Source organism: Buttiauxella agrestis ATCC 33320 (genome assembly GCF_000735355.1).
In the GTDB taxonomy this organism is placed as follows: Bacteria; Pseudomonadota; Gammaproteobacteria; order Enterobacterales; family Enterobacteriaceae; genus Buttiauxella; species Buttiauxella agrestis.
In genome coordinates, this window is sequence record NZ_JMPI01000022.1 from 1 (window position 1) to 57,671 (window position 57,671).

Here is a 57,671-nt window from a genome sequence, read left to right on the forward strand (position 1 = left end):
GTACGGTAGGTAGGTAGGTAGNGNGGAAAACTACGAAACCTGCAATTTCAATGTGCTCTTGCGCCAGCGCACGACATCCGCAGCAATAAATAGAAGCAGACTCACACCCATGACGGGCAAGCAGTAGCCAAATACCGCCGCGATTAACATCATGGCTGCACGCCAGAAGCCGGGCAGCGCCAGCCACGCCTCGCTCAGCGTTTGTGCGGGATTGCTCGCAGAAATCGCCGGGCGTTTTAACCACCACATCCGGTATCCGAGAATAATCATCGCGCACAGGCCAAAGCCGAATGCGGCGAGTAACAGCTGGTTTGTCAGGCCAAACAGCACGCCCATATGCGCATCAATTCCCCAGCGTGTGAGTTTTGCAACCAGCGGGAAATCGGCGAAAAACGTTCTGTCGATGACTTTAAAACTGTGGGGATCGACCGCTGCGGTATCGACATGCGTTGGCCAGGCGCGGTCAATTTCAGTCACCGTCCAGGCTTTATCGGCGGCACGAGGAGGGCGAATTTCTATTTTGTGCGACTCGATTCCTGCTGCGCGAGCGGCAAGCAGAACGCGATCCCAACTGTCATCTGCGGCATCGGGCATCACCATTCCCGGCATCATGCCGTGATGTTCGGCATGGGGATCGTGGTGCTGATGGCCGGTTTGCGGTGCCAGTGATGTATTCACCTGCGGCGTCATCCAGCCCAGCGAACTGCGCATTTTGTCGATATTGCCACCTGCCCACTGCGACCAGGTCAGCCCGGTCGCGGAGAAAAATAACAGGCCAAGCAGTAACGTTGCACCGAGGGTGATGTGCCAGTGGCGTGCTTTGCGTTGCGGGGTGTGTCGCACTTTTAGCTTTCGTTTCGGACGTGAAGTCAGCCACAGCACCACACCACCCAGGGCGGCAACCCACAGCCAGGATGCTGCCAGTTCGCTGTAAATTCGCCCAATATCTCCGAGCAATAATCCACGGTGGAATTGATCAATCCAGGTACGCAACGGCAGCACGCCGCTGGTGCCGTACACCGTCATATCGCCCTGAATGGCCAGTGTGGAAGGAGAGACAAAAATGGCTCTGGACTCAGATTCTCCCAAAGAAGAATCGGCAAATTGCACGCGGGTGGTGTCTCCGGGTTCTGGTGCCGGGCGTATCGCGTAAATAGTCGCTTCTTCGCCAATATAGTGACGAGCCGCCGCTATTTGCTGCGAAAGCGAGTAGTTTTGACCTGAGTCCTGAGTGTGGATCGCGTCATGATAAAGCGCGTTCTCAATTTGCGGCGTTAAAACGTATAACGTGCCGGTGAGGGCCGCGACGAAAATAAACGGGCCGACAAACAGGCCAATATAGAAATGCAGGCGACGCAAAAGCGTCAGCAGCGCGCCACGGTAGGCGAGCTGAGATTGATTCACAGACATGATAATCCTCTGTCGTTAAAAGAAGTGTGTATTAACGAAGCAGGGCGACAGGAGGGGCGCGTGGCAGCGCTTCGGCGTCATCATGTTGGGCAAGAAGTGGGGCAATAACGGGTGGCGGAGGAATACGAGAAATGCGCCAGATTAACCAAATAAACGGAATAAATAACCAGACAATCAACGGAATATGCAGCAGCAACTGGCAATAACCGCAGGCGATATCATCCATCAACGATGCGCCTATGCCTGGCATCAGATGCGAAGGCGAGGGCATTTTCTCGCCAGCCATTTCCATCATCATGCCGCCTGAGTGGCTCATCATATGATGCTCGCCATTCATCGCAACGCGCCGGTGCTCCAGTGATTTTGAGATCACCGGGGCGATAAAAAGCATCAGCATCGCCAATATGGCGAGTGCTGCAGGCAGTTTATGGCGTGATAAAGAGAAAAGTGATGGCAACCGGGCTATCCGTAGTACAACCGTTTTGTTGCGCGATTGTACACGGATTGATGGGGAATGTTAAAACCCTCCCAGTTTGCAGAGAGGGGGAAAAGAATCAGGCTTTCAGCGTCGCCATATCTATCACGAAGCGGTACTTCACATCGCTTTTCAGCATCCGTTCGTAGGCTTCGTTGATATCCGGCATATTGATCATCTCGATATCGGAAACAATCCCGTGTTCACCACAGAAATCCAGCATTTCCTGGGTCTCTTTGATACCGCCAATGCAGGAACCTGCAACGGAACGACGGCCCAGAATCAATGGCAGCGTGCTGACAGGCGGCTCAATTTTGCCCAGTAAACCCACGTACACCAGCGTGCCATTCAGCGTGAGGGTTGGCATATACGGGTTAATGTCATGGTCGTAAGGTACGGTGTCGATAATTAAATCGAACTGGTTGGCGACCGACGCCATTTGCGCTTCATCGGTTGAAAGTACGATGTGATGCGCACCTAAACGGCGGGCATCTTCTTCTTTGCTGGCGGAACGGGTGAATAGCGTGACTTCGGCACCCATCGCGTTAGCCAGTTTTAGCGCCATATGGCCCAGGCCTCCCAGGCCGACAACCGCCACTTTACTGCCTTTACCCACATTCCAGTGGCGCAGCGGAGACCAGGTTGTGATACCCGCGCAAAGCAGTGGTGCGGCACCTTTCAAGTCCATTCCATCAGGCATTTTCAGCACGAAATCTTGTGAGGCAACAATGGCCTGGGAATAGCCACCGTAGGTGGGTTGGTGATCGTGGCGGTCCACACCGTTATAAGTCTGGGTGTTGCCTTCTTCGCAATACTGCTCCAGCCCTTCTTGACACGGATGGCAGGTGCGACACGAGTCGACCATGCATCCTATTCCTGCGTAATCGCCCGGTTTAAATTTTGTGACGTTGCTACCCACTGAGGCCACGCGCCCCACAACTTCATGGCCTGGCACCACAGGATACTGGCTGAAACCCCAGTCGTTACGTGCCTGGTGCAGGTCTGAGTGGCAAACCCCGCAGTACATCACTTCAATCACTACGTCATCCGGACGCGGTTCGCGTCGCATAAACTCGAAGGGAGCAAGTGGAACTTCTGCGGACTGAGCCGCATAACCGAGCACTTTCATCGTCATGTTAATTCTCCGGATTGAGAGTCTATACCCAAAATAATTGAATTTGCTTCAAGGCGGCAAACTCGAGAATCCCCGGGAGCTTACTCAAGTAAGTGACTGGGGGGAGTGAGTGCAGCCAACGCAGAAGCAACTTCAAGAATGAAGGGTATCTTTTTTGTATTGATCGTCGCTGACGTGTTCCATCCACTCGACCGGGCTGCCGTTGAGTGATTCAGCAATGGCGATATGTGTCATCGCGTTGTCGGGTGTCGCACCATGCCAATGCTTCACGCCCTCGGGGATCCAGACAATATCGCCTTGATTCATTTCACGGATGGCACCTCCCCATTCCTGCAACCAGCCATGACCATGAGTGATAATCAGCGTTTGCCCTAACGGATGTGTGTGCCATGCGGTGCGTGCGCCCGGTTCAAAAGTGACGGTGGCACCGCCGGTTCGGGCGGGTGGCGTGGTCTGGAAAGGTGCATCTATACGGACTCTACCTGTGAAGTAACTTTCCGGGCCCGATTGAGATGGCTGAGATCCCGCCTGGATAATTTTCATTTTTTCTTCCATTTTTTCCTCGATTCGACGTTTATAGTCGGAGTTAGATGGACAACAGTGACTCTGAAGTATAGGAAACTCACCCAGGCTTGCCGTGTTATCCGAAAATGAAACTCTATCACCGCGCCCGCAAGGGGATTAGCTCACCTGATACGGCAGGGTCTATGAGCTGAATTCATGAATGGGAATTGCGGCTAAAGGAGGGGGCTTCCTCTTTTGCAAGAGGAAACAAATTGTTAGTGGCTCTGGATGAGCGGGTGAATCGAAAGATTACGCATGTAATATTCGTTGAAATTTGAAAAGCCACTTTTTCTGATCGCGACTTGCTTATGATGGCTGACAGTTTTAATCGAAATACCTAACTTATCGGCAATGCTTTTATGTGGCATTCCTTCGAGTAGCAACGAAACGATTTCTACTTCGCGATGAGAATGCGTATTGCGATAATAAAAATTTGAGTTGAGTTCATTTGTGCTTTTGTTGGGTTTTAATAAAATGGACTGTAATTCACTAATTGATATCGTAGGAGGAATAAGGACTCCACGCGGCGAAAAGTTATGTGATTTTAAAATATAAAAAACATGTCGTTCAGCAATAAAGTAGTTAAACGTGTGAGGGTCATTTTTCTGATCGCTAAGCTGGGTTAACAGGCCGAGAAGCTGGCTGTTAGGGATTTGCCTGACCGTGAGTACAGCATTTGGCTCATGAAAATTAGAAAGGGCCTTTTCGACACCCGGCAACAAAAAGCGGTTGTCACTAAGAATATAAATAACCTTGTTTGATAATACAGTCACAATATAAATCCTTTTAATAAGATGTATTACTGGTTAAAGTTAGAGGAGAGTGTAGTTTGCGGCTGAAATAAAATGTTACCAGTCACTTTATCATGTTTTTTGTGTTAATAAATGGCTGGCATCATTAGTTATAATTAAGGGGGTATTTAGCAATGCTAAATACATTGAAATGTCATAGGCTTCGATGAGTGCAAGAATATTCTCAATCCTATTTTGGACAAAATAATTTATTCATTCGCCCATATTTCAGAATGTTCACGCATCAATTCGGTTAAAAGACCTCCATCGGCGATAAACTGTCGAATGCGTCGGGTATCACTCTCGTTATTACGCACATAGCGCTCAATGGACTCTAACGCTGAAAACCCCTTAAGTTGCGTGGCGTACGGAGCAAGGGTATCAAGCAGCGGTAAAATATCTTCCGCCATCGTGCGTTGTTCACCGCTGCGCACATCCGTCAGCACACCTTCAAATCCAAAACGGCAGGCTTGAAAACGATTGAAGCGGTAGAGCAGATAATCTTCTGAACGCGGTACGAATGGTCGTTCGGTTAACAACCAGTGAGCCAGTGCCTGAAGAAACCCGGCAATATTCACCGCGCGAGTGATGGTCAGGGGAGTGTCCATGACGCGCACTTCAACCGTGCCAAATTTTGGGCTGGGGCGAATATCCCAATGCAGGTCTTTCATGGATTGCACAATGCTGCTGGACTCAAGGCGTTGATACATCCATTTGAATTCGTTCCAGTCACTCACAAATGGCGCGGGGCCGTTATCCGGGAATGCGGAGAAGATATTCAGGCGTGACGAGGCATAAGTGGTGTCAGCCCCCTGGATATAGGGCGATGATGCGGACAGCGCAATCACATGCGGTACAAACCGCGACAACCCGTGCAGCAAATAAATGGCATCTTCTTCGTTATCACAGCCGATATGCACATGCTGACCAAACACGGTCGCCTGCTTCATTAAATAACCGTAAAGCTCCAGAGTCTGGTTATATCGTTCACTCTGGCAAACTTCCTGGCGCTGCCATTTCTGGAAGGGGTGAGTGCCACCACCGCAAATAGCCACATGATGTTGGCTTGCTGATTGCAAAACCTGCGTGCGTAAACCGGAAAGTTGGGCATAAGCCTCTGTGATATCACCGCACACTCCGGTGGCAATTTCGAGCATGCTTTCAGTGATGTCATGTTTGACTTCACCCTCAGTCACCGCCTCTTTCAGTGAACTAATCAGCAGGGAAGAATCCTGGCTCAGATCGTTTCCCGGCGGATTGATTATCTGCAATTCCAGCTCCACCCCGAGGGTGTACGGGTCGGAATGAACAAAATCTCCTAAAGGCATGCTGTCTTCTCGCAACTGAACCCTACGTGAATTCAGTATAGCCAGCAGCAGGAGAAATGTTTGTGGTATTAGCTGATTTTATCTCATTATTCTTGTTGAGAATTATCCAATACCCATTATTGCAACGAAAATATTGTAAAGAATATTCAGGATATTAAAAATGCCTTAATAGTTGCACATGAATTCATCAGCCATCATTATATGCGCTGATTCGGAAGGAGATGTTATGAAAGATTTGGTTTCACTTTTTAGCAAATTTGGAATTGTCATTGACCAGACAACTTCCATATTTGTGGTTCTGTGTATTATTTTTGTATTTTCATTAATAGTCCATTTTATTCTGCACAAAGTTGTTCTGCGCACCTTTGAAAAACGTGCAAACTCAAGCCAGCATTTGTGGCTGCAAATTATCACGGAAAACAAGTTATTTCATCGGGTTGCGTTAGCGCTGCAAGGTATCATCGTTAATGTTCAGGCGGTACTGTGGTTGCAGAAGGGTACGGATGTCAGCACGATTCTGATTATCTGCGCGCAGCTATGGATTATGCTCTATTCCTTGTTGTCGTTATTTTCCTTGTTGGATGTTATTTATAACTTCTCACAGAAATTTACCGTTGCCTCAAATATTCCGCTTAAAGGCATATTCCAGGGAGTGAAATTAATCAGCTCGATAATCATTGGTATCATGATGATTTCGAGAGTCATCGGCCAATCGCCAGCGATTCTTATCAGCGGCCTGGGTGCGATGGCGGCGGTATTAATGTTGGTATTTAAAGACCCTATTCTGGGGCTGGTGGCGGGGATTCAGCTTTCGGCAAACCGCATGTTAAAGCTAGGTGACTGGTTGGAAATGCCAAAGTTCGGCGCAGATGGTGCCGTTACCGATATCGGCCTGACCACCGTTAAAGTCCGCAACTGGGATAACACCATTACCACTATCCCAACCTACGCGCTGGTTTCAGATGCCTTTAAAAACTGGAGTGGGATGTCGCAATCTGGCGGCCGTCGTATTAAGCGCAGCATTAATATTGATACCACCAGTATTCATTTTCTCTCAGAGGATGAAATTCAGCGTTTAACCCATGCGCGTTTATTAAAACCGTATATAGATTCACGCAGTAAAGAAATTGAAGACTATAACCGTACGCATAATAGCGACGGGACTTCAGTGCTTAACGGACGCAGAATGACGAATGTTGGCACGTTCCGCGTTTATCTGACTGAATATCTGCAAAACCATCCGCGTATTCGCAAAGACATGACCTTAATGGTTCGCCAGCTTGCGCCTGGTGCTGAAGGATTACCGATAGAGATTTATGCCTTTACCAATACCGTGGCATGGCTGGAATATGAAGCCATTCAGGCTGATATTTTCGAGCATATTTTCGCGGTCGTTGACGAGTTTGGTTTGCGTATTCACCAGGCACCAACCGGCAATGATATTCGTTCGATTGTGTTGCAGAAGGCTTTGTAGGTCGGTTACGCGTAGCGTCAACCGACACAAATAACCTTATCAATCACGGTCAATCGAAAACCAACGCTTCCAGATAAAGCGAATCACGAAGTATTCGATTGCACCTAACGCCAGGAACCACAGGCAGAAAATAATGGTGTAGAGCTGGTTCATATCCAGCAGGTGAAACATCGTGATGAGCTTTTGCGCCAGTTCAATCGTCAGCGCCGGAGCCGGAAGCAGCAGGCAGGAGAAAAAGGCCAGCAGCAAAATACTGCCAGCGCTCATCAGGGTTTCAAGGGGGTGTTTCATCATTATTGTTACGCCGGAAGTCAGGTGAAAATAGCCAAAAAGGCTATTGTCCGGGAAAATAACGGCTGATACAAATCCCCGGCGCAAACGCCGGGGACAGCAGGGCGAATCCACTACAACCCTTCAGTGCTTTCTTTCTTCGCTTCTTTCGCCAGAACCGCCCGATACCAGCGCGGATGGTGTTTCTGCGCCCAGCGGCGGCTAACTTTGCCGACGATCATGCCTTTTATCGAACCTTTCACCCAGAACGCCATGTACATATGAATCAGGATGGCGTGAATCAAAATAATGGCGACAGTGGCGTGAATCAGCAGGCTGTAGCGCACCAGTTTGATGGGAAAGTACGAGGCAAAATAAGGCCGCCAGATAATTACGCCCGTCACCAGCAGCACGAAAATCATGCTCATAATGGTCCAGAACATCATCTTCTGACCGGCGTTATATTTGCCGACATCCGCCACTTTATGCTCGTTGCCTTTCAGCACTTCGACAATATTTTTCACCCACGGCCAGTCCTGCTTTTCCGGGATATTGTGATGCACGAAACGCGCAAACATAAACATCAGCGCCACGAAAATCAGCACCCCAAAGAACGGATGCAAAATGCGCCCCATTTGCGGTGTGCCGAAGGTTTCGGTCAGCCATTGCAGTGTCGGGAAGAACAGCGCAATACCCGAGAGCGACACCAGGAAGAAGCAAATCACTACCGTCCAGTGGCAAGCGCGGTCGATAAACTTCGTCCTGACAATTGATTTGCTCTGCTTAATCATGATGTTCGTCCTCGTCTTCATCCACTTCTTCATTCGGCCCGACGCCGATGTAATGGAAAATCAGCCCGGCGAAGGTGGCGATAAAACCTGCCGCCGACAGCGGTTTGAGGATCCCTTTCCACAGGTTGATTGGCGTGTCGATTTGCGGATCTTTCGGCAGATTGTGATACAGCTCCGGCTGGTCGGCGTGGTGCAGCACATACATCACGTGCGTGCCGCCCACCGCCTGCGGATTGTAAAGCCCGGCGTGCGGATAGCCGCGCTTTTGCAGCTTCGCCACGCGCTCGTCGGCCACGTCTAACATCTCCTTTTTGGTGCCAAAATGAATGGCACCCGTCGGGCAGGTTTTCACGCAGGCTGGCTCCTGGCCGACGCTGACGCGATCCACACACAGCGTGCATTTGTAGACGCGGTTATCGTCTTTATTCAGGCGCGGAATATTGAACGGGCACCCGGCGATGCAATACCCACAGCCAATACAATGTTCCGACTGAAAATCGATGATCCCGTTAGCGTACTGAATGATGGCGCCCGCCGACGGGCAGGCCTTCAGGCAGCCCGGATCTTCACAGTGCATGCAGCCATCCTTGCGGATAAGCCACTCCAGCTTGCCGTTTTGCGTGGTTTCGCTAAAGCGCATTAACGTCCAGGATTTGGCGCTCAAATCGGCGGGGTTATCGTAAACCCCGACGCAATGACCGACTTCATCGCGGATGTCGTTCCACTCCGAACAGGCGACCTGGCAGGCTTTGCAGCCGATACAGCTTGAGACGTCAATTAGCTTGGCGACTTCTTCTTTGAAGTCACGAGCCTGCGGCGGCGGCGTAAAGCCGTTGGTAGCCGAACGCTTGATAATATCCTGAGATTGCATGGACATGAGTTCGCTCCTTACGCCTTCTCAATGTTGACCAGAAACGCCTTGTACTCTGGCGTTTGCGAGTTAGCGTCACCGACGGACGGCGTTAGCGTATTGGCGAGATAGCCTTTACGCGCCGCGCCTTCAAAGCCCCAGTGCAGCGGAATACCGACGGTTTCCACTTCCTGCCCGCCAGCGTTCAGCGTTTGCAGGCGCTGCGTGACCACCGCAACGGCGCGAATAAACCCGCGTTTGCTGCTGACTTTCACGTGGTCGCCGTTGGCAATACCTTTGCTTTTCGCAAGCGCCACGCTGATTTCCACAAACTGCTCGGGCTGCGCAATCGCGTTAAGCCGCGAGTGTTTAGTCCAGGTATGGAAATGCTCCGTCAGGCGATACGTGGTGCCGACATACGGGAACTCATTGCGTTTGCCCATGCGTTTAGCGTCAGCTTCATACAGGCGAGCTGCCGGATTCGACACCACATTTGGGTGCAGCGGGTTGGTGCCCAGCGGCGTTTCAAACGGCTCGTAATGCTCAGGGAACGGGCCTTCCGCCATTTTGTCGATGGCAAACAGGCGGCCTAAACCTTCCGGCTGCATGATAAACGGCCCCACGCCGCTGCCCGGTGCGGCAGTGTTGTAGTCCGGTATATCGTTGCCGACCCACTTCGCCCCGTTCCATTGAATCAACATGCGTTTCGGGTCCCACGGCTTGCCCTGTGGGTCAGCTGACGCGCGGTTGTAGATAATGCGGCGGTTGAGCGGCCACGCCCAGGCCCAGCCGAGCGTGTTACCCAGCCCGGACGGATCGGCGTTATCGCGGTTCGCCATCTGGTTGCCTTTCGCCGTCCAGCTCCCGGTATAAATCCAGCAGGCAGACGCGGTAGAACCGTCGTCACGTAACAGCGCAAACGAGTCCAGAAGCTGGCCTTTCTTCGCCAGCAAATTCCCAGCCGGATCGTAGAGATCTTCCAGCGCGTAGCCGTTGTTCTCTTTAGCGACTTCTTCCGATTCAGGATGGTCAGGCTGCTCGTAATGCCAGCCCATTTTCAGCAACGGCTCAGCGCCTTTACCGCCTTCGGTGCGATAAAGCTGGCGGATTTGATGGTAAATCCCGGCCAGAATTTCTCCGTCGTTACGCGCTTCTCCCGGTGCATCTGCCCCTTTCCAGTGCCACTGCAACCAGCGCCCGGAGTTGGCAATCGAACCGTCTTCCTCGGCAAAGCAGGTGGACGGCAGGCGGAACACTTCGGTCTGAATCGCCGCCGGGTTCACGTCGTTCATCTCGCCGTGGTTCTGCCAGAAGTTAGACGTTTCGGTGACGAGTGGGTCGATAATCACCAGATATTTCAGCTTGCTAAGGCTTGCGACAATTTTGTTTTTATCCGGGAACGACGCCACCGGGTTAAAGCCCTGGCAGATGTAACCCGTGACTTTATTGCGGTCCATCATGTCGAAATACTTCAGCACGTCGTACGCCTGGTCCCACTTCGGTAGCCAGTCAAAGCCCCAGTTGTTATCTTTACGCGCATCGTCGCCATAGAACGCTTTCATCAGGCTGACGAAGAACTTCGGATAGTTGCCCCAATAGTTCACCTGGCCCGGCAGCGTGGCTTTTGGCGTGTTTGCCGTCAGATAAGTTTGCAGGTCGGTGTGCTTTTCAGAAGGCAGCGTCAGATAACCCGGGAGGCTTGTGGACAGCAGGCCGAGATCGGTCAACCCCTGAATGTTGGAGTGCCCGCGCAAGGCGTTCACACCGCCGCCCGCCATGCCCATATTGCCGAGCAATAACTGGATCATCGCCATGGTGCGAATGTTCTGCGCGCCCACGGTGTGTTGCGTCCAGCCCAGGGCGTACAAGAAAGTGGTGGTGCGATCGGCGGCACTGGTGGAAGCCAGCACTTCACACACTTTCAGGAAATCGGCCTGCGGCGTGCCGCAAATATGCTCGACCATTTCCGGCGTATAGCGGGAAACGTGCTCTTTGAGCAGGTTCCACACGCAGCGCGGGTCGGTTAGCGTATCGTCGCGTTTCGCATAACCGTTTTCGTCGAACTGATAGTTCCAGCTGGTTTTGTCGTACTGGCGTTTTTGCTCGTCATAGCCGCTAAACAGGCCATCATCGAAGCTAAAATCGTCACGCACCAAAAGGCTGGCATTGGTGTAATGCTTTACGTATTCGGCGTTGATTTTGTTATTGGAAATCAGGTACAGCAGCACGCCCGACAGGAAAGTAATGTCGGTGCCGGAGCGGATTGGCGCATAAATATCCGCCACCGATGCGGTGCGGGTAAAGCGCGGATCGACCACAATCAGTGTGGCGTCGTTGTTGTTTTTGGCTTCCATCGCCCAGCGGAAACCCACCGGATGCGCTTCTGCGGCGTTGCCGCCCATCACCATCACAACGTTGGCGTTTTTGATATCAACCCAGTGGTTGGTCATCGCACCGCGACCAAATGTTGGAGCAAGACTTGCTACCGTTGGTCCGTGTCAGACGCGTGCCTGGTTATCTACCGCTAACATGCCCAGCGAGCGGACAAATTTCTGTGTCAGCATGCCGGTTTCGTTGCTGGCCGCCGACGCACATAACATGCCGGTGGAGAGCCAACGGTTTACCGTGACGTTTTGCTCATTCTTCTCAACGAAATTGGCATCGCGGTCATCTTTCATCAGGCGAGAAATACGCGCGAACGCATCTTCCCAACTGATGCGCTGCCATTTATCGGAGCCTGGCGCGCGGTATTCCGGGTAACGCAGGCGGCTTTCGCTGTGGATATAATCCAGCAGACCCGCGCCTTTTGGGCATAATGCCCCACGGTTTACCGGGTGATCCGGGTCACCTTCAATATGGAAAATGCTGGATTTAGCGTTTTTCGAGCCATCGCCCAGGCTGTACATCAACAAACCACAGCCTACGGAGCAGTATGTACAGGTATTGCGGGTTTCTTTGGCACGCAAAAGCTTAAAGTTGCGTACCTCGGCAAGTGCCGCTTTGGGAGAAAATCCCAGAACTGCGGCGGTAGTCCCTGCCATCCCGCCGGCACAGATCTTGAAAAATTTTCTGCGACTGACGTCCATCGTAACCTCACTGTTATGACGTTTGAATGGTCGCGAAAATACCCATATTTACCGGTTGGTTATTGAGCAAAATCAAGTCGCTAAACATTGGATAGCCAATTACCCCTTCATGAGTAGGGGTAATGGCGGGGGATTAACCATAACGAGATAATGATTGGCGATATTTAGCGCAGAGTCCCTCGCCACTGCTCATCCGTGGCAAACCACTCCACCAGATAATCCAGCATCGCGCGCAGCGTGGCAGGCATCTGTTTGCGGGTGGTGTAAATGCCGTAGATCCCCATCGCCTGCGGTTGGTAGCCTGGCAATAGTTCTACAAGTTCACCTTTTTCCAGTAGCGGGGCGGCAGAATAGTACGGTTGGAGCGAAATCCCCGCGCCCTGTAGCGTCCCCGCCAGCAGCACCACCGATTCATTAGCGCTGAGATTACCGCTCACCGCCACGGCAGATTTTTCCCCTGCACGGTCAAAATGCCACAGGCTTTTGCCGAACCAGTTGTAAGTCAGGCAATTATGGCTGGCGAGATCTTCCGGATGATTCGGAGTGCCGTTTGCCGCCAGATAAGCAGGAGCGGCGCATACCACCGAGGCGCAGGTGGAAAGCGGGCGGGCAATCAAATTCGGGTCCAGTTCATTGGTGATACGCAGTGCCAGATCGATCCGTTCTTCCACCAGATTTACCGTGCGGTTGTTCATTTGCAGATCGACGCTCACCTGAGGGTGGCGTTTCAGAAACTGCGTCACGGCCCCCGCCAGCGCGGTTTGCCCCAGCGACTGGGAGCAGGTGATGCGCAGCAGGCCGCGTATTTCCTCGGTCTGATTATCCTCGACCAGATCGATGGCTTCGGCGACCGCGAGCATTTTGCGTGACAGGCTCAGGGTTCTTTCGCCCGCATCGGTCAGGCTCAGTTTGCGCGTGGTGCGGTGCAGTAGGCGTGCGCCCGTCCACTCTTCCATCTGCGCCAGATAACGCGTCACCATGGCTCGCGACATCTCAAGATGGTCTGCGGCGGCAATCATACTGCCCAGATCGACAATGGTGACAAACACCCGTGCGGAGGTAATGCGATCCATTATTCGTCCGATTTATGCAATGAATAGTTGCTCATTATCCGGTTTTTGTATCAATTTATGCAACGTAAGATGTGCCTATCATTAAGACAATTAGGGACATCTGCTATGTTTAAAAAATCTGTACTTACTCTGACTCTCGCAAGCATTACGACTCTGGCGCACGCCACCAGTCCGTTAACGATGGAAGTTTACAATCCCGGTGAGAAAAGCGTGTTCCCGGTGTCATCCGAGATAGTCAGCGGCGAGAAAGAAGTGGTGCTCATTGATGCGCAATTCCAGGGTAACGACGCCGAGCAGCTGATTCAGAAGATCAAAGCGACCGGCAAAACGCTGACCACCGTTTACATCAGCCATTCTGACCCGGACTTCTACTTCGGTCTGGACAAAATTAAGGCCGCGTTCCCGCAGGCAAAAATCGTCGCCACGCCGGAAACCATTGCGGCGATTAATGCCTCGAAAGAGGGCAAACTGGCTTACTGGGGACCGATCCTCAAAGAGAACGCGCCACAATCGGTGGTGGTGCCGCAGCCGCTTCAGGGCAACAGCTTCATGGTTGACGGCCAGAAAATCGAAGTAAAAGGCCCAACGCCAGACCGCACCTATGTGTGGATCCCCGCGCTAAAAGCGGTGGTGGGCGGGGTGCCAGTGGCGGGCAATAATATTCATCTGTGGGTGGCTGATACTCAAACGCCGCAATCGCGTGCCGACTGGCAGCAAACGCTGGAAAGCATCAAAGCCCTGAAACCGGAAGTGGTGGTTCCAGGCCATTTCCTGCCGGGCGCACCGCAAACGCTTGAGTCGGTCACGTTTACGCAAAACTATCTGACGAGGCTGGAAAACGCGTTGCCGAAAGCCAAAGATTCAGCTCAACTGATTGCGGCGATGAAAAAGCAGTATCCGGGCCTAAAAGATGAGTCGAGCCTTGAGCTAAGTGCGAAAGTGCTGAAAGGTGAGATGAACTGGCCGCAGTAACCAGGAGGCAAAATGACAACTCACACTCTGCATTACATTTTCGACCCGCTCTGTGGCTGGTGCTACGGCGTGGCACCGCTGGTGAAGGCGGCGCGTGCGGTCAAAGGTCTTTCCATTGCTCTGCATGGCGGCGGCATGATGGTGGGAAACCACCGTCGCACCATAGACGCGCAGTGGCGCGGGCATGTTATCGAGCATGATGCGCGGATTGCCGCCATGACCGGGCAGCCGTTCGGTGATGCGTATATCAATGGCTTGCTGTTGGATACCACGGCAGTGATGGACTCGGCCCCGCCCACCTGCGCGATTCTTGCGGCGCAAAAGCTGGCCGGGCGCGGGCTGGATATGCTCCATCTTATTCAGGTGGCGCACTACCAGCATGGCAAGCGTGTGGCAGATTTACCGGTTCTGGAAGCGTTGGCCCTGGAACTTGGCTTATCGGCCCCGCCTTTTAGCGCAGAAATGCAGGCCATCGACGGTGAAATCCTGAATCAGCATATTGCTGAAAGCCGTGCGCTACTGGCGCAGCTTGGTGGCCGTGGTTTCCCCACTTTTGCGCTTGAGAATAACGTCGGGCAGTTACAGGTGCTGGATGCCGGACATTACCTGGGCGATGTTCCAGCCTGGCAGGAGATGTTGCTGCGAAGCGTGGCTAGGGCTTAACCCCGAACCAACAAATCCCCATAAATTTCAGCCAGCAACCCACCTGCGGCGAACTGTTTTTTAATCCACTGCGTGACCTGCCCGGTGGCGGCGTGTTGGGTTGCTAACAGCATGCGCGAATCCTGGCGCGGGTTGTTAATCTGGCGCGTCACCAGCAGGCCGCTTTCCTGGGCCTCGCGCACCATGTAATCCGGTAAAAAACCGACGCCTTCGCCCAAAATCTGACACTGACATTTGGTGTTGAAATCCGGCACCAGAATCGCTTCCTGCCCGTGCAGCAACCATCCCACTTTTTTATTCAGCGTCAGCGCCGTGTCTTCCACCATGATGTTGGGATACAGGCGCAGCTGGCTCTCGGAAATCGGCTCCGGCATAAACGCCAGCGGGTGCGTCGGGGCGATGGCAAATTCCCAGCGAATCGCACCAATTTCGGTGTAATCAATACCGCCGCCGTCGAGCAGCGTATCCGGCGCACCAATCGCGATATTGGCCTGGTTATTAATAATGGCGTCCCACACGCCGTTATACACCTCGGTGGTGACGGTTATCAGGCAGGTGGGAAACTGTTTTTTGAGGATTTGCAGGAGCTTCGCGGTATGGCGCGGCGTGTAAAGCAGCTGATTGATACAGATGCGTACTTTCACTTCAATGCCTTGCGAGATGGTATCCACGCCGCGTTTAATGGCATGGAAGTCGTTCAGCAGTTCAGTCGCTTTGCGATAGAAGTAGTAGCCAGATTCGGTCAATTCAATGCTGCGCGTGTTGCGCACAAACAGCACCACATCGAGGTACGTCTCGATTCTTTTGATGGTGTAGCTAACGGCAGAGGTGGTGATCCCCAGTTCGACAGCAGCCTTACTAAAACTGGAAAGCCGCGCCGTGGTGGTGAAGGCCAGCAGGTTCTCTTCGGTAAAAATAGAATTCATGTGCCGCTCCTGTCTGTCCTTTCGGTGGATGTTTTTTGGTGGATGACGCCTGCGGCTTATCCACCCTACAAATCCCATAACCAACCGTAACGCCATTCGACGCTATTGTTGAATGTATTTGTATTCCTTATGATCCGCGACTTTGTCTTGAACCATATTTAACACTGCCGTTACAAGTGATTTGAAGAGTATCACACTTCTTGAATCCCATTTCCCCCGCGTTCCGCAAGGCCTCGTGGCATGCTCGCCAGTGGGTACTAAAGCCTGCTGAAAGCGGTTCTATCATAGGTAAAATATTGCGCTGACCCACATTTTTCTCACATTGTTGAATACTATTCAACAATGCTGTCATTAACGATGAATGATTTTTAAACGGATGTTAAAGCATCGACAGTGTTGCTATTCTCAATTCATCGGAAATAGCAAAGTATGGGAGTATGGATATGTCTCAGAAAGAACTCATTGCAGAATTTCTAAATGCAGCAGAACTTGGGCATCTGGAAAATCTAAAACAATGCCTCAGTGATGGCGCGGATATTAACGCCACCAATCGCCAGGGTCGCACTGCAATTACTCTTGCCAGTCTGCACAAAAAATATGACTGTGTGGAATATTTAATTAAGGCCGGAGCAGACGTTAATAAGCAAGATCAAACCTGTTTTAACCCTTTCTTACTCAGTTGCCTGAATAACGACCTGACATTATTACGCCTGATATTACCGGCAAATCCGGATCTAAATTGTTTATCCCGTTTTGGTGGCGTGGGTATTACTCCGGCTAGCGAAAAAGGCCATGTCGAAATTGTTCGCGAATTGGTGACGCAGACCGATATTAACGTCAACCACACTAATTTCGTTGGCTGGACGCCGCTACTCGAAGCCATCGTGTTGAACGACGGTGGGGCGAAACAGCAGGAGATTGTCAAACTGCTGCTCGACCATGGTGCTAACCCGCACATGACCGATAAATACGGTAAATCGCCGCTGACGCTGGCACGCGAAAAAGGGTATCACGAGATTGCCGAGCTGCTGGTCAAAGCCGGAGCTTAAAACACAGGAGATGCACTATCGCCGGATATCAGCTGCGGCAGTGCCTCCTGGCAAAAACGGCAGACAGCGCGTTTTATGCGCCAGAATTACAAGTTGATACAGTTGGTTATATCGAGCAGGTGTTTTCCAGAGCGGTGAATATTCACCTCCCTGAAAAAGAACAGATTTTAACCCTGCTCAGTGCCGACTGTGATAACGCACCCAACAGCTGCCGTTTAGCCCTTGAGCATTGCCTGAATATTTTTAAGCCTGGTGAACAGGTGAGTTTTAAACACAGCGGCATCGAGATTGGCACCGATAAACGTATTGATTTCTCAAGTTGCACTCGCTGGCAACCTGATGCGCTGTTTATCACGCAACAACAAATAAACCAGACCGACTGGCAAAACCTTGCCCGAATTATTCAGGCATCGGTCGAGCAAAGTTCGTCATTATTTTATTTTTGCGGTGACAACATTTTTTATCAGGAAATGAGTCGCCAGCTTCAACACCATCGCCGGGAGCTAATTTCAGCATTATGCACAGGGAACGGCAGTGCGATTAAAAATGAAATTAACGGTTTATTGGGTTTAGGAATTGGCTTAACCCCTACCGGGGATGATTATCTCGCCGGGTTAAGTGTGGTTTTATTTATAGCCGGGCATCCGGCAGTGAAGTATTGCGAAATATTTAAATCTACGCTGGAAGCGGGTAAGCATAAAACCACATTATTAAGTGTAATTACGCTGCGCGAAGCGATTAATCAGCGTTATCGCGAAAGTATTTATGATTTTATTCATCAGATACTGATGGGTGATGTAGAAAATATTCATCCATTTATAAATGAAATTAAAAAAATAGGGTCAAGTTCGGGTTGCGACATGCTTTGCGGCATGGCGGACGCCTTCGCTTTGACCAAAATTAACGGAGGAAATTATGTCGACCAGGATTGTAATTAAAAAGAACACCTATTTTGATTCGGTCTCACTGATGTCCATTTCAACCAAAGCTAACCAGCTTGAAGGCGTTGAACAGGCGTTTGTCGCGATGGCGACCGAAATGAACAAAGGGGTGTTAAAAAACCTCGGCCTGTTAAACGACGAACTCGAACAGGCCAAAAATGGCGACCTGATGATTGTTATCAAAGGCGCGAGCGATACAGCAAACGACGCCACGCTTGAAGCCATTGAAGGTCTGTTCACCCGCAAAGACAGCGGCAATTCACGCCACGAAGCGCGTTACGCAACCCTTGCCAGTGCGCATCACAATATCCCTGAAAGTAACCTTGCTGTGATTTCCGTCAACGGCGCTTTCGCGGCCCGTGAAGCGCGTCAGGCGTTGGAAAACGACCTGAACGTGATGCTGTTTTCCGATAACGTTTCTCTTGATGATGAACTGGCACTCAAGCAACTCGCCCACAGCAAAGGGTTGCTGATGATGGGGCCGGATTGCGGCACCGCGATTATCAACGGCGCAGGGCTGTGTTTTGCCAATGAAGTGCGCCGCGGCTCCATCGGAATTGTTGGCGCATCCGGCACTGGCAGCCAGGAATTAAGCGTGCGCATTCACGAATTTGGCGGCGGTATTTCCCAGCTTATCGGAACTGGCGGGCGTGATTTAAGCGAGAAAATCGGCGGCATTATGATGCTCGATGCCATCCAGATGCTGGAAAATGACGCACAAACCGAAGTGATTGTGCTGGTATCTAAACCGCCTGCTGAAACCGTGGCGCGTAAAGTGCTGGAACGTGCGCAGGCTTGCCGCAAACCCGTCGTGGTTTGCTTCCTCGGTAACGGCGAAACACGTGCCGACGAACCGGGTTTGCAGTTTGCCCGTGCCACTAAAGAAGCGGCGCTGAAAGCCGTGCTGCTGACCGGCATCAAAAAAGAGTCGCTGGATTTACATCCGCTCAACTGGCCGCTGATTGAAGAAGTGCGTGCGCGCCTGAAGCCTGAGCAGAAGTACATCCGTGCGCTGTTCTGCGGCGGCACCCTTTGCGATGAAGCGATGTTTGCAGCGCTGGAAAAATACCCGGACGTCTACAGCAATATCCAGCCGAATCCTGAATACCGCCTCAAAGACGTGAATGTCAGCATCGCACACACCTTCCTCGATTTCGGTGACGACGATTTCACCAACGGCAAACCGCACCCAATGATTGACCCGACCAACCGCATCAGCCGCCTGCTGCAAGAAGCGCGTGATCCGGAAGTCGGCGTGATCGTGATGGATTTTGTGCTGGGCTACGGCTCGCACGAAAACCCGGTTGGCGTGATGCTGGATGCCATCAAAGAAGCCAAAGCCATTGCCGCCCGCGACTCGCGCAACCTGGAAATTCTGGGCTACGTGCTCGGCACCGATTTGGACACGCCATCGCTTGATGCGCAGTGCCAGATGTTGACCGATGCCGGGGTGATTTGGGCAAGCAGCAGCACCAACACCGGGCTGCTGGCGCGTGAGTTTGTCTGCAAGGAGAAAGCACAATGAGTCTGTTTAACCAACCGCTGAATGTGATTAACGTCGGCATTGCGATGTTTAGCGATGATTTGAAAAAGCAGAGCGTTCCCGTTACGCAACTGGACTGGACGCCACCGGGGCAGGGCAATCTGGCTGTGGTGAATGCACTGGATGCGATTGCCGCCCCAGAGCTTGCCGAAAAAGTCGCCGCCGCCAACAAACTCGCCGTAGAACGCATCATTCAGTCGCAGCCGGTTTTAGTGGGTTATGACCAGGCGATTAACGTGGTGCCGGGCATGACGCGCAATACCATTTTGCACGCCGGGCCGCCTGTCGCCTGGGAAAATATGTGCGGCGCGATGAAAGGTGCCGTCACCGGGGCGCTGGTGTTTGAAGGCCTGGCGGCGAATATTGATGAGGCCGTGCAGCTTGCCGCTTCCGGCGAAATCATCTTCTCGCCATGCCACGAACACGACTGCGTGGGGTCTATGGCGGGCGTGACGTCGGCCTCGATGTTTATGCATATCGTCGAAAACAAAACCTACGGCAACCGGGCTTACACCAACCTCAGCGAGCAAATGGCGAAAATCCTGCGCATGGGAGCGAACGACCAGAGCGTGATCGACCGCCTTATCTGGATGCGCGACGTGCTCGGCCCAATGCTGCGTGATGCGATGAAGCTCGCAGGCGAAATTGACTTACGTTTGATGTTGGCGCAGGCGCTGCATATGGGCGACGAGTGCCACAACCGCAACAACGCAGGCACCACGTTGCTGATTCAGGCGCTGACGCCGTGGATTATTCAGACCCACTTCACCGTCGCGCAGCAAAAAGAAGTGTTCGATTTTGTCGCCAGCAGCGACTACTTCTCCGGCCCAACGTGGATGGCGATGTGCAAAGCGGCAATGGACGCGGCGCACGGCATCGAATACAGCACCGTCGTTACCACCATGGCGCGTAACGGCGTGGAGTTTGGCCTGCGCGTCAGCGGCCTGCCGGGGCAGTGGTTTACCGGCCCGGCGCAGCAGGTCATCGGCCCGATGTTTGCCGGTTACAAACCGGCAGATTCCGGTCTCGATATTGGTGATAGCGCGATCACGGAAACCTACGGCATCGGCGGTTTTGCGATGGCGACGGCTCCTGCGATTGTCGCGCTGGTGGGCGGTACCGTGGACGAGGCGATTGATTTCTCACGCCAGATGCGCGAAATCACGCTCGGTGAAAACCCGAACGTCACCATTCCGCTGCTGTCGTTTATGGGCATCCCGACCGCCATCGACATCACGCGCGTCGGCGACAGCGGCATTTTGCCGGTGATCAACACGGCTATTGCCCACAAAGACGCGGGTATTGGCATGATTGGCGCCGGGATTGTGCATCCGCCGTTTGAATGTTTTGAGAAGGCTCTGCTCGCCTTTGGTGAGCGTTACTCTTTCTGAGGGATACCCCGATGACAAACGTTAAGCTTGAGTGGAAACGCGGTGACTGGGCGGCATATTTCGGGTTGATGACCAATAACCTGACTAACTTGCTGACCATGATGGGGTTACTCATTTTTGTGGTGGGTATTCCGACGGAGATTGTTTACGGGCGCATTGCGCCAGCCTTCGGGTTGGCGGTGCTGGTGGCGAGTATTTGCTACGCGTGGTTCGGCCTGCAACTGGCAAAAGAGACAGGGCGCAAAGATGTGACCGCGCTGCCTTCCGGGCCAAGTGCACCGTCCATCTTTACCGTGACGTTTTTGGTATTGATGCCGGTCTACCAGCAAACCGGCGACGCTGAGTTTGCGATTCAGATTGGCCTGGTGTGGTGTTTTGTTGAAGCGATGATTCTGGTGGGCGGTTCGTTCCTGGGCGAAACCATCCGCAAGATGATCCCGCGTACCGTGCTGCTGTCGTGTTTGTCGGGCTTAGGTTTGTTGCTGCTGGCGATGAACCCGATGCTACAGGCATTTGAAGCGCCGACGGTTTCCTTCATTGTGCTGCTGCTTATCTTCATTAACTGGTTTGGTAAAAAACCGATGTTTGCGCGCATTCCAACCGGCTTATTGCTGCTGGTTGCGGGTACGGCGCTGGCGTGGATTTCTGGCCTGCAAACCCCGGAAGCCATCAAAGCGTCGATGTCCTCGTTCGGTTTTAACCCGCCATCAATTCATGTTGATAGCTTCCTGCAAGGCTTGCCGCATGCGCTGCCTTACCTGGCCTCGGCGGTTCCGTTGGGGTTGGCGAACTACATTTTCGACCTGGAAAACATCGAAAGCGCCCACGCAGCGGGTGATGAATACAACACGCGTAAAGTGATGCTGACCAACGGCCTTGCCTCCACGCTCGGTTGCCTGATGGGGAACCCGTTCCCAGTCACGGTGTACGTCGGCCATGCGGGTTGGAAAGCGATGGGCGCGAGCATCGGTTACACGCTGGCGTCTGGCGTCACCATGTTTATCGTGCCGCTGTTTGGCCTTGGGGCGTTCATGCTCGCCATTATTCCGATGACCGCGATTGTGCCGATTCTGGTGTTTATCGGCGTGGTGACGGCAAACCAGGTGGTGCGCGAAACGCCGAAAATAGAGGTACCGGTTATCTTCATCTGCTTGTTCCCGTGGATAGCCAACTGGGCGCTGACCATGGTGAATAGTGTGATGGCCGCAGCGGGCACAACGGCGGCGAAAATCGGCCCGGAAGCGCTGGCGCACAAAGGGGTGTTTTATCAAGGCCTGGTGCATCTGGGGAATGGTGCGCCGCTTGCCAGTATGTTGTGGGGTTGCGTGGCGATTTTCGCGATTATCAACAAACCGTTACGCGGCGCGGTTGCAGCCGTAGTCGGTGCATTGCTGGCGCTGTTTGGCGTGATACACGCGCCGGTGGTCGGCTTTGCACAGGGTAGTTCGCTGATGTTCGTTACCGCGTATTTGATGATGGGCGCGATGTTTGTGGTGAAGCATGTGCTCGACCGTCGTGAAGCGGCATCCGAGGTTGTGACTTCGGTATAAAAAATGGCGGATGACGCGTACTTATCCGCCCTACGGTTTTGTAGGGTGGATAAGCCGCAGGCGTCATCCACCGGCCCTTGCCCTACAAGGATAAAAACAATGAAACAACTCGTGGTCGTGGCAATTGGCGGCAACAGCATCATCAAAGATAACGCCAGCCAGTCAGTTGAACATCAGCAAATCGCGGTAAAAGAAGTCGCCGAAACGGTGCTGGAAATGCTCTCGTCGGACTACGACATCGTGCTCACTCACGGCAACGGCCCGCAGGTTGGTCTTGATTTACGCCGGGCGGAAATCGCCCATGAGAAAGAAGGGCTGCCGCTTACGCCGCTGGCAAACTGCGTGGCGGATACCCAGGGCGGCATCGGCTATTTAATCCAGCAGGCACTCAATAACCGCCTCGGGAAATGCGGCGACAAAAAAGCCGTGACCGTGATTACTCAGGTGGAAGTGGACAAAAACGATCCTAATTTCACCCATCCGACCAAACCGATTGGCGCATTCTTTAGCGCGCAGCAGTGCGAAGCGCTGAAAGTCGCGCACCCGGACTGGCGATTTGTTGAAGACTCCGGGCGCGGATACCGCCGCGTGGTGGCCTCGCCGGAACCGAAGCGCATTGTCGAAGCGGATGCCATCAGCGCGCTTATCAAGCAAGGTTTTGTAGTGATTGGCGCAGGCGGCGGCGGGATTCCGGTAGTTCGCAGCGAACAGGGCGATTACCAGAGTGTGGATGCGGTTATCGATAAAGATCTTTCCACCGCGCTGCTGGCTCGCGAAGTGAATGCTGACATTCTGGTGATCACCACTGGCGTGGAGAAAGTGTGTATTCACTTTGGCAAACCTGAGCAACGTGCGATCGATGAAGTCACCGTCGAACAAATGGCGCGTTTTAGCGAAGAAGGGCATTTCCCGCCGGGCAGCATGCTGCCAAAAATTACTGCCAGCCTTGCGTTCCTGCGCAACGGCGGCAAACGCGTGATTATCACCACCCCTGAAAAATTACCCGCCGCACTGCGCGGTGAAACTGGCACCCATATTGTTAATGATTAAGAGTGGGAGAACTCGATGAATAATGCAGAAAAAAGCCGCCGTGAATTTCTTAGCGGCGGTGGCAAAGTGGCGGCGGCTTGTGCGCTCTTTGGCGCGACCGGTTCGATGGCGTATGCTGCTAAACCAGCTTCCATCGCCTGTGAAACGGACAATCGTATGAGCGCTATCAAAGAATCCCATTACTATCTCGATAACGTGTTGCTAGAAGCCGGTTTTGCACGCGACGGGCAGACGATTGTCGGCACGCAAACCGAGCTGAAAACGCTGGAAATTAAAGACGGCAAAATTGCGGCATTGCTCGCAAATAAACAACACCCGGACGCCACGCTCGCCCATTACGATGCGTCAGGAAAACTGTTGCTGCCAGCGATGCGCGATATGCATATTCATCTCGACAAAACCTTCTACGGTGGCCCGTGGCGCGTGCATAACCGCCCAGCGGGAACCACGATTCTGGATATGATTGCCCTGGAGCAAAAACTGCTGCCTGAGCTGCAACCGGTCACGCAGGAACGTGCCGAAAAGCTGATTGATTTGATTCAGTCGAAAGGCTCGACTATCGCCCGCAGCCATTGCAACGTGGAGCCGGTTTCCGGCCTGAAAAACCTCGAGAATCTGCAAGCAGTTCTGGAACGCCGTAAGTCTGGTTTTAGCTGTGAAATCGTTGCGTTTCCGCAGCACGGTTTGCTGCACTCGAACTCCGTTGCGTTGATGCGTGATGCAATGCAAGCGGGCGCTCACTACGTCGGCGGGCTTGACCCGACGAACGTCGATGGCGCGATGGAAAAATCCTTAGATACCATGTTCCAGATAGCCATCGACTACAAAAAAGGCGTTGATATTCACCTGCATGAAACCAGCCCAGCCGGGATTGCGGCGGTGAACTACATGGTAGAAACGGTGGAGAAAACCCCGGAGCTGAAAGGTAAAGTCACCATCAGCCACGCGTTTGCGCTGGCGATGATGAACGAACAAGAAGTGGATGCCATCGCTACGCGCATGGCGGCACAGCAAATCACCATCGCCTCCACGGTGCCGATTGGCACCCTGCATATGCCGCTCAAACAGTTACAAGACAAAGGTGTGTTTGTGATGACCGGTACCGACAGCGTGATCGACCACTGGTCGCCGTATGGCCTGGGCGACATGCTGGAAAAAGCTAACTTGTATGCGCAACTTTATATGCGGGTGAGCGAGCTGAATCTTTCACGATCCCTTGCGATTGCCACCGGCAACGTGCTGCCGCTGAACGACAAAGGCGAGCGCGTATGGCCAAAAGCGCAGGATGACGCGAGCTTTGTGCTGGTGGATGCTTCATGTTCGGCCGAAGCGGTGGCGCGTATTTCGCCTCGTACCGCCACGTTCCATAAAGGCAATTTGGTGTGGGGTGCGCTTAGCGCGTAGTTTTTTGTTTTAGTAAGAAACATCCTGCATGATGCTCATGCCGTGCAGGTATGTTTTATGTTGAACGAATAAATAGTTGCAATAATTCATCTAATTCAGTATTCATTAATTGCTCTACAGAGTCCTCCTTTTTTGCTCCCCTCTAAATACCTTTGATTAACCAGAGTTTTTCTTGAAGTTTGATTATATCAATATTTTATATAATCAAACCTGGATGATAACTAAAAATAAACAATCATAATCAATTCCTGTAACGCTAATAATAATCTTACCACCCTACAAACCGCACAGAGGATCTCCTCTTATGTCTACAGAACTCGAAACACGGGTACTGCGAAAAATAACGCTTCGCATTATTCCCTTTATCATGCTGCTCTATTTTATTGCTTTTCTGGATAGAGTAAATATTGGCTTTGCGGCATTAACAATGAATCAGGAATTAGGTTTTTCACCCACTGTTTTTGGTATCGGTGCGGGGATATTTTTCCTCGGTTATTTTTTGTTTGAGGTTCCGTCTAATCTAATTCTCAATAAAGTGGGAGCCAGGATCTGGATTGCTCGCGTCATGATTACATGGGGACTGGTTTCTGGGGGAATGGCTTTTGTTCAGGGCACGACAAGTTTCTATATTTTACGATTCTTGTTGGGTGTAGCGGAAGCTGGATTTTTCCCTGGTATTATTCTGTATTTAAGCTTTTGGTTCCCCATGAAACGCCGCGCTCAAGTGACGGCTATCTTCATGGCTGCGGCACCGCTATCGACAGCTCTGGGTTCACCCATTTCCGGAGCATTGCTTGAATTACACGGCTTTCTTGGTTGGTCGGGCTGGAAATGGATGTTTGTGCTGGAGGCGATTCCCGCAGTGATTTTGGGCTGTGTGGTGTTGTTCTGGCTCACCGATCGCCCTGCTAAAGCAAAGTGGTTAACTGATGAAGAACGTGACTGGCTTATGCAGACACTTGCTGCCGAACAAAATACCAAAGCGGGTTCCTCTCACGTGAGCGTCTGGAAAGGGCTGGCAGATAAACGCGTTATTGCCTTATCACTCGTTTATTTCGGGACTTCTGCCGGTTTATATACTCTGGGGATTTGGTCACCACAGATAATAAAAGCATTTGGCATGAGTTCCTTGCAGGTCGGCTTATTAAACGCTATCCCAGCTATTATTGCCGTAGTTGCAATGGTACTTTGGGCAAGGCATTCCGATAAAAAAGTGGAGCGCACCTGGCATATTATCGGTGCTTGTATGCTGGCGGCAGTAGGGTTGATTTATGCTGGTATGGTTACCACCGTAGTGACAGCAATTATCGCCTTAACTCTGGTTAACGTGGGTATCAGTGCCTCCAAGCCGCCACTGTGGAGTATGCCGACGATGTTCTTATCAGGATCTGCGGCAGCGGCGGGGATTGCCACCATAAATTCTATCGGCAATCTGGGTGGGTTTGTTGGGCCGGTAATGATTGGTGTTATAAAAGAACACACTGGAAGTTTTACGGGCGGGCTGCTCTTTGTCGCCGCGTTACTGTGTTTGTCGTCGATTCTTGTATGGTTACTTTCAAAAAGTGCAAACCGACAAAATAGCGCTTACCGGGCTTCTCATTCGAAGTCTTCCTGAAAGTGAAACGGTTACCGATTCAGGTAGCCGTTCTTAGTCATCGAGTAAATGCCTGATATTTGAAGCACATCACAAATACCATTTTCAGTTCCCCACTTAATCTCCATACATTCATACTGGCTTTTAACGCAGTGCCCATGTTCCTTTTGTGTCTAGCCCGCTAGCTACATGATCTGTCACGTTTTTTTAACGAAACTTTTCCCTTGAGAACATTATTGCATTTTTTTATATAATCACGACTTGATGACTCATCCTGAACGACAGCGCATATTTCAATGACTGGCCTGATGCTATTTCGAACGATAACAACAGGCGGCCGATTATTTATTAAAATAATGGAAATATGCTATGACTCATTCAATAGAACATCTTACCCTCAAAAAAATAACCTGGCGAATTGTCCCGTTTGTCATGTTTGCCTATTTTATTGCTTTCTTTGATCGAATTAATATTGGTTTTGCAGCGTTAACCATGAATCAAGATTTGGGATTTTCTTCAACGGTATTTGGTATTGGCGCGGGCATGTTTTTTATAGGTTATTTTCTTACTGATATTCCCTCTAATATTATTTTGCAAAAAGTGGGGCCACGGATTTGGCTGGCACGTATTATGGTGAGTTGGGGGGCGATTGCTGCCTGTATGATGTTTGTAGAAACCGCAACTGGGTTCTACATTTTGCGTTTTCTGCTGGGCGTTGCAGAGGCGGGCTTTTTCTCAGGGATTATTCTCTATTTAAGTACCTGGTTTCCTGTTAAGCGTCGTGCACAAGTTATCGCATTTTTCATGGCGGCGGCGCCAATATCGGCAATGTTGGGTTCGCCGCTTGCTGGGACTATTTTGAGTTTACATGGCGCATTGGGTTTGAAAGGCTGGCAATTAATGTTCCTGATTGACGCCGTCGCTGCCATTATATTGGGTGTTTTCACCCTTTTTTATTTAAACGATAGGCCTGAAAAGAATCGCTGGCTCTCTCAAAAAGAGACGGAATGGCTTATCACTACGCTTGCGCAAGAACGCAGCGGGCAGGGCCATCAGGCAAAAACCAGCATCTGGAAAGGGCTGACTGATGCGCGCGTGTTAACGCTGGCCGTTGTCTATTTCGGAACCTCGGCAGGTTTGTATTCACTCAATATTTGGTCGCCGCAGTTTATAAAATCGTTTGGCTTAAGCACATTTCAAATTGGTTTTGTGAATGCGATTCCGGCAGCGCTTTCAGTGGTTGCGATGATCCTGTGGGCGAAGCATTCTGATAAAACTAAAGAAAGAACCTGGCACGTCGTTAGCGCCTGTTTATTAGCGTGTGTTGGGTTTATTCTTGCCGGTTCAGTTCATTCGTTGCCGCTGGCTATATTTGCCCTGATTTTGGCGAATATTGGTATCTCCTCTTGCAAGCCACCGCTGTGGAGTATTCCGTCGCTATTCCTTAACGGCCCTGCCGCTGCCGCAGGACTTGCAGCAATAAATTCTATCGGCAACTTAGGTGGTTTTGCTGGGCCAGCGGTGATTGGCTGGTTGAAAGAGACCACGGGCGATTTTTCACTGGCGCTCTATTGTGTTGCGGGGATGCTGGTGGTTTCGGCATTGCTTACGTTATCTATTGAGATTAACCGCAAACGTAGGGAGTTGAAAAACTCTTTGGCGTAAATGTGGGCAAAACAGCGCCTGGTTAATGGCGCTGTTTTAGTATTGCTGAGAAATAACCTCTAATTCCTGCATGACAACTGCCATCATATTATCGCGAGTCTCATCACGTGAATCTTTTACCCATACCGCAGACAAGGGCAGTTTTTGCCTGATATTAATATATTCCTTCGCCAGCGGTATAAATTTTACATTTAACGCAGACATCCTGGTTACCCACTTGGGCATAATGGCTGCACCTAATTCCGCGGCAACCATATTAATAATGGTTTGTTTCTCATCCGCAATTTGAACTAGTCGCGGTTTAAAACTGGCGTTATCAAATAGGTCTAATGTTAAATCATAACTATGTGGCCGAACTCGTCTTTCGGGTACGATCATCGGCACATTTTCTAGATCGCTGACAACTATTTCACCGCATTGAGCAAGGCGATGTTTATCCGATATTGCCAACACAACATCTTCATAAAAAAGGAATTGGTTTTCCAGAACATCATCCATTTGATCTGTCGGGCGGATAAAGATTAAATCCAGACGACCCGACTTTAATTTTGGCAGCAACTTTGATGACTTATCTTCCACAATCTGGATGTCAACTTCAGGCCATCTCTCACGGAAAATATGCAGGACATGCGGGACCAAATTGATAGTTGCACTATCGATAGCACCTATGCGCAAACGCCCAGAGTTTTGCCGAGCCAGCTTCTTAAAACGCTGTTGGAGTTGATCGGCTTTGGCGACAATTTCTTTTGCATCACCAAGGAATAAAGCCCCGTGAGCCGTTAGAGAAACGTTACGTGTAGAGCGCGATAGTAACCGTGTGCCAAGATCTTCTTCCAGCAATTTGATGTATCGACCTAATGCCGAGGGGAGCATATCCAGCTTTTGTGCAGCATGCCCAAAGTGCAGTTCTTCGGCCACGGCAATGAAACATCTCAGCTGATTAAGTTCCACATTTCCCTCTCAGGATTATATCAATTTTTTGCATAAACAGATGCGAGTGATAGTAATGAGTTTCTGTGCATAATGATAGTTGTCCGGCGTTAATAATTAATGGAAATCCACTAGATTGTGACGCACATAAAATAATTAAAATATAAACCTGCGAATTTTTATTTTTTGAATAATAGGTCATTAGAAAACTAATGACGCCAATGAACTGACCAAAAATATAATCATTGTAAGGAGTCTTACCCATGCGTAACTACAAAATTGCTGCAATTCCTGCTGACGGTATTGGTACTGAAGTTATTTCAGCAGGCGTCAGTGTTCTTGAATGTTTGCAAAAGAAAGTGGGCGATGTGACCTTCCAAATTGAACATTTTGACTGGGGATCTGATTATTACAAAAAGAACGGTGTGATGATGCCTGAAAATGGTTTGGAAAAACTGAAATCATTTGATGCTATTTATTTTGGCGCGGTGGGTGCACCAGATGTGCCGGATCATATTACACTTTGGGGGCTGCGTTTGCCTATTTGTCAGGGTTTTGACCAATACGCTAATGTGCGCCCTACAAAAATTATGGCCGGTATTCAGTCGCCGCTGCGTAATGCTGGTCCAGGCGATTTGGATTGGGTGATTGTGCGTGAGAACTCCGAAGGCGAATACTCAGGACACGGCGGGCGGGCGCACCGTGGTTTACCGGAGGAAGTCGGTACTGAAGTGGCTATTTTCACTCGTGCCGGTGTCACTCGCATCATGCGTTATGCTTTCAAGCTAGCACAGTCACGCCCACGTAAACTATTGACTGTGGTAACAAAATCCAACGCTCAACGCCACGGGATGGTTATGTGGGATGAGATTGCTGCCGAAGTGGCAACTGAGTTTCCTGATGTGAGCTGGGATAAAATGCTGGTTGATGCTATGACGGTGCGCATGACGCTGCATCCAAAATCCCTGGATACCATCGTGGCGACTAACCTCCATGCTGACATTCTCTCAGACCTTGCTGGCGCACTCGCCGGGAGCCTAGGTGTCGCGCCTACGGCAAATATCGATCCGGAGCGTCGCTTCCCTTCAATGTTTGAACCTATTCATGGGTCCGCATTTGATATCACAGGTAAAGGTATCGCCAACCCTGTTGCGAGCTTCTGGACGGCGGCACAAATGCTGGATCACCTGGGTGAACATGATGCTTCAGCTTTGCTGATGTCGGCAGTAGAAGAAGTGTGCGCAACCGGTGTCAAAACGCCAGATGTCGGTGGTAGAGCAACAACTCGTGAAGTCACCGATGCAGTTATTGCTGCCATCATGAAGCGCTAAAAATCAGGGGGAATAATGGCTACGTGGACGAACGAAACAGCGAAAAGTGCGTTGCTTGAAATGTTCAGTGCGGCGATTAAAAGTGCAGACCCTCATGCTGCATTGCTTGATGCGTTGCCAGAAAAACCCCCTGGCCGATGTATTGTGGTGGGAGCCGGTAAGGCTTCCGCTGCAATGGCGGCAGCATTGGAAGCCGCATGGCCCGATGTGCCGCTTTCAGGTGTCGTGGTCACTCGCTACGGTCATGCGGTTCCCACTCGGAAAGTACGAATTATTGAGGCGGCGCACCCGGTGTCAGATTCCATGAGCGAAGTGGCATCGATGTTGATTCTGGAATCACTCAAGAACCTGACTCCTGATGATTTAGTGATTGCCCTGATTTCAGGTGGCGGTTCGGCTCTGATGGCATTGCCACGCACCGGCATTACGCTTGCGGATAAGCAAGCCGTGAATAAAGCACTGCTGCGAAGTGGAGCCACGATTCAAGAAATGAATGCCGTTCGGAAGCACTTCTCGGATATTAAAGGTGGCCGCCTGGCACTGGCGGCACTTCCGGCAAAAGTGGTGACGTTAGTTATTAGCGATGTGCCAGGAGACAACCCTGAAGATATTGCTTCAGGGCCAACTCTTCCTGATAACAGTACTATCGAGCAGGTCAGAGAAATACTGCATCGCTATCAAATTGAATTACCTGAACATGTGTCACAAGTGCTTGCTGAAAAAAGAGAAACTGTAAGTGCTAAAGCTATTCAAGTTGATGTACGCATGATTGCCACACCGTCAAAAGCATTACTCAGTGCGGCAGCTGTCGCGAGGAAAATGGGGATAGCCCCTGTGATTCTTGGGGATGCGCTTGAGGGGGAAAGTGCGCAACTTGGGATAGTCATGGCAGGCATTGCGCGTTCCGTTAAGCACCATGGACTGCCAGTCAAAACGCCAGCAGTATTGCTCTCCGGCGGCGAAACCACGGTAACTATCGGGAGCTGTTCTGCAAAACGTGGGGGGCGCAATACTGAGTTTTTGTTAAGCCTGGTGAACGCCCTGGCAGGGGAAACACATATTTGGGGCATGGCGGGAGATAGCGACGGTATCGATGGTACTGAGGATGCTGCTGGGGCATTTATTTGTCCTGATACTCTCAGCCGCGCGCAGGAAAAAGGCGTAAGTGGAAAACAGATGTTGGAAGAGCATGACAGTTATAGCTTCTTTGCGGCGCTAAATGACCTCATTAAAACGGGACCTACGCTGACGAACGTTAATGATATTCGGGCGATTTTAATCGTTTAATAAAGAACGCAATCCCGGCGATTCACCGCCGGGGTATTTGTTTTTAACTCCTCCAGAACGTCCTCGAGAATAAAATCAGCACCGGATATATCTCAAGTCGCCCCAATAACATCGCGGCGCACATCAAATATTTAGCGCTATCACTTAACGTGCCAAAACCTGCCGCAGTCTCGCCAAAGCCTAATCCCATATTGTTAATACAGGCTGCAACGGTGGCGAAAGAGGTTAATAAGTCATAACCCTGCAAGTTGAGCATCCAGATAAAGAAACAGGTGCACACCACGTAGAGGAAGAAAAAGCTCCACACCGAGCGCAGCACTCTGTCGTTTATCGGCGAATTTCCGACGCGAATACTCATCACCGCGCGGGGGTGGGCGAGCTGGTGTACTTCATGACGCGTCTGCTTAAATAGTACCAGGAAACGCAGCGCTTTGATCCCACCACAGGTTGAACCTACGCAGCCGCCAAAGAAGCTGGCTGAAAGCAGCAGTACGATGGTGTGTACCGGCCACGAGGCGTAATCGCCGGGAGAAAGCCCGTTGTCGGTAATCATTGAGCTGGTGAGGAAAAAGGCATGCACGAACGAGGCCGGAAGGGCGTACATTCCGGCTCGCCAGACTTCGAGAGTGATGATTAAAATCACCACACTGGCGACCAGCAGGAAGAATCGCAGCTCGGCACTTTTGAGGAAAGGTTTAATGCTGCGGCGTGCGATGGCGACAAAATAGAGCGTGAAGTTAATGGCTGAGAGCAAGGAGAATGCCCCCGCAACCAGCTCTATCGCGTAGCTATCATAAAAGCCGATGCTTTCTGTGCGGGTCGAAAATCCACCTAATGACACAGTAGACAGGCCGTGGCACAGCGCGTCGAAAAATGGCATTCCTGCGAGCTTGTACGCAAGAGTACATGCGCCGCCCAGCAGTAAATAAGTTAACCACAGGCTTTTGGCGGTATCCGCAAGGCGTGGGGTGAGTCTCTCTTCTTTAAAAGGCCCAGGCATTTCGGACTGATAAAGTTTCATCCCCCCAATACCGAGCAGCGGAAGCACCGCAACCGCGAGCACGATAACACCGAGACCGCCGACGAAATTTAGCTGCGCCCGGTAATAAAGTATCGACTTGGGGAGAAGGGAAACATCATTGAAAACGGTCGCTCCAGTGGTGGTAATCCCTGAAACGCCTTCAAATATCGCATCAGCTAAAGAGACATTGTAGCTGTCATCAAGCCACAGCGGCATGGCGCTGATCACTGAAAAAAGTAACCAAAACAATACGATGATGATAAAACCATCGCGCGTTTCGAGCTGAATATTCGACCGCCCGGTCACCGCCCAGCACACACTTCCGAGAGTAAAAGTGATGATAAAGGTATAAAGAAACCCAAACAGGCTGCGTTCTTTTTCGACTAAAGCCAACAACATTGGCGGGATCATGGTCAAACTGTACAGAACGACCAGAAACGAACAAAGGTGAAGAACAATTCGGAATCGTGTTGATATATACATCAGAGGTACCCAGATACCTGCGTTATTCAGGGTTATCAATCACCCAGGACGACGAAGTATAGGGTATTTATGCCGATCAGAACATGGGAAGCGTTGGAAGAGGGCAGAATGGGCAACGCACAGGTTGCCCATTTTTGATTAACTGATGTGTCGCTTATTTCTTGTTGTATACATCTGCGGTGCCGTGAATTTTATTCTCGGTATCAGCAGAGGTCACAACGTAAAACTTGCCGCCAAGCTCATCGGCTTTCTTAGAAAGTTCTTCTTTTGCATCACTCGGTGACGTTTCGCCACTGGTGGTGATAGTGCCGACTTTCACATATTCATCTTTGTGGTCGTTGTAAGCTTCCTTCGTCAACAGCTCAGCAGAGAACGCACCAAACGATACTGCACCCAACGTTAATGCTACCAACATGCCCTTAACTATCTTCATGACGAACCTCATCTTTGATTATGGAAGATAAATGTTTTCCTTACCCATAGACTATGGTTCAAAGAACTGTTTCTTGCCACTTTAGGGAAGGGAGCATTTGTGCTTTTTTTTTGTCATTAATCAGTCACAAACAATAAGGCTGCACCCGTTCTGCCCTTGTAAGTTGGCATGGTTATATAAAAATTATGTTTTTTTATAAATAAAAAATAAATTGCGTTGATATAGGCTACGCGTTGAATATGCGCTGCGATTTCTGTAGCTATCTGTTTATTGAATCGGTTTTTTAGCTTTATGGTGAATATTTAACTGTTGATCGTTGTTGCCGTAAGTCGCGCGTATTGCAATAACCCTTGTTTATTCTATCCTCAATTAACGGATGGCATTCAATAAACATCTCATGCTTTTATATTACTGAAGTTGTTGAAACTTATTCTAACGGAGTACGAGTTAATTCGCGGGCTTAGTATTTATGCTGCCCACGGATACGTGCGATTGTCACCATCACCTGGAATAACGTCATCATGGAAATTAATGATACCTCGAATGCCGAGAAAAGGCTGGTTGCCCGATTTCTCGATATGTTCATCAAGTTTGGATTAATCCTCGCCCTGGGTTCTTTCTGTTTTACCGTCATCTCACCTTTTATGAATATGCTGCTGTGGGCGCTTATTCTGGCGGTAACGTTATATCCATTGCATCAACGTTTTGCTTCACGCATGGGGAATAAGCAGGGGCTGGCGGCAACAGTGCTGGTTCTGCTGGGCGTGCTCCTTATCGTACTCCCGACCATCGCTATGATCACCTCGTTGGGAGATAGCGTGAGTGCGCTGATTACCCGGGTGAGCAGCGATAGCCTGGTTATCCCGCCGCCTTCAGACCGCGTGATGGTGATTCCTGTTGTCGGTGAAAAAATATATGTCGTGTGGATGAAAGCCTCGACGGATTTGCCCGGCTTAGTAAAAAGCTACGGCCCGCAATTAGGGGAAATCACTCGCCACGTGCTGACCATTCTCGCCAGTATGAGCGGCGGCCTGATTGGCTTTGTGTTCTCGTTTATTGTGGCGGGAATCATGATGGCCTGGGGCGCAGCCGGTGCGGTGAGTGCTACCAATATCGCCACACGTATCACTGATGAAAGAAAAGGCCCGGCGTTAACTCGCCTGTGTACCAGCACGATTCGAGCGGTGGCAATGGGGGTTATCGGCGTTGCGTTCATTCAGGCATTGTTAGCGGGTATCGTGATGGCGATTGCGGGTATTCCTGCCGTAGGGATTTTCTTCGTCCTCGCGCTGATTCTGGGTATTGCCCAGGTGCCGGTCATTCTCGTTACCGCTCCGGCAATCGCCATTATGTGGATGACAGGCGACCACGGAACGGCGATGAATATCGTCTTCACCATTTTGCTGATTATCGCGGGTATGGCGGACAACGTGCTCAAACCTGTTCTGCTGGGACGCGGTGTGGATGTGCCCATGCCTGTGGTGCTGCTGGGCGCGCTGGGCGGTATGGCAACCAACGGGATTCTCGGTATGTTTATCGGTGCGACGCTGCTTTCGATCGGTTATCGAATCTTCATGGCATGGGTCAATGAAGGCCCCTCTGGCCCAACGTTGAGCGGACAAGATGCTCTGTGAGGAGAGAATCAGGCGTCTTCTGTTAACAGGAGGCGCCAGTCTGGTTTTAACCGCTTGTACTACTTTGGGGCCAGACTATAAAACACCGCAAGTTCCTGAAATCACTCAATGGCAGCCGACGACGAAAACCATGTCTGCCCAGGTTTCTGCGCAAAATTATGACCAGTGGTGGAGGCAACTTAACGATCCGACATTAACGATGCTGATCAATGAAGCCTTGCGCAAAAATCCCGACGTCAAAATTGCCGGGCTGCGTCTGTTGGAGTCGCGGGCGCAATTAGGCATTGCGGAGAGTTTACGCAGCCCGCAGGCCACCATCGGGAACGGCGAAGTGCTCACCGGCGGGCAGCAGCGCAACGGCAAATATATCGCCAGCACCACTTATGGCGCGGGTTTCAATCTGGGCTGGGAAATTGATTTCTGGGGTAAATTCGAGCGTGGCGTGGAGTCGGCAGATGCGAGCTATTTCGCAACGCTTGCCCAGTACGACGATATTCAGGTGTTGATGGCGGCACAGGTCGCGCAAATTTATATGAACATCCGCACCCTGGAAGCCCGGCTGGCGATCACCGACAGCAACGCCAGAATCCAGCGCCGGAGCCTGCAAATCACGGAACGCCTGTTCCTGAGTGGCAACAGCGCGGAGCTGGATGTGCAGCAGGCGAAAACACAATATCTTTCAACCCTTTCCAGTATTCCACAGCTTGAAACCACGCTGCGGCAAAACCAAAACGCACTTAGCGTGATTCTGGCGCGAAAGCCGGGCCCATTGCCAGAAATGGCAGGCAATACCGGCGTGTTGCCGAAAGCGAATCTCGCTCTGGTTTCTGAATTACCCGCGGATTTACTACGCCGTCGGCCAGATGTGCGAGTAGCCGAGCGGCAACTGGCTGCTCAGTCAGCGCTGATCGGTGTGGCGGAAACTGAGCTTTATCCTTCGATTTCACTTATTGGCAGCGTTGGCATCAGCGGGCGCAACGGCGACAGCAGCACGTTGTCCTGGGTTGCAGGGCCAACGTTTAGCTGGAATTTGCTCGACCAGGGGCGTCTTGGGAACCAGGTGTTAGTGCAGGATGCGCGTTTCCTGCAACTGCATGAACGCTATCGGGATACGGTGTTTCAGGCCGCTCGCGATGTTGATGACGCCGCCGTCGCTTATGCCAATGATAAGCAGGAAATCGAGCTGCTGACGCAAACTGGCGAGGCCGCGAGCCGCTCACTTGAGATTGCCAACACACAATATCGCGAAGGTATGGCTGATTTTCAGCGCGTGCTGGACTCTCAAAGGGCTTTGTTTAATCAACAGGAAAGGCTGGTTAACAGCCAGGGCGCCTTGATGCGCGATTTGATCACCCTCTACAAAGCACTCGGTGGCGGCTGGGAGAAAGGGCGAGAGCGCCCGCTGGTTGACCCGCAAACCGAGGCTCATTTACGCCAGCGAGACGACTGGGTGCCTTTGCTGGACGAACCTTTGCCGCCCGCACCGCGTCCACCAGAAACGTATCCCCCAAAAACCATGCCTACAGAAGGTAAACAGCAATGACCGAATCCTCATCCCCGGCAGGGCAAGCTAGCCGTCGTGGCGTGATCACTCTGCTGGTGGCGATTGTGGTGTTGTTCTGCTGGTATTTAGCGGCGGACCGGCTCACGCCCTACACTTCGCAGGCCAGAATCCAGGCATTTGTCATCCCGATTTCTGCTGAGGTAGCGGGGCAAATTCAGAAGGTCTACGTGGTTGATAATCAGGAAGTCGCCCCGGGCGACCCGCTGTTTGAACTTGACCCGGAACCGTACGACATCGCGCTGGCAAAAGCGCGGTCGGATTATGAAACGGTGCTCAGTTCCGTCAACGCGAATAAAGAGACGATTATGGCGGCTAAAGCTGGGCTACAGGCCGCCACTGCCGCCTACCAAAATGCCGCGAAAGATGCTGAACGCCAGGAGCGTTTGTATCGTGAAGATCCCGGTACCATTTCCGTTCGTCGCCTCGAGGTGGCGCAAGCGACACGCGAAACCGCACGCAGCCAAATGGCGGCGGCAGCGGCAGATGTGCGTCGGGCGACTGAAGCGGCGGGCGTTGCCGGGGACAATAACTCGCAGTTGCTGAGTGCGCGTTCTGCGGTACATAAAGCGGAACTCGACCGCAAAAATACCATCGTGGTGGCGACCAACCGCGGCCTGGTCACGGATTTAAACACCGATATCGGCCAGTTTCTTGGGGCTGGAGCACCAGTGATGACGCTGGTTGCGATGAGTGATGTCTGGATTAGCGCGGATATGACTGAAAATAACATCGGCAATATTAATGCCGGTGATGAAGTGGCGATTTTGCTCGACAGCCTGCCCGGTCACATTTTCAAAGGACAGGTGCGCAGTATCGGCTATGGCGTGAGTACGGCGCCCGGCCAGCCCGCAGGCGTTTTACCGACGGTGGACAATAACCGTGACTGGCTGCGTCAGGCCCAGCGTTTCCCGGTCAAGATTGCCTTTGTGAAAGACGATTTCCCTCCGGTCAAAAACCTTCGCGTTGGCGGACAGGCTGATGTGTTGGTTTACGCCAACGGCGGCGGTTTGATGAGCTTCTTCGGTAGCATTTACATACGGTTAATGAGCTGGTTCTCGTATATCTACTGAGGTGGGCCATGCATAACGCAGACCGTGCGGTACTGAGAATTGGGTTTGGCATCGGCATCACCACGTTTGCGTGTTACGGCCTCGCTCTGCCCATGCCCCATCTGGGCTGCATCATGGCGTGGATTGTGCTTTGCCAGGGCAAACCGTTACCCATCAAAAAAGGGGTGATCGTCGGCTTAATGCTGATGGTGACCATGATTGGCGGGGTATTGATGGTGCCGCTGCTGACACATTACCCGTTACCCGCAATGTTGTTTACGGCGCTGCTGCTCTATTGGCTGATGCTGATGGGGCTGAGTGGGAAGTCAACGCAGGCCATGCTTTTGATTGTCGCAGTAACCATTATTCCGATTGCCGGGCTTATCGAGCAGTCGCTGGCGATAGGCATCGCCCAAATGATGGGGCTGGGAATTATTATCGGCTCCGTCGTTAATCGCCTGGCGCTGGTGTTATTCCCGCCGCAAGCCACGCCTGCCGGGGGCGCGAAAGTGGCTCTTGCGCCTGAGTCGCCGTACAGGTTAGCCCTGCGCGCGGTGGTTATTGTGTTGCCGGTGTGGCTGCTGGCACTCAGCAACCCGGCGTTTTATATCCCGGCGGTGATGAAAACCGTGATGCTGGCTCAACAGGCCAACACGCTGGTGGCAAAGCAAGCCGGGCGAGAATTAGTGTTTTCGACGGTGATGGGCGCGTTACTCGCAGCGGTGCTCTGGCTGGCGCTGAGTATCTGGCCTTCACTATTAATGCTGGTATTACTGACGGCGCTGATGACTCTGTGGGTGGCGCGGCGCCTGGTGCGGCTCGCCATCAGTCGATTTACACCTTCTTTCTGGAGTAACGCCTGGATTACCTGCCTGATTCTGTTTGGCCCCGCCATTCAGGACAGCGCTTCGGGTAAAGATGTCTGGCTGGCGTCGGCGATGCGTTGCTCTTTATACATTGCGGTTGCCCTCTACGGTTGGGCGTGTGTGGTGGTTCTTGAACGCTGGCACTTGCGTAGTCGTCCAGCCGTCGAAACCTGGTCTGGAGATTAAAATGTTACTGGTTTTGCTCACGGGAATGCCGGTCATTCTGTGTAATATGCTGCTGCAATCGTTGGTGTCAGTTTGGTGTATTCGTTTTTATATCAAACACTTTCACCAGCGCGAAGGCATGCTGGTGGGTGTATTGGCGCTCTTCGGAATTATCATTATCGTGCTGATGGGCAATTTGCTGCAAATCATGCTCTGGGGAATATTGTTCCTCTGGCTGGGTGAATTTTCTAATCTGCAAGAGGCGGTTTATCACTCGGGCGTCAACTTTGCCACGCTGGGGTATGGCGATATCGTGATGAGCGCGAAATGGAAACTGCTTGGCCCGCTGGAAGCCGTAAACGGTGCGCTGATGATTGGTTTATCCGGGGCGAGTATGCTGGCGGTGTTACAGCACCATATTCGCAAGCAGGTTGGCAAAATAAATTAACATTTTCCCGGTGCGGACCAACTGAATATATTGACGTTTATGCTGACAACGTCGTTTACCGGGCGCGGTAATTTCATTATTTCTCTAAATGTGATTTAACACCCTCACCAACCTGTGAGGAATTTTTGATGCGCGCATTTAACAACATGGTCAGCGGTGAAAGCTATAACATTAATGACCCGGAATTAATTGAAATTCGCTACCGAACCCGCGATAACGTGGATGAATTCAATGCGTTGAGTGCTCGCGCCGTAACGGAAAAAGATCGCCTGGTTCGCACGATATTTGGCCGCGTCGGCGAAAATGTGCATTTCGAAAAAGGGATGCGCATTGATTACGGATGTAACACGCATATCGGCAATAACGTGTTTATCAATTTCAATTTTGTCTTACTCGACTGCGCTCGAGTGACTATCGGTAATAACGTCTTTATTGGCCCGGATGTTCAGGTTTATACCGCGCAGCATCCGCTCGACCCTGAAACCCGCAATCGACATATCGGCAGCGCCCGTCCGGTCACGATTGGGAATGATGTCTGGATTGGCGGGGGCTGCATTATTTTGCCCGGCGTGACCATTGGCGATGGCTCAACGATTGGTGCGGGCAGCGTGGTGAAGCACGATATTCCCGCAGGCGTCATCGCGGCAGGGAATCCATGCCAGGTAAAACGACTTTGTGCAGCAGATAAGTTGTCAGAAATCATCGAGTGAACCTAATCTCAAAGTAGGAATTTGTGTGGGATAAAAGGGTGAGGATTGATGAGAAAGGTTGCCATTATCGGTGCAGGGCCAACGGGGATTTATACCTTTTACTCCCTTCTTAAACATAACGAACCGCTGTCTATTGCTGTCTACGAACAGGCCCGTGAAGCCGGTGTGGGCATGCCTTACAGCGATGAAGAGAACTCGCGAATGATGCTGGCCAATATCGCCAGTATCGAAATCCCGCCCATTTTTTCGACCTACATTGACTGGCTCAGAAGCCGAAGTGAAAGCAATCTGGCGCGATATGGCGTGGAGCATTCTTCCCTGCATATTCGGCAATTTTTGCCGCGTATTTTGCTGGGGGAATATTTCCGCGACCAGTTTTTGCAGTTGGTCGAGCAAGCCAGAAAACAGGGTTTTGATATCCAGGTGCATGAGTCTTGCCAGGTCACGGACATTGAAGTGGCGGCAGATGGCGTCAGATTGTGGGCGCAAAACGGCCCGGAACCAGCACTCTTTGAATATGCCGTGATTGCCACTGGCCACGTCTGGCCTGAAGAAGACCCGACGGTGCGCACTTTCTTCCCCAGTCCGTGGTCCGGGCTGATGGAGGCCAAAATTCCGGCGAGCAAAGTGGGCATTATGGGCACCTCTCTTAGCGGCATTGATGCGGCAATGGCGGTGGTGATTCAGCATGGTGATTTCGTAGAAACCGACGACGAAAAGATTGAATTCAGGCCAGACCAGGGATGCGAGGGGCTTAAGATTGTATTGATGTCGCGCTCTGGCATTCTGCCGGAGGCTGATTTCTACTGTCCGATTCCTTATGAACCGCTGGCTATTGTGACTGAACAGGCGATTAAACAAGAAATTGCCAACGGCGAAAATGGCCTGCTCGACCGGGTTTTTGAGCTGGTGAAAAAAGAAATTGAACAGGCCGACCCGGCATGGAGTGCGCATATTTCGCTGGAAACGCTTGATGCGGATAGTTTTACCGAGGCCTGGTTTGCCGATCGCCATGAGAACGGCCCGTTTCGCTGGGCGGAGTCCAACCTGCAAGAAGTTGAACGCAACAAACGCGATCGCAAGACCGTGCCCTGGCGGTACGCCATCCTGCGTTTGCATGAAGCCGTTCAGGAAATTGTGCCGCATCTTACTGAGCGAGATAGCGAAAGGTTCAATGCCGGGCTGGCGCGCGTGTTTATCGATAATTATGCGGCGATCCCCTCGCAATCTATTCGCCGATTACTGGCATTGCGCGAAGCCGGGATTATCAGCATTCTCGCTCTCGGGCAGGATTATAAGCTGGACATTAAAGAGCGCCAGACGGTGATTTCGACCGATGAAAATGTGTATGAGTTTGACGTTTTTATCGACGCGCGCGGGCAGAAAGCATTAAAAACAAAAGACCTGCCGTTTCCTTCGCTACGCAAGCAACTTGAAACCACTGGCGATGACATTCCTGAGGTCGGGGACGACTACACGTTACTGGAACCTGCCAGTGTGCGGGGGCGCATTGCGTTTGGCGCGTTGCCTTATCTTATGCACGACAAGCCTTTCGTTCAGGGGCTGACGGTATCCGCAGAAATGGGGGAGGTGATGGCGAAGGCAATTTTAAAGCCCGTGAGACAGCCCACGAGCTTTTAGTAGGTCGGATAAGCGTAGCGTCATCCGGCAGCTGGCACATCTTTGGTGGATGACGCTGTCGCTTATCCCCCCTACGAAACTATTTTACTAAGAAGTAATCTGCTCAGTAACCGGCGTAACCGTCGCTTCTTTCTGTGATTTACTCGCCTGCTCTTCGCGGTATTTCAGGTTATCCCAGATGCGGAAGAACGGGTAATACATCACCAGCGAAATCCCGAGGTTCACAATTTGCAGTATCGAACCTGAAATATGCCCGCCGGTTGCAAGGTATCCGCTGACCACAATTGGCGTGGTAAACGGCAGGGCGATCCCCGCAGGTTTTGCCACCAGTCCAGTGGTCATCGCGATGTAAGAAACAATCACCAATACCACAGGCGTCAGAATAAACGGCACCACCAGATAGGGGTTCATGACGATTGGAATGCCGAACACCATCGGTTCGCTGATGTTAAACAGGCTGCCAGGGGCTGCGATTTTACCGAGCTGTTTCATCTGCGCACTGCGGCTGCGGATAAGCATAAATATCACCAGACCTAACAACGCGCCAGTGCCGCCAGGGGCAATCCACAAGTCGTAAAATTGCTGCGTGATAATGTGCGGAATCGGCAGACCGTTCTGAAACGCTTCCAGGTTTTCAGACATATTGCTCAACCAGACCGGGCGGATAAAGACCAGCACGATAGTGTCGCCGTGCAGGCCCAGCATCCACAAAATCCCAATCAGCAATACCGAGATAATCATGCCAGGCAAGGAGCCGCCAACATGGCTCATCGGAATGCCAACCAGATCGGTAATCATGGTGTTGATGTCGCCAAACGGGGTGGCTTCAACCAACAGGCGCAGCGCCAGAACCACCGCCAAAACGCAGAAGCCAGGAATCAGTGCCAGGAATGATTTTGCCACCGCAGGCGGCACGCCTTCCGGCATACGGATAACCAGGTTGCGGTTGTGAATAAAACGATAAATTTCGGTGGAGAGCAGGGCGATAATAATCGCGACGAACAGCCCCTGGCTGCCAATCTGGCCCATAGGCATCACGCCTTTCACCAGTTGCGCCGCGCCACCCGCTGCCGGAGTAAACATAATATGCTGCGGAATAGTCATCACAAACGCGACCAGCGACACGGCGCCTGCCGTTAGCGGGTCGATAGTGCGATATTTTTCTGCCAGGCGATACGCGATACCAAAGGCGGAGATGAGCGCCATGATGTCGTAAGTCGCTTTAACCGGGTAGAGCACCTTTTCCTGCCACGTTGGGCCGAAAAGGTTGGTCATCATCTGCCCGTATCCGGGCACCGGAAGATAGGCAAAAATCAGGAAAAACGAGCCGATAAGCATAAACGGCATATTCAGAATGATACCGTCACGCACCGACAGCACGTGCTTTTGCCCGGCGATTTTAAGCGCGGTTGGCAGCACGTATTTTTCGATAATAGATTTACTCACAGACACAGACACCCCCCTTTCCGGCGCAGGATTTAGCGCCGGGTATTGTTTTTATATTTGGTGAAAAGCCATTACTGATTGAACTGCGGTAACCACGCTTTGTTAATGCTTAATACTTCTTCGACCAACGTTTGTGCCAGATTGACATCAGCTACCAGCGGGTTTGCGACCAACGCCAGCAGCGCTTTTTGCTTATCGCCGTGAACCGCGGCTTCTATGGTCAGGCGTTCAAAATCTTTCACTTGCTGCGTCAAGCCATTCATCAGCAGCGGCAATTTGCCAAAGGCCAGCGGATGCGCGCCCAGGGCATCAATCAGGCAATTGGTTTCGATTACTGCGTCGTCCGGCAAGCCCTGAATCGCCCCGTTATTGGCGGTGTTGACCACCATTTCAACGCCGAGATTATTGTGCAGCGCATTGATCAATTGCACCGCGACTTCGGAATAGAACGATCCGCCGCGCTGGCTGAGTTCTTCTGGCTTTTTATCCAGATTCGGGTCGGCGTACAGCTTAAACAGCGACTCTTCCACCTTCATCACCAGCTCGGCACGCGTACCTTTGGTGTCTGCGTCTGCCAGTTCATCTTCGAGCATGGTGCGGGTTTGCCAGAAATAGCGGTGATACGGGCAGGGAATAGCATGCAGGGCGCGCAGCAAATCCGCAGGCCACGGAATCGCTTTAATATTGTTCATGGAAAGCTGCTCGCCGTCGCACAGCATTTCGATCACTTCGTCGGTGGCATCGCGTCCGTCGGCCAACACTTTATGTACCCAAACCATATGATTCAGGCCCGCAAAACGTAGCGACACTTTGTCGTGAGGCAGTTTCAGCATATCGGCAATCATGTGATGCATGGTGACGGGCACATTACACAGGCCGATAATTTTGGCCTTGCTGTAGCGCGAAACCGCTTCGGTCACAATGCCAGCCGGATTGGTGAAGTTGATAATCCATGCGTCGGGAGCCAGGCGCTCCACGCGTTTCGCAATATCCATCATCACCGGAATGGTACGCAGTGCTTTGGCAAAACCGCCTACGCCCGTGGTTTCCTGGCCGAGCAGCTTGTGGCTTAAACCGAGACGTTCATCGGCGGCGCGCGCGGGAAGTTGCCCGACGCGCAATTGCGTTAAGACAAAACTGGAGCCTTTTATCGCCTCGTTGGCATCAAAATGCACCGAGACTTTTATCGCTTCCAGGCCATTACGATCCAGCATACGGCGGGCGAGGGCGGCGATAATATCAACTTTATGGCGACCGGCTTCGACATCCACCAGTGCCAGCTCCGCCATTGGCAGTGAAACGTGGCGCTCAATCAAACCTTCAATCAATTCCGGGGTGTAACTGCTTCCCCCGCCAACAACGGTAATTTTCATGCTGTTCTCCGCGGGCCTCAGGCCATCAGTTGAATGGCTTTATCCAGCACGCGGTCACCGCGCATGGTGCCGTAATCCATCATGTCTATCACCGCCACAGGCAAGCCTCGCGGGGTGGAAAGTTCTGTCAGGCGTTGTAATTCAAACTGCACTTGCGGGCCAAGCAGCACCACATCGGCGTGGTGAAGTTGGTTTTCAATTTCAGCCACCGGAAACGCTTCAATTTCTACGTCCATTGACCGCTTTGCCGCTTCGGCACGCATTTTCTGCACCAGCATGCTGGTGGACATTCCCGCAGCGCAACACAACATGATTTTTTTCATTACAACAATCCTCTCGTTTGAAAACATATTTCATACATTAGCCGTTTTAATTAGCATGTATGAAAATTATTTTCATGAGTGTGATCGCAGTTGGATAATTGCTCAGGCAAGGCACAACAGGGTGAAAATGTGATCTGTATAAGAAAAATGGAACTCACTGATAATCAAAACGATGAAAAGAAGCTCATCAGGCTGGATGGATTGAAAAATAATTTCAATAATTTATGATGTATTTAACGAGCAGAAAATGCCGACATTAGGACACCTCCTGTTATGGATATTGTTTACCAACTGGTGCATGGGTTATCGGGTCTGCCCGCGCAAGAATCACGGCTTGCGCGCTTTTTCCTCGACAATTTTGCGCAGATCCCAGACGCGACGATGGAAGAGCTGGCGGCCAAAGCGGGTGTCAGCCCGGCAACATTGCAGCACTTCGCCCGGAGCATTGGCTGTGACGATATCAATGATTTTATCGGCCAGGTGCGCCACCAACAGCAGGAGAGCAGCCAGCAAACGCCAGCCGCGCCGATGCTGGGTGATGCGGCCTGGATGGATCCCAGCACACTGCAAGCGCTGGCTAAAAATGCCGGAGTGGGTAGCGAAATACTCGAGCGTTTTTCGCACTCCATCGGGCGCGAAAGTAGCAGCGATATTCTTGGCCAGATCCGCAATCGCCTGAATGACTTCAGCCAGCAGGAATCGCGCGTCGCGCAGACCATTCTTGAAGATGTCTCGTTTGCGGCTTCTGCAACCATCGATCAACTCGCGACGGCGGCAGGCGTCAGCCCGGCTACCATCACTCGTTTTGCTCGCGCCGCTGGCTGCGACGATATTCGTGATTTGCGCATGAAACTGGCGCAAGCCAGCACGCCGGTTTCTGCGGGCGATATGCCTGCTCCGTGGCGCGAAAAACTGGGCAATGTGCAACATGCGTTAAATTCCCAGTTGTGCGAACTGCTGCCCTCCGCGATGAACCAGGCGATTGCACGGTTAAAACAGGCGAAGGCGGTGCATATTTTTAGCGCCAGCGCGGCCGATACGCCCTTTGCCAGCCTGTTGCAATATCGCCTGCTGACTCAGGGTTATCCGGCCAATATTTGCCAGGATGGAGCGATGATGAGTATCACTGCTTCGATGCTGGGGAAAGGGCAGGTGTTGGTTATTTTCGCCGCAAGTGCGCCAGAAAACTCGCTGATTGCGGCGTCGCATCAGGCGCGTCGGCTGGGGGCTGAGTTAGTGATTATCGGCCAGGAAGTGGGTGCGTTTATCCATCGCGAAGATATTCATCTGCCGCTTAAAGACACGCGGTACGGCGCATTGTTAGTGATTGATTTGCTGTGCGAAGGGATTGATAGCTGAGTTATTGGCAAAATTGTCGGATGTCGCTGACGCTAATCCGACATTTGTTCTGATGGATCAGAACGCCGTTTCTAAGGTTTCCAGAACCTGATAGCCATCATCCACCAGATACAGCGCTTTCCATTTGTCGAATGTCAGACACGGATGCGAGGTGCTGAAGACCAGAATATCCCCCACCTGTACATCGGCACCTGGTTTGAGTTTCAGCATCGCGTGCTGGTCCATAATTCCGGTCGTTTCGATAGTATCAGCGGCATTTTCCAGCGCTTTACCGGCACGATAATGGGCGATGGGTTGCGGTAATCCGGCATCAAAGGCGCTGTCGCGCTTGCCGAAATTCACAATCGCGCGGCCGCTCTCCGGCACCGATTGCACCATGGCGACCAGTTCCAGCGCGGAAGCCAAATCCCCACCTAAATCGCAGGCGACCCTATCCCGCGCCATTAGCTCGTCCTGCGCTTGCTGGTAAATTCCGGCATCGTGCGTGATGTAACACCCGGGGCGAATGACCACACGGCAGTTCGCTGGCTTCTTCGCTTCCAGCCAGACATTGCAGACCACGTCATACCAGACGGAACCCGCGCCGGTGAGGATAAATTCCCCGTAGACATAGTGCTCGAGTTTGCAGGCCAGCGCAGCGGCTTCACGCAGCAGTGCTTCGACTTTTGGCTGTGGGTTTTCGCCATGCAGCACGCCTTCGTACAGTTCCAGCCCGCGTAAACGTAGCGCCGGAAGCGCAGAGATTTCTTCGGCTAACGCCAGCGCTTGTTCCGCCGTGCGGCAACCGCAGCGCCCACCGGGCACGCCCAGTTCCAGTAAAATATCGAGCTGCTGGTTTTGTGCGGCAAAGAAGGCGGAAAGTGCTTTTGCGTTCTCAATGCTATCAACACAACACAGATAATCGGCGTCGGGATAGTGTGTTTTGAGCTGCGAAACCAACTGCATATTCGCTTTGCCAACCAGTTGGTTGACCATCAATACGCGCTTGATTCCGCTGACCATTGCAATGCTCGCTTGCCAGGCGCTACCCACGCCAATCGCCCAGGCTCCCGCTTGCTGTTGTTGCTGGAAGATCCACGGCGTCATGGTCGTTTTGCCGTGCGGGGCCAGCGACACGCCGCGGGTATCAGCGTAACGCTGCATCCACTGAATATTGTTCTCAAGAGCCGTTTTTTTGATGACCGCAGCAGGCAGGCAAACGTCTTCATTGAGGATGTTAGCCGGGGAAAATAGCGTGGCAGATTTGTGTGGGACGATGTTACTTTTCTGGTATTTCATAACATTATTCCTTGAGGGTTAACTTTTCTTTCAGACTTGGTATCAATTTTAAGTTATTGATAAATTTATTAATTAACTTGATGGTGTATTTGTGTTGAATAAAAGTATCATAAATTCATATGCATTTTGCGTAGTCTTCCACTGTTTTTTACGCTTGTAAATGGTTAACTTTAATCCAGAACACAACGGGGGTCAGGAAGCCATGAAGTTCGACTATTTGTTTAAAAATGTCACCGTCATCGATGGAAGCGGGGGCGCGGAGTATCGCGCTGATGTGGCGGTGCAGGGCGAAAGGATTGCACAAATCGCGCCGTCGATTAGCGAATCGGCGCATCATGAAATCGACGGCACAGGCCGCGTGTTGGCTCCCGGTTTTATCGACGTCCACACTCACGATGACATCAACGTGATTCGTATGCCGGAGTACTTGCCGAAAATCAGCCAGGGCATCACCACGGTGATTGTCGGCAACTGCGGAATCAGTGCCGCAACAGCGACCATGAAAGGCGCGGTGCCAGACCCGATGAACTTACTCGGTGACGCGGCACAATTTATCTACCCAACGGTTGCCGCCTACGCAGAGGCGGTGGAGCAGGCGAAACCCGCTGTTAACGTCGGCACGCTGATTGGTCACACCGCACTGCGCAATAACCATATGGACGATTTGTTCCGCGAAGCCACGCGTGAGGAAATTAGCGCGATGCGAGAACAGCTCCGTCTGGCCTTGCAACAAGGCGGGCTGGGATTGAGCACCGGCCTTGCCTACGCCAGCGCATTCCATTCCACTACTGAAGAAGTGATGGCGCTGGCGGAAGAGTTGGCTGCGGGCAATGGGATTTACACCACTCACTTGCGCTCTGAGTTTGAACCGATTCTCGAGGCGCTCGACGAGGCGTTCCGCATTGGCCGCCACGGTAAAGTGCCGGTGGTGGTTTCGCACCATAAATGTGCCGGGGCGAAGAACTGGGGGCGCACAGTCGAAACGCTGAAATTATTCGATAAAGTTCGCCAGCAGCAGGATGTTTCCTGTGATTGTTACCCGTATTCCGCCAGCTCATCGACGCTGGATGTGAAACAAATTACCGAAGATTTCGACATCATCATTACCTGGTCGCAGACGCATCCTGAAGTCGCCGGACAGTCGCTGAAGCAAATTGCGGAAAGCTGGGAGATGACGCTGGTTGAGGCAGGGAAACGGCTGATGCCCGCAGGGGCGATTTACTACAACATGGACGAGCAGGACGTGCGACGCGTGTTGAGTTACCCGGTGACGATGGTCGGTTCTGATGGATTGCCAAACGATCCGATGCCGCACCCGCGCCTGTGGGGCGCGTTCCCTCGCGTGCTCGGCCATTACAGCCGTGACGAGAAATTATTCCCATTGACGGTGGCGGTGCATAAGATGACGGGCATGTCGGCGGCACGTTTCCAGCTTGCCGAGCGCGGCCTGGTAAAATGCGGCTATTATGCTGATTTAGTGATGTTTGATCCTGAAACCGTGCGCGATGTGGCGAGCTTTAGCCATCCACAGCAGCCAGCAGCGGGGATTGAAGCCGTGATGGTTAACGGTGTCATGAGCTATGGTCGGGATAAGAAAGTGATTGGGCGTGCCGGGCGTTTTTTACGTCGGTAAACAATTAAGGAGCAACAATGAGCATTAAACGTTATGGCGTCGGCGGCAGTACCGGGACGGGCGGGCAGAAACTGCCTTTTGCGAAAGCCGTAGAGGCGGGCGGGTGGCTGTATGTATCCGGCCAGACGCCGATGAAAGATGGCGAAGTTGTCGAAGGCGGGATTATCGAGCAGTCGCGCCTGGCGATTCAGAACTGTGTAGACATCATGCAGGACGCGGGTTACACCCTGGCCGATGTGGTGCACGTAAAAGTTTTCCTCACCGATGCGCGTTATTTCCAGTCATTTAACAAAGTGTTCGCTGAATTCTTTTCTGACCATCCGCCAGCACGTGTGTGCTGCGTGGCGGATTTGGTGGTGGACTGCAAAGTGGAAGTGGATTTGACCTGTTATCGGGCGGATCGTTAAGGCCACTCTCACCCCGACCCTCTCCCCGGGAGCGGGTTAGGGTGAGGGCGATAATTCCGCATCTAAAAAACTAAATTAAAAATAACGCGGCATGTTCTCAGAAACATGCCAACGGGTTTCCTGTGTCTTTTTTCAGGCGGCTAATTTCATCTTTATTATTAACCTGGAAGTGAGCCATGAATAATATGTCTTTTCTGATTTGGTTTGCGATATATGCCTGCGCGATGATTACTCTCGGCTGGTATGTCTCCCGTCACCAAAAAAATGGTGACGACTTTTTATTGGGTGGCCGTTCAATGCCATTGATTTTAACCCTCGGCTCAACCGTTGGCACCATGGTGGGTACCGGTTCAAGCGTAGGTGCAGTGGGCTTTGGCTACACCAATGGCTGGGCGGGGATGCTATATGGCCTGGGCGGCGCGATAGGTATTTTGCTGGTGGCCTGGCTATTTGCGCCGGTGCGTAAAATGCGCTTTATGACCATGAGTGAAGAAATATCTTATTACACCGGTGGCAGTAAAATTATTAAAAATGTGGTGGCGATATTAATTTTTATTGCGTCCATTGGCTGGCTCGGTGCGCATATTTTAGGTGGCGGTTTATATCTGGCATGGGCAAGTGGCATTGATATTAATACGGCGAAAATTATTATTGCTGCGGCTTTTATTGTTTATGTCGGCATTGGTGGATATTCCGCTGTGGTGTGGATTGACACCGTTCAGTCATTAATTCTATTTATTGGCTTTATCCTGATGGCTGTTCTGGCGGTGCACCATGTTGGCGGCTGGAGCCATATTCAGCAGGCCGTTGACCCGGCAGCGCAAAGTCTGTTTGCCGTTGATAAGTTAGGTATTTTACCGGCGTTCTCGCTGGCCATGGTGATTGGCGTCGGCGTGCTGGCTACCCCTTCATATCGCCAACGTATTTACTCGGCAAAATCCGTGGCAACTGTGCGTAAATCCTTTGTTATTACAGGTCTTTTATACCTCGGCTTCTCCTTCCTGCCCGCTATTATTGGTATGGCGGCGTACACCATGAACCCAGGGCTGGATAACAGTGGTTTTGCTTTCTTGTTTGCGACGCAAGTCCTGCCGCCCATGCTGGCGATGCTGGTATTGATTGCCGGGATGTCGGCGAACATGTCCTCGGGCAGCTCGGATGCGATTGCTGCGGTGTCTATCGTGCTGCGCGATTTGTACACCTTAATTACCGGCCATATGCCTGCGCCTGAAAAAGCGATTCGTATGTCGCGTATTTTCCTGGTGTTGGTGATTGGCCTGGCGCTGCTGTTCGCACTGACCTCGAACGACATCATTAGCTACATCACCAAAATGATCTCCATGATCATGTCCGGCATGTTTATCTGCTCGATTCTGGGGCGTTTCTGGACGCGCTTTAACTGGCAAGGTGCGCTGGCAGCGCTGCTAGGCGGGGCAGGTACCTCCATGATTTTGCTGGCAAACGAAAGCTGGATGAGTTTCTGGGGCAACCCGTGCGTGCCTTCCGTGTTGGCAAGCCTGGTGTTGTCTGTGGTGGTCACGCTGGTGACACCGGCCAGCAAAATGAGCCGCGAAGAAGCACTGGAAATGATCACCCGCGAACGTGAAAACCAGCCGGAAGCCGTACCCGTACCATTGGGAAAACGTGCGACAGGTGGTGCGCGATGAACGGCAATTACATCGCCGTTGACTGGGGCTCCACGCATTTGCGCGCCTGGTTATACCGCGACGGACAATGTGTTGACAGCCTGCAACAGCCTTGCGGCGTCAGCCGTCTGGCTGAGCAAACGGTGCGCCAGGTGTTTGATCGATATGTTGAACCGTGGCGCAAAGAGCATGCCATTCCCGTGGTGATGGCAGGAATGATTGGCAGCGATGCGGGCTGGCAGCCCGTGCCCTATCTGGCTTGCCCGTTTTCACTGTATCAACTCAGCGCGCAGCTTTGCGAAGTGGCTGAAAACGTATGGATTGTGCCAGGGCTGAAAACCGCGCAAAACGTGATGCGCGGCGAAGAAACGCAGCTGCTGGGTGCGATGCATCTGGCGCCTGCCGGGTGCTATGTGATGCCAGGCACCCACAGCAAATGGGTGCAGGTCGATAATGGTGTGGTGCGTGAATTTGCCACCGCGATGACCGGCGAGTTGCATTATCTGCTGATGAACCACTCGCTCATCGGCAAGGGTTTGCCAGAGCAACGTGCCAATGACGATGCAGTTCAGGCCGGCTTGCAACGCGGGCTGGATTCCCCTTCGCTGGTAAGCCGTTTATTTGAGGCGCGTGCTTTGCGGCTTCTGGGAGAAATACCGGCGGAGTCGGTCAGCGATTGGCTTTCCGGCCTGTTGATTGGCGCAGAAGTGGCGGCGCTCAGTCGTGAGTTCGCTATAAACAACGTGACGCTAGTGGGCAGCGAATCGCTATGCAGCCGCTATCGCCAGGTGCTGGCGCAAGCCGGGATCACTGCTGATGAAATTGCAGGCGATGCTGCATTCCAGCAAGGCATAAGGAGCATTTTAGATGCAAGACGCTAAACTTTTGGTCGCCATTCTACGGGGCATTCACCCGCATGAAACCAGCGCCCACGTCGGCGCGCTGATTGAGGAAGGGTTCCGCTATATCGAAATCCCGCTTAACTCACCCGACTGGCAACAGAGCATTCCGCAAATGGTCAGCCTTTATGGCGAACAAGCCTGTATCGGCGCGGGAACGGTGCTGAATGTGGAGCAGGTCGATTTCCTGGCGCAAGCGGGAGCCAAACTGGTGGTTACGCCGAATACCAACCCGACGGTGATACGCCGGGCCGTCGATGCCGGAATGCTGGTGTGCGCAGGTTGCGCCACGGCAAGTGAAGCGTTTAGCGCGCTGGACGCGGGCGCTCAGTGCCTGAAAATATTCCCGTCATCGGCATTTGGCCCTGCTTATATTTCGGCGTTAAAAGCCGTGTTGCCCCCAACCGTGCCGGTGCTGGCGGTTGGCGGCGTGACGCCAGAAAATATTGGGGAATATTTACAGGCCGGTTGCGCGGGGGCAGGGCTGGGCGGAGATTTATACCGCGCCGGGCAGAGTGTTGAAACTACGCGCGTTCAGGCGAAACGATTTATGGCGGCGTTTATGCTGTAACTTAATCACCTAAAGGTTGCCTGTCAGCGCCACCCCGGTGGCTATCAAGTGCCAGCTTGATACGACGCAGGCGGTCTTTTGCCTGGCTTTTATTCGCCATCGCCAGCTCCGTTGCCAACACATCAACCATCGCTAACATCGCGTAGCGCGAGGTGCTCGGCTTAAAGATGTAGTCATTTTCGCGCACAATCAGCGGCAGCACGATATCGGCCGTTTGTGCGAGCGGTGTTTCAGCGGGCGTGATGGCGATAACCTTTGCACCGTACTGGCGGGCAATCGCCGCGCTTTCAATAATTTCTGGCGTATAGCCCCCCAGTGAAAGCGCCAGCACGGCATCGCCTGGGACCACGGCAGAACACATCATTCTCACCAGCAAACCATCGCTCTGGCTGACAACAGGCAGGCCGAGTCGAAACAAGCGAAACTGGACTTCCTGGGCGCAAATCGTTGACCCGCCGCCCATGCCTATGGCGAGGATCTGCCGGGAATTGCTCAACCATTCCACTGCTTTTTTCAGCGACTCAGGATTGAGTGCGCGACGGTTAATATCCAGCACATTAATGATAGTTTCATAAATCCCCTGCACGCCTTCGAGGTCCGGCACATCCAGAATAAAGCGTTGCCCAACCGCCAGGGACTGGGCCAGTTTCACCTTCAGCTCGCGCACATCTTTACAGCCAATCGCGCGTGCAAAGCGGGTGATTGATGCCTGGCTGGTCTCGGTAAGTCTTGCCATCTGGGCAATGGGCAAGGTTGCGGCGGATTGCACGTCATCAAGAATGAACTGCGCGATACGTTTTTCTGTGGCGGTCAGTTCCACAAAACGGTCAGTGATACAGGAGATAATGTCGATGGAAACAGGCATGCGCGTCCCTGAAAATGGTAAATAAATGGCTGGTACTTTGTACCATAGAACGCGTTATTTGTGGCAGACAATAGCCAGGTGTTTTTGAGTTAAACGGTCGTGAATTCCAGTGCCAGGCCAAGGAGAGTCATATTTTGCACCGAAGGCTCTCCGGTCGCTGCTATCAATGTCCCTTGAAATTTCAGCTTCTTAAATGGCCCATTGATGATGAGCCTTGCGCGCAAACTTGGCATGCTCAGAGAATTGACGGGATAGACAATTCGCCCTTTGATGGCGACAGGGATTTTTCGTAGATCGATGCACTGGCGCACGCCAACCGTGGAGTAGAGGACGGCAACCGGTGTGACAGAGGCCAGAGGCTGTTCGGATACGCTGATAAAATCCAGCAGTAACTCAGGTTGCAGAAAATGCAGGCCACCATGTGGGACGGTCACGCCTGGGATCTCAGGCATCGGGAATGTTTGAGGAAGGTGGAGTGAATCAGTCATTTTTCATCATCCATTAAAAGGGAAACTCAGCGAAATCGCCCACGTTCTGCCCTGGTACATCTGATAAAGGTAGTCCAGTTTAGTGATATGCTCGGCGTGGTTCTGGGTTGTTGTTCACGAAGAATTTACGTTCCTCATCTCAATACAGTGAATATATGGCGACAATGAAAGAGGTGGCGCTGTTGGCGGGTGTGTCAACGGCGACGGTATCCCGAGTAATTAATCAAACTTCATACGTTGAACCTGTTACGCAGGAACGTGTGGAAAAAGCGATGCGTGAGCTGAACTATCGGCGCAATGCTGCGGCGTTGGCTCTCGCCAAACGCAGCGGCAACATGCTGGGTTTGTTAACCGGCAATCTTGCCGACCCATTCTTTGCAAGGCTTGCCAGAGGTGTTGAAGAAATTGCCCGTCATCAGGGTTTTCGCTTAATGGTGTGCAGTGGCGGGCATCAGGCAGAGCTTGAAAAGTCAGGCTTAGACTTTTTGATTAACCAGGGCTGCGAAGCCATTGTTGTTCACGCCACCCGTTTGCCCGATCAAGATTTGATTCGCTACAGCGCTCATACCCCGGCCATGATTATTGTTAACCGCTACATTCCTTCGATAGCGCCACGCTGTGTATGGCTCGATAACCAAAGTGCTGCGCACAAAGCGACGCGGCATTTGCTGGAAAATGGTCATCGTTGCATTGCCTGTATTACCTCCGATTTACCGATTGATGATCGGCGGCAGCGTCTGGACGGTTATCGTTCAGCGCTGGCTGAATATGGAATTACGCCTGAGAAAAGTTGGATTATTAGCGTGCCGTTTAACGAAGAGGGCGGGGAAAGCGCCGCGCGAAAGTTGCTCGATAGTGGTGTTCCTTTTACTGCGGCATTTACCTTCAATGATGTGATGGCGGCCGGTATGATGCGCGCCCTTCATCAGCGTGGGATTAAGCTCCCTGAGCAATTGTCGCTGGTGGGGTTTGATGATGTCGTTCTTGCGCGTTACCTGTTCCCGGCGTTAACCACCATGCACTATCCCATTGAACGGATGGCCCGGCGTGCGGCACTGCTCGCTATTCAGTTGTATCAGCAACATACGCCGCCGCCGCGCTCATTACGCTTTGATGCCGAACTTATCGAACGAGATTCAGTGATTAAGAATCGAAAGTGAAATCAGATCGTCAACGGCATTTTTGTGATGTATGTCGTAATTTCATATGCCATGTATGCGGTTACATGGCAGCATCCCGCCCGTCACATTTGCCTCGCACTGTTCCCCCTATTCTGAGCGTACCAACAATACCTGGAACATAATCATGAAAGCGAATGAACGACACAGCGATAAAAAAACGCTCTCTTTTGGACTGGCTTTGCTCCCCATCGTCATGATGCTGGGTTTGCTTATCGTCGGCTACGGCGTGATGGGCTTACGCATTGAACCGCTGCTGCTTTGTTCTGCGGCCATTGCCGCAGGTCTTGCCTGGTGGCAGGGATACAGCTGGGACGATGTGATTACGTCCATCGTGGCAAAACTGGCTAAAGCGATGCCCGTCATTATGATTTTGATTTGCGTCGGTGGGCTTATCAGCACCTGGATGTTCAGTGGCACCATTCCTTATATGGTGTATTGGGGGCTTAAACTGATAAGTCCCCAATACATTCTGATTGCGGCGTTTTTCCTGACAAGCGTGGTTTCAGTGTGTACCGGAACGTCATGGGGATCGGCCGGAACGGTAGGGGTGGCGCTGATGGGGGTTGCTGCAGGGCTTGATGTTCCGCTGGCTGCTGCCGCAGGTGCCGTCGTTTCCGGTGCCTACTTCGGAGATAAAATATCTCCACTTTCAGACTCAACCAACTTTGCAGCGATTGTTGCGGATACGACGCTGTTCGAGCATATCCAGCATTTGATGTACACCACCATCCCGAGTTTCATTCTGGCCACGATTGTTTACCTTGTGGCAGGACACAGCAGCATGATGGGTGAAGTTGCCACTCCGCAGCGTGTAACAGATATCATCAGCGCGTTAGATGGCCTCTATAATTTCAATATCGTCTTGATTTTGCCGCCGATTATTGTGCTTTGGGGGGCTATCAGCAAAAAGCCAGTGATCCCATTGATGCTGATTGCCTGTGTCTTAGCCATTATTTTGGGCATCTTGTTGCAGGGTTTAAGCCTGAAGCAAGGGCTGGATGCGTTTATGGACGGCTTTAACATCAGCATGTTCCCGCAAGGGACTGACGGGATTATCGCGGATGTCCCACGTCTGCTGAATCGCGGTGGTTTGTTCTCGATGATGAGCACAATCTTGCTGGTTTTCTGTGCCTTCTCTTTTGCCGGAGCGCTCACGCTCACGGGCGCACTCACCATTATTATCAACCGCTTATTGACGGTGATTCATAGTGTAGGGCAACTGATCGCGGCCACTATCGGCACGACGATTCTGGTTACAGCGGCAACGAGCGACGGCAAACTGGCGCTGTTGGTTCCTGCTGAGCTTTATCAAGATGCCTATCGCCGCATGGGGTTAGATACCAAAAACTTGTCCCGTACCATCGAGGATGCCGGCACCGTTATTGAACCACTGATTCCGTGGACAGCGGCTGGTGTCTATATGGCATCCACGCTTGGCGTGAGCACTCTGGATTTTTTACCGTGGGCTGTTCAGTGCTACTCCGCCATTTTCTTTGCGCTGATTTACGGTTTTACCGGATTTGGAATCGCAAAAGCACCGGTTCTGGCAACCGCGCCAGTAGAGAGTTCTGAGCAGGGAGTCGCACGATGAAAACAAACTTTGACCAGGTAATTAACCGCCATGCGACCGGCTCGGTAAAATGGGATTTTATCGACCGTTATCAGAATATGGACACTGAAAACTTACTCCCGATGTGGGTTTCTGATTACGATTTTGCATGCCCACCTAATGTACTGGAAGCGCTCCACAAACGTGTTGAGCACGGTGTGTTTGGTTACAGCGAACGGGACGAAAAATACTACTCGGCGCTGACCGGATGGTTTGAGCGCCGCCACCAACTCACGATTAAGCCTGAATGGATTTGCAGTATTGAAGGCGTGGTGCCTGGGCTTTCGCTGCTAGTGCAGATGCTGAGTCAGGTGGGGGACAACGTCGTTGTTCAGGGGCCGTATTACGGATCGTTTGCCAAAATAATCCAGCTCAATCAGCGAAAGCTACTCGAAAACCCGCTGCAAGAAGATTTGGAAGCGGGATATGTGATGGATCTCGCGCAGCTTGAAATGCTTTTTAGTGAATATCGCCCGCCACTGTTTATTTTGTGCAATCCCCACAATCCTACTGGGCGTTGCTGGAGTAAAGAAGAGCTAACCCAGCTTTTGGCATTGTGCGAAAAGTACGATGTCATGGTGCTTTCAGACGAGATTTGGGCTGATTTGCTATTACCTGGCTCAACGTTTACCTCCGTTTTGCATCTTGACGCTCGCTGGCATTCAAGAGTGATTGCCGCAACATCAGCCAGTAAAACCTTTGGCCTTTCATCGCTGCGGATTTCAAATTTCCTGATTCCCAATTCAGGTTTAAAAGGACAATTTGTTGATCGTTTAAATGCCCATGGTCTGGATGTATTTAATGCGCTGTCAATGGAGGCGGCAACTGCGGCATATAACGGGGCAGAACAATGGCTTGATGAATTACTGGCTTATCTGGCCGCTAACCGTGACTGGTTTGTTTCCGAGGTAGAACGTTATTTACCCTGGCTGCGGATTGTTCCCGCGCAAGGCACATATTTAGTTTGGATAGATTGCCGGGCGCTGGGGTTAGACGATGAACAATTAAAACATGTCATGACTGATATCGCCGGAAT

At 51.8% G+C, this 57,671-nt stretch carries 51 protein-coding genes and 1 pseudogene (1 of these 52 running past the window's edge); 30 read left to right on the forward strand and 22 right to left on the reverse strand.

The genetic code is table 11. From position 1 onward, the window contains the following. Positions 1–30 precede the first annotated feature (30 nt). The 6 genes from GBAG_RS04765 to GBAG_RS04790 all read right to left on the reverse strand — a co-directional run bounded on the left by GBAG_RS04765 (position 31) and on the right by GBAG_RS04790 (position 5,703). The gene (locus GBAG_RS04765; protein WP_051873637.1) at positions 31–1,410 is read right to left on the reverse strand and encodes a PepSY-associated TM helix domain-containing protein; all 1,380 of its coding nucleotides are present in this window, start codon (positions 1,408–1,410) and stop codon (positions 31–33) included. A 31-nt stretch (positions 1,411–1,441) separates the two neighbouring features. Further along, entirely contained in the window at positions 1,442–1,867 is a 426-nt protein-coding gene (locus GBAG_RS04770; protein WP_034493864.1) for a DUF2946 domain-containing protein, read from the reverse strand. Positions 1,868–1,964: 97 nt separating this feature from the next. Continuing rightward, positions 1,965–3,020 carry an NAD(P)-dependent alcohol dehydrogenase gene (locus GBAG_RS04775; RefSeq protein WP_034493865.1) on the reverse strand — a complete coding sequence of 352 codons (1,056 nt, stop codon included), beginning with the start codon at positions 3,018–3,020 and terminating at the stop codon, positions 1,965–1,967. Between the two features lie 132 nt (positions 3,021–3,152). Beyond that, positions 3,153–3,575 carry a (R)-mandelonitrile lyase gene (locus GBAG_RS04780; RefSeq protein ID WP_034493866.1) on the reverse strand — a complete coding sequence of 141 codons (423 nt, stop codon included), beginning with the start codon at positions 3,573–3,575 and terminating at the stop codon, positions 3,153–3,155. Between the two features lie 224 nt (positions 3,576–3,799). Then, positions 3,800–4,357, reverse strand: a complete 558-nt coding sequence (locus GBAG_RS04785) for a helix-turn-helix domain-containing protein (RefSeq protein WP_034493867.1) — start codon at positions 4,355–4,357, stop codon at positions 3,800–3,802. Positions 4,358–4,584: 227 nt separating this feature from the next. Then, positions 4,585–5,703: a YbdK family carboxylate-amine ligase gene (locus GBAG_RS04790; protein ID WP_034493868.1), complete on the reverse strand. Its 1,119-nt coding sequence runs from the start codon at positions 5,701–5,703 to the stop codon at positions 4,585–4,587. Between the two features lie 226 nt (positions 5,704–5,929). Here GBAG_RS04790 and GBAG_RS04795 point away from each other — a divergent pair, with 226 nt between their 5' ends. Further along, entirely contained in the window at positions 5,930–7,177 is a 1,248-nt protein-coding gene (locus GBAG_RS04795; RefSeq protein WP_034493870.1) for a mechanosensitive ion channel family protein, read from the forward strand. A gap of 39 nt (positions 7,178–7,216) precedes the next feature. On the opposite strand, the gene GBAG_RS04800 is transcribed toward GBAG_RS04795, so the two are convergent. The 5 genes from GBAG_RS04800 to GBAG_RS04825 form a co-directional block, all read right to left on the reverse strand. Then, positions 7,217–7,468: a DUF1158 domain-containing protein gene (locus GBAG_RS04800; RefSeq protein WP_034494557.1), complete on the reverse strand. Its 252-nt coding sequence runs from the start codon at positions 7,466–7,468 to the stop codon at positions 7,217–7,219. A gap of 113 nt (positions 7,469–7,581) precedes the next feature. Further along, on the reverse strand, positions 7,582–8,235 hold the full coding sequence (gene fdnI / locus GBAG_RS04805) for a formate dehydrogenase-N subunit gamma (RefSeq protein WP_034494559.1): 654 nt from the start codon (positions 8,233–8,235) through the stop codon (positions 7,582–7,584). Further along, on the reverse strand, positions 8,231–9,115 hold the full coding sequence (fdxH, locus tag GBAG_RS04810) for a formate dehydrogenase subunit beta (RefSeq protein WP_034493871.1): 885 nt from the start codon (positions 9,113–9,115) through the stop codon (positions 8,231–8,233). The genes fdnI and fdxH overlap by 5 nt, the downstream gene beginning before the upstream one ends. 11 nt (positions 9,116–9,126) lie before the next feature. Then, entirely contained in the window at positions 9,127–12,174 is a 3,048-nt protein-coding gene (gene fdnG, locus GBAG_RS04815) for a formate dehydrogenase-N subunit alpha (RefSeq protein ID WP_156104856.1), read from the reverse strand. A 164-nt stretch (positions 12,175–12,338) separates the two neighbouring features. Further along, positions 12,339–13,247, reverse strand: a complete 909-nt coding sequence (locus GBAG_RS04825; protein WP_034493874.1) for a LysR family transcriptional regulator — start codon at positions 13,245–13,247, stop codon at positions 12,339–12,341. A gap of 105 nt (positions 13,248–13,352) precedes the next feature. Here GBAG_RS04825 and GBAG_RS04830 point away from each other — a divergent pair, with 105 nt between their 5' ends. Together GBAG_RS04830 and GBAG_RS04835 are read left to right on the forward strand one after the other, a co-directional pair. Then, positions 13,353–14,219: an MBL fold metallo-hydrolase gene (locus tag GBAG_RS04830; RefSeq protein WP_034493875.1), complete on the forward strand. Its 867-nt coding sequence runs from the start codon at positions 13,353–13,355 to the stop codon at positions 14,217–14,219. Positions 14,220–14,231: 12 nt separating this feature from the next. Continuing rightward, positions 14,232–14,882 carry a DsbA family protein gene (locus GBAG_RS04835; RefSeq protein WP_034493876.1) on the forward strand — a complete coding sequence of 217 codons (651 nt, stop codon included), beginning with the start codon at positions 14,232–14,234 and terminating at the stop codon, positions 14,880–14,882. On the opposite strand, the gene GBAG_RS04840 is transcribed toward GBAG_RS04835, so the two are convergent. Continuing rightward, positions 14,879–15,808, reverse strand: a complete 930-nt coding sequence (locus GBAG_RS04840; protein ID WP_034493878.1) for a LysR substrate-binding domain-containing protein — start codon at positions 15,806–15,808, stop codon at positions 14,879–14,881. The two genes, GBAG_RS04835 and GBAG_RS04840, sit on opposite strands and share 4 nt — an antisense overlap. Positions 15,809–16,251: 443 nt before the next feature. On the opposite strand from GBAG_RS04840, the gene GBAG_RS04845 reads away from it, so the two are divergent. The 9 genes from GBAG_RS04845 (at position 16,252) to GBAG_RS04885 (ending at position 27,995) form a co-directional block, all read left to right on the forward strand. Next, complete coding sequence (locus GBAG_RS04845; protein WP_034493879.1) at positions 16,252–16,857, forward strand: ankyrin repeat domain-containing protein; 606 nt, start codon at positions 16,252–16,254, stop codon at positions 16,855–16,857. Between the two features lie 134 nt (positions 16,858–16,991). After that, entirely contained in the window at positions 16,992–17,795 is an 804-nt protein-coding gene (locus GBAG_RS04850; RefSeq protein ID WP_034493880.1) for an oxamate carbamoyltransferase subunit AllH family protein, read from the forward strand. Beyond that, positions 17,773–19,323: an acyl-CoA synthetase FdrA gene (fdrA, locus tag GBAG_RS04855; protein WP_034493882.1), complete on the forward strand. Its 1,551-nt coding sequence runs from the start codon at positions 17,773–17,775 to the stop codon at positions 19,321–19,323. The genes GBAG_RS04850 and fdrA overlap by 23 nt, the downstream gene beginning before the upstream one ends. After that, a complete protein-coding gene (locus GBAG_RS04860) occupies positions 19,320–20,732 on the forward strand; it encodes a YlbE family protein (RefSeq protein WP_034493883.1) in 1,413 nt (470 codons plus the stop codon). Before fdrA ends, GBAG_RS04860 begins: the two co-directional genes overlap by 4 nt. Before the next feature lie 11 nt (positions 20,733–20,743). Beyond that, on the forward strand, positions 20,744–22,282 hold the full coding sequence (locus GBAG_RS04865) for a xanthine permease (protein WP_034493884.1): 1,539 nt from the start codon (positions 20,744–20,746) through the stop codon (positions 22,280–22,282). A gap of 99 nt (positions 22,283–22,381) precedes the next feature. After that, a complete protein-coding gene (locus GBAG_RS04870) occupies positions 22,382–23,332 on the forward strand; it encodes a carbamate kinase family protein (RefSeq protein WP_034493885.1) in 951 nt (316 codons plus the stop codon). Between the two features lie 15 nt (positions 23,333–23,347). Beyond that, positions 23,348–24,736 (forward strand): amidohydrolase family protein, encoded by a 1,389-nt coding sequence (locus GBAG_RS04875; protein WP_034493886.1) that lies wholly within the window; start codon positions 23,348–23,350, stop codon positions 24,734–24,736. Positions 24,737–25,040: 304 nt separating this feature from the next. Next, the gene (locus tag GBAG_RS04880; RefSeq protein WP_034493889.1) at positions 25,041–26,351 is read left to right on the forward strand and encodes an MFS transporter; all 1,311 of its coding nucleotides are present in this window, start codon (positions 25,041–25,043) and stop codon (positions 26,349–26,351) included. A gap of 348 nt (positions 26,352–26,699) precedes the next feature. Beyond that, positions 26,700–27,995, forward strand: a complete 1,296-nt coding sequence (locus GBAG_RS04885; RefSeq protein ID WP_034493891.1) for an MFS transporter — start codon at positions 26,700–26,702, stop codon at positions 27,993–27,995. A 36-nt stretch (positions 27,996–28,031) separates the two neighbouring features. Here GBAG_RS04885 and GBAG_RS04890 read toward each other — a convergent pair whose 3' ends face one another. Continuing rightward, a complete protein-coding gene (locus GBAG_RS04890; protein ID WP_034493892.1) occupies positions 28,032–28,946 on the reverse strand; it encodes a LysR family transcriptional regulator in 915 nt (304 codons plus the stop codon). A 242-nt stretch (positions 28,947–29,188) separates the two neighbouring features. Here GBAG_RS04890 and GBAG_RS04900 point away from each other — a divergent pair, with 242 nt between their 5' ends. Continuing rightward, the gene (locus GBAG_RS04900) at positions 29,189–30,256 is read left to right on the forward strand and encodes a tartrate dehydrogenase (RefSeq protein ID WP_034493895.1); all 1,068 of its coding nucleotides are present in this window, start codon (positions 29,189–29,191) and stop codon (positions 30,254–30,256) included. Positions 30,257–30,271: 15 nt separating this feature from the next. Beyond that, positions 30,272–31,543 carry a glycerate kinase type-2 family protein gene (locus tag GBAG_RS04905; RefSeq protein ID WP_034493896.1) on the forward strand — a complete coding sequence of 424 codons (1,272 nt, stop codon included), beginning with the start codon at positions 30,272–30,274 and terminating at the stop codon, positions 31,541–31,543. Between the two features lie 43 nt (positions 31,544–31,586). Here the strand turns inward: GBAG_RS04905 and GBAG_RS04910 are convergent, their stop codons facing one another. Both GBAG_RS04910 and yahO read right to left on the reverse strand, forming a co-directional pair. Then, positions 31,587–33,047 carry a TrkH family potassium uptake protein gene (locus GBAG_RS04910; protein ID WP_034493898.1) on the reverse strand — a complete coding sequence of 487 codons (1,461 nt, stop codon included), beginning with the start codon at positions 33,045–33,047 and terminating at the stop codon, positions 31,587–31,589. Between the two features lie 154 nt (positions 33,048–33,201). After that, complete coding sequence (gene yahO, locus GBAG_RS04915; protein ID WP_034494561.1) at positions 33,202–33,480, reverse strand: DUF1471 family periplasmic protein YahO; 279 nt, start codon at positions 33,478–33,480, stop codon at positions 33,202–33,204. 521 nt (positions 33,481–34,001) lie between these two features. Here yahO and GBAG_RS04920 point away from each other — a divergent pair. The 7 genes from GBAG_RS04920 to GBAG_RS04950 all read left to right on the forward strand — a co-directional run bounded on the left by GBAG_RS04920 (position 34,002) and on the right by GBAG_RS04950 (position 41,557). Then, complete coding sequence (locus GBAG_RS04920; RefSeq protein WP_034493899.1) at positions 34,002–35,114, forward strand: AI-2E family transporter; 1,113 nt, start codon at positions 34,002–34,004, stop codon at positions 35,112–35,114. Beyond that, positions 35,104–36,657 (forward strand): efflux transporter outer membrane subunit, encoded by a 1,554-nt coding sequence (locus tag GBAG_RS04925; protein WP_051873639.1) that lies wholly within the window; start codon positions 35,104–35,106, stop codon positions 36,655–36,657. The genes GBAG_RS04920 and GBAG_RS04925 overlap by 11 nt, the downstream gene beginning before the upstream one ends. Further along, positions 36,654–37,748: an HlyD family secretion protein gene (locus GBAG_RS04930; RefSeq protein WP_034493900.1), complete on the forward strand. Its 1,095-nt coding sequence runs from the start codon at positions 36,654–36,656 to the stop codon at positions 37,746–37,748. The genes GBAG_RS04925 and GBAG_RS04930 overlap by 4 nt, the downstream gene beginning before the upstream one ends. An 8-nt stretch (positions 37,749–37,756) precedes the next feature. Beyond that, positions 37,757–38,779 carry a DUF2955 domain-containing protein gene (locus GBAG_RS04935; protein WP_034493901.1) on the forward strand — a complete coding sequence of 341 codons (1,023 nt, stop codon included), beginning with the start codon at positions 37,757–37,759 and terminating at the stop codon, positions 38,777–38,779. Between the two features lies 1 nt (position 38,780). Next, positions 38,781–39,206: an ion channel gene (locus GBAG_RS04940; RefSeq protein ID WP_034493902.1), complete on the forward strand. Its 426-nt coding sequence runs from the start codon at positions 38,781–38,783 to the stop codon at positions 39,204–39,206. 128 nt (positions 39,207–39,334) lie between these two features. After that, positions 39,335–39,916: a sugar O-acetyltransferase gene (locus tag GBAG_RS04945; RefSeq protein WP_034493903.1), complete on the forward strand. Its 582-nt coding sequence runs from the start codon at positions 39,335–39,337 to the stop codon at positions 39,914–39,916. A 48-nt stretch (positions 39,917–39,964) separates the two neighbouring features. Further along, positions 39,965–41,557: an FAD-NAD(P)-binding protein gene (locus tag GBAG_RS04950; protein ID WP_034493905.1), complete on the forward strand. Its 1,593-nt coding sequence runs from the start codon at positions 39,965–39,967 to the stop codon at positions 41,555–41,557. Between the two features lie 87 nt (positions 41,558–41,644). Here the strand turns inward: GBAG_RS04950 and celB are convergent, their stop codons facing one another. The 3 genes from celB to GBAG_RS04965 all read right to left on the reverse strand — a co-directional run bounded on the left by celB (position 41,645) and on the right by GBAG_RS04965 (position 44,699). Next, on the reverse strand, positions 41,645–43,003 hold the full coding sequence (celB, locus tag GBAG_RS04955; RefSeq protein ID WP_034494565.1) for a PTS cellobiose transporter subunit IIC: 1,359 nt from the start codon (positions 43,001–43,003) through the stop codon (positions 41,645–41,647). Positions 43,004–43,074: 71 nt separating this feature from the next. After that, positions 43,075–44,376 carry a 6-phospho-beta-glucosidase gene (locus GBAG_RS04960; protein WP_034493906.1) on the reverse strand — a complete coding sequence of 434 codons (1,302 nt, stop codon included), beginning with the start codon at positions 44,374–44,376 and terminating at the stop codon, positions 43,075–43,077. 17 nt (positions 44,377–44,393) lie between these two features. Further along, positions 44,394–44,699 (reverse strand): PTS sugar transporter subunit IIB, encoded by a 306-nt coding sequence (locus GBAG_RS04965; protein ID WP_034493908.1) that lies wholly within the window; start codon positions 44,697–44,699, stop codon positions 44,394–44,396. Between the two features lie 273 nt (positions 44,700–44,972). Here GBAG_RS04965 and GBAG_RS04970 point away from each other — a divergent pair, with 273 nt between their 5' ends. Then, positions 44,973–46,058 carry a MurR/RpiR family transcriptional regulator gene (locus GBAG_RS04970; protein WP_034493910.1) on the forward strand — a complete coding sequence of 362 codons (1,086 nt, stop codon included), beginning with the start codon at positions 44,973–44,975 and terminating at the stop codon, positions 46,056–46,058. 57 nt (positions 46,059–46,115) lie between these two features. On the opposite strand, the gene GBAG_RS04975 is transcribed toward GBAG_RS04970, so the two are convergent. Together GBAG_RS04975 and GBAG_RS23055 are read right to left on the reverse strand one after the other, a co-directional pair. Continuing rightward, the gene (locus tag GBAG_RS04975) at positions 46,116–47,336 is read right to left on the reverse strand and encodes an amino acid deaminase (RefSeq protein ID WP_034493911.1); all 1,221 of its coding nucleotides are present in this window, start codon (positions 47,334–47,336) and stop codon (positions 46,116–46,118) included. A gap of 72 nt (positions 47,337–47,408) precedes the next feature. Beyond that, positions 47,409–47,507, reverse strand: a pseudogene (locus GBAG_RS23055) (hypothetical protein); the annotation flags it as partial. A gap of 31 nt (positions 47,508–47,538) precedes the next feature. Here GBAG_RS23055 and GBAG_RS04980 point away from each other — a divergent pair. The 5 genes from GBAG_RS04980 to GBAG_RS05000 all read left to right on the forward strand — a co-directional run bounded on the left by GBAG_RS04980 (position 47,539) and on the right by GBAG_RS05000 (position 52,492). After that, positions 47,539–48,969, forward strand: coding sequence for an N-acyl-D-amino-acid deacylase family protein (locus GBAG_RS04980; RefSeq protein ID WP_034493912.1), 1,431 nt, complete (start codon positions 47,539–47,541; stop codon positions 48,967–48,969). Between the two features lie 17 nt (positions 48,970–48,986). After that, positions 48,987–49,376 (forward strand): RidA family protein, encoded by a 390-nt coding sequence (locus GBAG_RS04985; RefSeq protein WP_034493914.1) that lies wholly within the window; start codon positions 48,987–48,989, stop codon positions 49,374–49,376. A 176-nt stretch (positions 49,377–49,552) separates the two neighbouring features. Then, complete coding sequence (locus tag GBAG_RS04990; protein ID WP_034493916.1) at positions 49,553–51,043, forward strand: sodium:solute symporter family protein; 1,491 nt, start codon at positions 49,553–49,555, stop codon at positions 51,041–51,043. Further along, positions 51,040–51,903: a 2-dehydro-3-deoxygalactonokinase gene (locus GBAG_RS04995; RefSeq protein WP_034493918.1), complete on the forward strand. Its 864-nt coding sequence runs from the start codon at positions 51,040–51,042 to the stop codon at positions 51,901–51,903. The genes GBAG_RS04990 and GBAG_RS04995 overlap by 4 nt, the downstream gene beginning before the upstream one ends. Next, on the forward strand, positions 51,890–52,492 hold the full coding sequence (locus tag GBAG_RS05000) for a 2-dehydro-3-deoxy-6-phosphogalactonate aldolase (protein ID WP_034493919.1): 603 nt from the start codon (positions 51,890–51,892) through the stop codon (positions 52,490–52,492). Before GBAG_RS04995 ends, GBAG_RS05000 begins: the two co-directional genes overlap by 14 nt. 1 nt (position 52,493) lies before the next feature. Here the strand turns inward: GBAG_RS05000 and GBAG_RS05005 are convergent, their stop codons facing one another. Both GBAG_RS05005 and GBAG_RS05010 read right to left on the reverse strand, forming a co-directional pair. Beyond that, entirely contained in the window at positions 52,494–53,357 is an 864-nt protein-coding gene (locus tag GBAG_RS05005) for a MurR/RpiR family transcriptional regulator (RefSeq protein WP_034493921.1), read from the reverse strand. Between the two features lie 89 nt (positions 53,358–53,446). Beyond that, positions 53,447–53,845 carry a hypothetical protein gene (locus tag GBAG_RS05010; RefSeq protein ID WP_034493922.1) on the reverse strand — a complete coding sequence of 133 codons (399 nt, stop codon included), beginning with the start codon at positions 53,843–53,845 and terminating at the stop codon, positions 53,447–53,449. Between the two features lie 155 nt (positions 53,846–54,000). Between GBAG_RS05010 and GBAG_RS05015 the strand changes: the two genes are divergently transcribed. The 3 genes from GBAG_RS05015 to GBAG_RS05025 all read left to right on the forward strand — a co-directional run. After that, positions 54,001–55,005, forward strand: coding sequence for a LacI family DNA-binding transcriptional regulator (locus tag GBAG_RS05015; protein WP_034493924.1), 1,005 nt, complete (start codon positions 54,001–54,003; stop codon positions 55,003–55,005). Positions 55,006–55,150: 145 nt separating this feature from the next. Beyond that, complete coding sequence (nhaC, locus tag GBAG_RS05020; RefSeq protein ID WP_034493926.1) at positions 55,151–56,617, forward strand: Na+/H+ antiporter NhaC; 1,467 nt, start codon at positions 55,151–55,153, stop codon at positions 56,615–56,617. Next, positions 56,614–57,671: the 5' portion of a MalY/PatB family protein gene (locus GBAG_RS05025; protein ID WP_034493928.1), read on the forward strand. It continues 124 nt past the right edge of the window; 1,058 of the gene's 1,182 nt are visible here — the first part of the coding sequence; it begins with the start codon at positions 56,614–56,616; its stop codon lies beyond the right edge, outside the window. Before nhaC ends, GBAG_RS05025 begins: the two co-directional genes overlap by 4 nt.

Bases quoted from the DNA above. Each gene is read 5' to 3' on its own strand.
- GBAG_RS04830 (WP_034493875.1), top strand. From the start codon at position 13,353: ATGTTTAAAAAATCTGTACTTACTCTGACTCTCGCAAGCATTACGACT.
- GBAG_RS04940 (WP_034493902.1), top strand. From the start codon at position 38,781: ATGTTACTGGTTTTGCTCACGGGAATGCCGGTCATTCTGTGTAATATG.
- GBAG_RS04930 (WP_034493900.1), top strand. From the start codon at position 36,654: ATGACCGAATCCTCATCCCCGGCAGGGCAAGCTAGCCGTCGTGGCGTG.
- GBAG_RS04950 (WP_034493905.1), top strand. From the start codon at position 39,965: ATGAGAAAGGTTGCCATTATCGGTGCAGGGCCAACGGGGATTTATACC.
- GBAG_RS04835 (WP_034493876.1), top strand. From the start codon at position 14,232: ATGACAACTCACACTCTGCATTACATTTTCGACCCGCTCTGTGGCTGG.
- GBAG_RS04960 (WP_034493906.1), bottom strand. From the start codon at position 44,376: ATGAAAATTACCGTTGTTGGCGGGGGAAGCAGTTACACCCCGGAATTG.
- GBAG_RS04965 (WP_034493908.1), bottom strand. From the start codon at position 44,699: ATGAAAAAAATCATGTTGTGTTGCGCTGCGGGAATGTCCACCAGCATG.
- GBAG_RS04925 (WP_051873639.1), top strand. From the start codon at position 35,104: ATGCTCTGTGAGGAGAGAATCAGGCGTCTTCTGTTAACAGGAGGCGCC.
- GBAG_RS04935 (WP_034493901.1), top strand. From the start codon at position 37,757: ATGCATAACGCAGACCGTGCGGTACTGAGAATTGGGTTTGGCATCGGC.
- GBAG_RS04910 (WP_034493898.1), bottom strand. From the start codon at position 33,047: ATGTATATATCAACACGATTCCGAATTGTTCTTCACCTTTGTTCGTTT.
- fdrA (WP_034493882.1), top strand. From the start codon at position 17,773: ATGTCGACCAGGATTGTAATTAAAAAGAACACCTATTTTGATTCGGTC.
- GBAG_RS04840 (WP_034493878.1), bottom strand. From the start codon at position 15,808: ATGAATTCTATTTTTACCGAAGAGAACCTGCTGGCCTTCACCACCACG.
- GBAG_RS04775 (WP_034493865.1), bottom strand. From the start codon at position 3,020: ATGACGATGAAAGTGCTCGGTTATGCGGCTCAGTCCGCAGAAGTTCCA.
- nhaC (WP_034493926.1), top strand. From the start codon at position 55,151: ATGAAAGCGAATGAACGACACAGCGATAAAAAAACGCTCTCTTTTGGA.
- GBAG_RS04905 (WP_034493896.1), top strand. From the start codon at position 30,272: ATGGCTACGTGGACGAACGAAACAGCGAAAAGTGCGTTGCTTGAAATG.
- GBAG_RS04765 (WP_051873637.1), bottom strand. From the start codon at position 1,410: ATGTCTGTGAATCAATCTCAGCTCGCCTACCGTGGCGCGCTGCTGACG.
- GBAG_RS04795 (WP_034493870.1), top strand. From the start codon at position 5,930: ATGAAAGATTTGGTTTCACTTTTTAGCAAATTTGGAATTGTCATTGAC.
- GBAG_RS04875 (WP_034493886.1), top strand. From the start codon at position 23,348: ATGAATAATGCAGAAAAAAGCCGCCGTGAATTTCTTAGCGGCGGTGGC.
- GBAG_RS04880 (WP_034493889.1), top strand. From the start codon at position 25,041: ATGTCTACAGAACTCGAAACACGGGTACTGCGAAAAATAACGCTTCGC.
- GBAG_RS05005 (WP_034493921.1), bottom strand. From the start codon at position 53,357: ATGCCTGTTTCCATCGACATTATCTCCTGTATCACTGACCGTTTTGTG.
- GBAG_RS04870 (WP_034493885.1), top strand. From the start codon at position 22,382: ATGAAACAACTCGTGGTCGTGGCAATTGGCGGCAACAGCATCATCAAA.
- GBAG_RS04800 (WP_034494557.1), bottom strand. From the start codon at position 7,468: ATGAAACACCCCCTTGAAACCCTGATGAGCGCTGGCAGTATTTTGCTG.
- GBAG_RS04825 (WP_034493874.1), bottom strand. From the start codon at position 13,247: ATGGATCGCATTACCTCCGCACGGGTGTTTGTCACCATTGTCGATCTG.
- GBAG_RS04900 (WP_034493895.1), top strand. From the start codon at position 29,189: ATGCGTAACTACAAAATTGCTGCAATTCCTGCTGACGGTATTGGTACT.
- GBAG_RS04860 (WP_034493883.1), top strand. From the start codon at position 19,320: ATGAGTCTGTTTAACCAACCGCTGAATGTGATTAACGTCGGCATTGCG.
- GBAG_RS04845 (WP_034493879.1), top strand. From the start codon at position 16,252: ATGTCTCAGAAAGAACTCATTGCAGAATTTCTAAATGCAGCAGAACTT.
- GBAG_RS04790 (WP_034493868.1), bottom strand. From the start codon at position 5,703: ATGCCTTTAGGAGATTTTGTTCATTCCGACCCGTACACCCTCGGGGTG.
- GBAG_RS04975 (WP_034493911.1), bottom strand. From the start codon at position 47,336: ATGAAATACCAGAAAAGTAACATCGTCCCACACAAATCTGCCACGCTA.
- GBAG_RS04995 (WP_034493918.1), top strand. From the start codon at position 51,040: ATGAACGGCAATTACATCGCCGTTGACTGGGGCTCCACGCATTTGCGC.
- yahO (WP_034494561.1), bottom strand. From the start codon at position 33,480: ATGAAGATAGTTAAGGGCATGTTGGTAGCATTAACGTTGGGTGCAGTA.
- GBAG_RS04885 (WP_034493891.1), top strand. From the start codon at position 26,700: ATGACTCATTCAATAGAACATCTTACCCTCAAAAAAATAACCTGGCGA.
- fdxH (WP_034493871.1), bottom strand. From the start codon at position 9,115: ATGTCCATGCAATCTCAGGATATTATCAAGCGTTCGGCTACCAACGGC.
- GBAG_RS04945 (WP_034493903.1), top strand. From the start codon at position 39,335: ATGCGCGCATTTAACAACATGGTCAGCGGTGAAAGCTATAACATTAAT.
- GBAG_RS05000 (WP_034493919.1), top strand. From the start codon at position 51,890: ATGCAAGACGCTAAACTTTTGGTCGCCATTCTACGGGGCATTCACCCG.
- GBAG_RS04980 (WP_034493912.1), top strand. From the start codon at position 47,539: ATGAAGTTCGACTATTTGTTTAAAAATGTCACCGTCATCGATGGAAGC.
- GBAG_RS04865 (WP_034493884.1), top strand. From the start codon at position 20,744: ATGACAAACGTTAAGCTTGAGTGGAAACGCGGTGACTGGGCGGCATAT.
- GBAG_RS04990 (WP_034493916.1), top strand. From the start codon at position 49,553: ATGAATAATATGTCTTTTCTGATTTGGTTTGCGATATATGCCTGCGCG.
- GBAG_RS05010 (WP_034493922.1), bottom strand. From the start codon at position 53,845: ATGACTGATTCACTCCACCTTCCTCAAACATTCCCGATGCCTGAGATC.
- GBAG_RS04985 (WP_034493914.1), top strand. From the start codon at position 48,987: ATGAGCATTAAACGTTATGGCGTCGGCGGCAGTACCGGGACGGGCGGG.
- GBAG_RS04780 (WP_034493866.1), bottom strand. From the start codon at position 3,575: ATGGAAGAAAAAATGAAAATTATCCAGGCGGGATCTCAGCCATCTCAA.
- GBAG_RS05015 (WP_034493924.1), top strand. From the start codon at position 54,001: ATGGCGACAATGAAAGAGGTGGCGCTGTTGGCGGGTGTGTCAACGGCG.
- GBAG_RS04970 (WP_034493910.1), top strand. From the start codon at position 44,973: ATGGATATTGTTTACCAACTGGTGCATGGGTTATCGGGTCTGCCCGCG.
- GBAG_RS04920 (WP_034493899.1), top strand. From the start codon at position 34,002: ATGGAAATTAATGATACCTCGAATGCCGAGAAAAGGCTGGTTGCCCGA.